The 54,382-nt window shown below is 68.8% G+C and carries 52 protein-coding genes (1 of these 52 cut by a window edge); 29 read left to right on the forward strand and 23 right to left on the reverse strand.

The features are described 5' to 3' along the window. Nucleotides 1-389, reverse strand: a 389-nt coding sequence (locus ACSAMQ_RS05060) for a helix-turn-helix domain-containing protein (protein ID WP_435394603.1), incomplete at its 3' end; no start/stop codon positions are given. Nucleotides 390-503: 114 nt separating this feature from the next. On the opposite strand from ACSAMQ_RS05060, the gene ACSAMQ_RS05065 reads away from it, so the two are divergent. The 3 genes from ACSAMQ_RS05065 (at nt 504) to ACSAMQ_RS05075 (ending at nt 4,525) form a co-directional block, all read left to right on the forward strand. Then, on the forward strand, nt 504-1,280 hold the full coding sequence (locus tag ACSAMQ_RS05065) for an SDR family oxidoreductase (RefSeq protein WP_435394604.1): 777 nt from the start codon (nt 504-506) through the stop codon (nt 1,278-1,280). 135 nt (nt 1,281-1,415) lie between these two features. Further along, on the forward strand, nt 1,416-2,588 hold the full coding sequence (locus ACSAMQ_RS05070; protein ID WP_435394605.1) for an MFS transporter: 1,173 nt from the start codon (nt 1,416-1,418) through the stop codon (nt 2,586-2,588). Nucleotides 2,589-2,815: 227 nt separating this feature from the next. Next, a complete protein-coding gene (locus ACSAMQ_RS05075) occupies nt 2,816-4,525 on the forward strand; it encodes an alkaline phosphatase (protein ID WP_435394606.1) in 1,710 nt (569 codons plus the stop codon). Nucleotides 4,526-4,735: 210 nt separating this feature from the next. Here ACSAMQ_RS05075 and ACSAMQ_RS05080 read toward each other — a convergent pair whose 3' ends face one another. Next, nucleotides 4,736-5,158, reverse strand: coding sequence for a CopD family protein (locus ACSAMQ_RS05080; protein WP_435394607.1), 423 nt, complete (start codon nt 5,156-5,158; stop codon nt 4,736-4,738). Nucleotides 5,159-5,298: 140 nt separating this feature from the next. On the opposite strand from ACSAMQ_RS05080, the gene ACSAMQ_RS05085 reads away from it, so the two are divergent. The 3 genes from ACSAMQ_RS05085 to ACSAMQ_RS05095 all read left to right on the forward strand — a co-directional run bounded on the left by ACSAMQ_RS05085 (nt 5,299) and on the right by ACSAMQ_RS05095 (nt 8,262). Then, the gene (locus ACSAMQ_RS05085) at nt 5,299-5,907 is read left to right on the forward strand and encodes a class I SAM-dependent DNA methyltransferase (RefSeq protein ID WP_435394608.1); all 609 of its coding nucleotides are present in this window, start codon (nt 5,299-5,301) and stop codon (nt 5,905-5,907) included. Nucleotides 5,908-6,101: 194 nt separating this feature from the next. Then, the gene (locus tag ACSAMQ_RS05090) at nt 6,102-7,346 is read left to right on the forward strand and encodes a polyhydroxyalkanoate depolymerase (protein WP_435394673.1); all 1,245 of its coding nucleotides are present in this window, start codon (nt 6,102-6,104) and stop codon (nt 7,344-7,346) included. 523 nt (nt 7,347-7,869) lie between these two features. Then, nucleotides 7,870-8,262 carry a hypothetical protein gene (locus ACSAMQ_RS05095; protein ID WP_435394609.1) on the forward strand — a complete coding sequence of 131 codons (393 nt, stop codon included), beginning with the start codon at nt 7,870-7,872 and terminating at the stop codon, nt 8,260-8,262. A gap of 385 nt (nt 8,263-8,647) precedes the next feature. Here the strand turns inward: ACSAMQ_RS05095 and ACSAMQ_RS05100 are convergent, their stop codons facing one another. Both ACSAMQ_RS05100 and ACSAMQ_RS05105 read right to left on the reverse strand, forming a co-directional pair. Then, nucleotides 8,648-9,580, reverse strand: coding sequence for a sensor domain-containing protein (locus ACSAMQ_RS05100; protein WP_435394610.1), 933 nt, complete (start codon nt 9,578-9,580; stop codon nt 8,648-8,650). Further along, complete coding sequence (locus tag ACSAMQ_RS05105; protein WP_435394611.1) at nt 9,577-9,942, reverse strand: PadR family transcriptional regulator; 366 nt, start codon at nt 9,940-9,942, stop codon at nt 9,577-9,579. The genes ACSAMQ_RS05100 and ACSAMQ_RS05105 overlap by 4 nt, the downstream gene beginning before the upstream one ends. Before the next feature lie 175 nt (nt 9,943-10,117). On the opposite strand from ACSAMQ_RS05105, the gene ACSAMQ_RS05110 reads away from it, so the two are divergent. Together ACSAMQ_RS05110 and ACSAMQ_RS05115 are read left to right on the forward strand one after the other, a co-directional pair. Continuing rightward, entirely contained in the window at nt 10,118-10,573 is a 456-nt protein-coding gene (locus ACSAMQ_RS05110; RefSeq protein WP_435394612.1) for a hypothetical protein, read from the forward strand. A gap of 14 nt (nt 10,574-10,587) precedes the next feature. Further along, nucleotides 10,588-11,547, forward strand: a complete 960-nt coding sequence (locus ACSAMQ_RS05115) for a peptidylprolyl isomerase (protein ID WP_435394613.1) — start codon at nt 10,588-10,590, stop codon at nt 11,545-11,547. A 163-nt stretch (nt 11,548-11,710) separates the two neighbouring features. Here the strand turns inward: ACSAMQ_RS05115 and speG are convergent, their stop codons facing one another. Next, nucleotides 11,711-12,295 (reverse strand): spermidine N1-acetyltransferase, encoded by a 585-nt coding sequence (gene speG, locus ACSAMQ_RS05120; RefSeq protein WP_435394614.1) that lies wholly within the window; start codon nt 12,293-12,295, stop codon nt 11,711-11,713. A 151-nt stretch (nt 12,296-12,446) separates the two neighbouring features. Between speG and ACSAMQ_RS05125 the strand changes: the two genes are divergently transcribed. Further along, on the forward strand, nt 12,447-12,743 hold the full coding sequence (locus ACSAMQ_RS05125) for a hypothetical protein (protein ID WP_435394615.1): 297 nt from the start codon (nt 12,447-12,449) through the stop codon (nt 12,741-12,743). A gap of 21 nt (nt 12,744-12,764) precedes the next feature. Here ACSAMQ_RS05125 and ACSAMQ_RS05130 read toward each other — a convergent pair whose 3' ends face one another. Next, the gene (locus ACSAMQ_RS05130; RefSeq protein ID WP_435394616.1) at nt 12,765-13,619 is read right to left on the reverse strand and encodes a DUF4349 domain-containing protein; all 855 of its coding nucleotides are present in this window, start codon (nt 13,617-13,619) and stop codon (nt 12,765-12,767) included. Nucleotides 13,620-13,898: 279 nt separating this feature from the next. Next, the gene (locus tag ACSAMQ_RS05135) at nt 13,899-16,547 is read right to left on the reverse strand and encodes a TonB-dependent receptor plug domain-containing protein (RefSeq protein ID WP_435394617.1); all 2,649 of its coding nucleotides are present in this window, start codon (nt 16,545-16,547) and stop codon (nt 13,899-13,901) included. Nucleotides 16,548-17,496: 949 nt separating this feature from the next. Between ACSAMQ_RS05135 and ACSAMQ_RS05140 the strand changes: the two genes are divergently transcribed. Further along, complete coding sequence (locus tag ACSAMQ_RS05140) at nt 17,497-19,338, forward strand: DUF885 domain-containing protein (RefSeq protein WP_435394618.1); 1,842 nt, start codon at nt 17,497-17,499, stop codon at nt 19,336-19,338. 118 nt (nt 19,339-19,456) lie between these two features. Here the strand turns inward: ACSAMQ_RS05140 and ACSAMQ_RS05145 are convergent, their stop codons facing one another. Next, complete coding sequence (locus ACSAMQ_RS05145; protein ID WP_435394619.1) at nt 19,457-20,542, reverse strand: substrate-binding domain-containing protein; 1,086 nt, start codon at nt 20,540-20,542, stop codon at nt 19,457-19,459. A 342-nt stretch (nt 20,543-20,884) separates the two neighbouring features. On the opposite strand from ACSAMQ_RS05145, the gene ACSAMQ_RS05150 reads away from it, so the two are divergent. From ACSAMQ_RS05150 to ACSAMQ_RS05165, 4 genes are all read left to right on the forward strand, one after another. Then, nucleotides 20,885-22,522: an OFA family MFS transporter gene (locus ACSAMQ_RS05150; protein ID WP_435394620.1), complete on the forward strand. Its 1,638-nt coding sequence runs from the start codon at nt 20,885-20,887 to the stop codon at nt 22,520-22,522. A gap of 123 nt (nt 22,523-22,645) precedes the next feature. Further along, entirely contained in the window at nt 22,646-23,512 is an 867-nt protein-coding gene (gene fdhD, locus ACSAMQ_RS05155) for a formate dehydrogenase accessory sulfurtransferase FdhD (RefSeq protein WP_435394674.1), read from the forward strand. Then, nucleotides 23,509-25,857 carry an FdhF/YdeP family oxidoreductase gene (locus ACSAMQ_RS05160; protein ID WP_435394621.1) on the forward strand — a complete coding sequence of 783 codons (2,349 nt, stop codon included), beginning with the start codon at nt 23,509-23,511 and terminating at the stop codon, nt 25,855-25,857. The genes fdhD and ACSAMQ_RS05160 overlap by 4 nt, the downstream gene beginning before the upstream one ends. 13 nt (nt 25,858-25,870) lie before the next feature. After that, nucleotides 25,871-26,095 carry a hypothetical protein gene (locus ACSAMQ_RS05165; protein WP_435394675.1) on the forward strand — a complete coding sequence of 75 codons (225 nt, stop codon included), beginning with the start codon at nt 25,871-25,873 and terminating at the stop codon, nt 26,093-26,095. An 84-nt stretch (nt 26,096-26,179) separates the two neighbouring features. Here the strand turns inward: ACSAMQ_RS05165 and ACSAMQ_RS05170 are convergent, their stop codons facing one another. Further along, nucleotides 26,180-26,530, reverse strand: coding sequence for a GFA family protein (locus ACSAMQ_RS05170; RefSeq protein WP_435394622.1), 351 nt, complete (start codon nt 26,528-26,530; stop codon nt 26,180-26,182). Between the two features lie 129 nt (nt 26,531-26,659). Between ACSAMQ_RS05170 and ACSAMQ_RS05175 the strand changes: the two genes are divergently transcribed. The 3 genes from ACSAMQ_RS05175 (at nt 26,660) to ACSAMQ_RS05185 (ending at nt 29,178) form a co-directional block, all read left to right on the forward strand. Then, nucleotides 26,660-27,079 (forward strand): VOC family protein, encoded by a 420-nt coding sequence (locus tag ACSAMQ_RS05175; protein ID WP_435394623.1) that lies wholly within the window; start codon nt 26,660-26,662, stop codon nt 27,077-27,079. Continuing rightward, complete coding sequence (locus ACSAMQ_RS05180) at nt 27,076-27,969, forward strand: DUF72 domain-containing protein (protein ID WP_435394624.1); 894 nt, start codon at nt 27,076-27,078, stop codon at nt 27,967-27,969. Before ACSAMQ_RS05175 ends, ACSAMQ_RS05180 begins: the two co-directional genes overlap by 4 nt. Before the next feature lie 252 nt (nt 27,970-28,221). Then, on the forward strand, nt 28,222-29,178 hold the full coding sequence (locus ACSAMQ_RS05185) for an aldo/keto reductase (RefSeq protein ID WP_435394625.1): 957 nt from the start codon (nt 28,222-28,224) through the stop codon (nt 29,176-29,178). A 170-nt stretch (nt 29,179-29,348) separates the two neighbouring features. On the opposite strand, the gene ACSAMQ_RS05190 is transcribed toward ACSAMQ_RS05185, so the two are convergent. After that, nucleotides 29,349-30,005: an NAD(P)-dependent oxidoreductase gene (locus tag ACSAMQ_RS05190; protein WP_435394626.1), complete on the reverse strand. Its 657-nt coding sequence runs from the start codon at nt 30,003-30,005 to the stop codon at nt 29,349-29,351. A gap of 82 nt (nt 30,006-30,087) precedes the next feature. On the opposite strand from ACSAMQ_RS05190, the gene ACSAMQ_RS05195 reads away from it, so the two are divergent. Continuing rightward, a complete protein-coding gene (locus ACSAMQ_RS05195) occupies nt 30,088-30,996 on the forward strand; it encodes a LysR family transcriptional regulator (protein WP_435394627.1) in 909 nt (302 codons plus the stop codon). A gap of 96 nt (nt 30,997-31,092) precedes the next feature. On the opposite strand, the gene ACSAMQ_RS05200 is transcribed toward ACSAMQ_RS05195, so the two are convergent. The 3 genes from ACSAMQ_RS05200 to ACSAMQ_RS05210 form a co-directional block, all read right to left on the reverse strand. Then, on the reverse strand, nt 31,093-31,989 hold the full coding sequence (locus ACSAMQ_RS05200) for a cyclase family protein (protein WP_435394628.1): 897 nt from the start codon (nt 31,987-31,989) through the stop codon (nt 31,093-31,095). A gap of 195 nt (nt 31,990-32,184) precedes the next feature. Next, nucleotides 32,185-33,126, reverse strand: coding sequence for a DMT family transporter (locus tag ACSAMQ_RS05205; RefSeq protein WP_435394629.1), 942 nt, complete (start codon nt 33,124-33,126; stop codon nt 32,185-32,187). A 253-nt stretch (nt 33,127-33,379) separates the two neighbouring features. Then, nucleotides 33,380-33,676, reverse strand: coding sequence for a cupin domain-containing protein (locus tag ACSAMQ_RS05210; protein WP_435394630.1), 297 nt, complete (start codon nt 33,674-33,676; stop codon nt 33,380-33,382). A 137-nt stretch (nt 33,677-33,813) separates the two neighbouring features. Here ACSAMQ_RS05210 and ACSAMQ_RS05215 point away from each other — a divergent pair, with 137 nt between their 5' ends. Then, nucleotides 33,814-34,698 carry a LysR substrate-binding domain-containing protein gene (locus ACSAMQ_RS05215; RefSeq protein WP_435394631.1) on the forward strand — a complete coding sequence of 295 codons (885 nt, stop codon included), beginning with the start codon at nt 33,814-33,816 and terminating at the stop codon, nt 34,696-34,698. A gap of 345 nt (nt 34,699-35,043) precedes the next feature. Here ACSAMQ_RS05215 and ACSAMQ_RS05220 read toward each other — a convergent pair whose 3' ends face one another. The 3 genes from ACSAMQ_RS05220 to ACSAMQ_RS05230 form a co-directional block, all read right to left on the reverse strand. Continuing rightward, a complete protein-coding gene (locus ACSAMQ_RS05220; protein WP_435394632.1) occupies nt 35,044-35,493 on the reverse strand; it encodes a TfoX/Sxy family protein in 450 nt (149 codons plus the stop codon). Nucleotides 35,494-35,524: 31 nt separating this feature from the next. After that, the gene (locus ACSAMQ_RS05225) at nt 35,525-37,969 is read right to left on the reverse strand and encodes a TonB-dependent receptor plug domain-containing protein (RefSeq protein WP_435394633.1); all 2,445 of its coding nucleotides are present in this window, start codon (nt 37,967-37,969) and stop codon (nt 35,525-35,527) included. Between the two features lie 329 nt (nt 37,970-38,298). Continuing rightward, nucleotides 38,299-39,723 (reverse strand): M1 family metallopeptidase, encoded by a 1,425-nt coding sequence (locus ACSAMQ_RS05230; RefSeq protein WP_435394634.1) that lies wholly within the window; start codon nt 39,721-39,723, stop codon nt 38,299-38,301. Nucleotides 39,724-40,065: 342 nt separating this feature from the next. On the opposite strand from ACSAMQ_RS05230, the gene ACSAMQ_RS05235 reads away from it, so the two are divergent. Next, nucleotides 40,066-41,265 carry a glycoside hydrolase family 64 protein gene (locus ACSAMQ_RS05235; protein ID WP_435394635.1) on the forward strand — a complete coding sequence of 400 codons (1,200 nt, stop codon included), beginning with the start codon at nt 40,066-40,068 and terminating at the stop codon, nt 41,263-41,265. A 193-nt stretch (nt 41,266-41,458) separates the two neighbouring features. Next, a complete protein-coding gene (locus ACSAMQ_RS05240) occupies nt 41,459-41,854 on the forward strand; it encodes a DoxX family protein (protein ID WP_435394636.1) in 396 nt (131 codons plus the stop codon). Between the two features lie 89 nt (nt 41,855-41,943). On the opposite strand, the gene dbpA is transcribed toward ACSAMQ_RS05240, so the two are convergent. After that, nucleotides 41,944-43,350 carry an ATP-dependent RNA helicase DbpA gene (dbpA, locus tag ACSAMQ_RS05245; RefSeq protein WP_435394676.1) on the reverse strand — a complete coding sequence of 469 codons (1,407 nt, stop codon included), beginning with the start codon at nt 43,348-43,350 and terminating at the stop codon, nt 41,944-41,946. A 169-nt stretch (nt 43,351-43,519) separates the two neighbouring features. On the opposite strand from dbpA, the gene ACSAMQ_RS05250 reads away from it, so the two are divergent. Further along, a complete protein-coding gene (locus tag ACSAMQ_RS05250) occupies nt 43,520-44,089 on the forward strand; it encodes a hypothetical protein (RefSeq protein ID WP_435394637.1) in 570 nt (189 codons plus the stop codon). A 78-nt stretch (nt 44,090-44,167) separates the two neighbouring features. Then, the gene (locus tag ACSAMQ_RS05255; RefSeq protein ID WP_435394638.1) at nt 44,168-44,674 is read left to right on the forward strand and encodes a GreA/GreB family elongation factor; all 507 of its coding nucleotides are present in this window, start codon (nt 44,168-44,170) and stop codon (nt 44,672-44,674) included. Nucleotides 44,675-44,974: 300 nt separating this feature from the next. Here the strand turns inward: ACSAMQ_RS05255 and ACSAMQ_RS05260 are convergent, their stop codons facing one another. After that, the gene (locus tag ACSAMQ_RS05260) at nt 44,975-45,112 is read right to left on the reverse strand and encodes a hypothetical protein (RefSeq protein WP_435394639.1); all 138 of its coding nucleotides are present in this window, start codon (nt 45,110-45,112) and stop codon (nt 44,975-44,977) included. Here ACSAMQ_RS05260 and ACSAMQ_RS05265 point away from each other — a divergent pair. Both ACSAMQ_RS05265 and ACSAMQ_RS05270 read left to right on the forward strand, forming a co-directional pair. Beyond that, entirely contained in the window at nt 45,111-46,097 is a 987-nt protein-coding gene (locus ACSAMQ_RS05265) for an acyl-CoA desaturase (protein ID WP_435394640.1), read from the forward strand. The two genes, ACSAMQ_RS05260 and ACSAMQ_RS05265, sit on opposite strands and share 2 nt — an antisense overlap. Continuing rightward, nucleotides 46,094-47,158 (forward strand): SRPBCC family protein, encoded by a 1,065-nt coding sequence (locus ACSAMQ_RS05270; RefSeq protein ID WP_435394641.1) that lies wholly within the window; start codon nt 46,094-46,096, stop codon nt 47,156-47,158. The genes ACSAMQ_RS05265 and ACSAMQ_RS05270 overlap by 4 nt, the downstream gene beginning before the upstream one ends. Nucleotides 47,159-47,229: 71 nt before the next feature. On the opposite strand, the gene ACSAMQ_RS05275 is transcribed toward ACSAMQ_RS05270, so the two are convergent. Together ACSAMQ_RS05275 and ACSAMQ_RS05280 are read right to left on the reverse strand one after the other, a co-directional pair. After that, entirely contained in the window at nt 47,230-47,541 is a 312-nt protein-coding gene (locus ACSAMQ_RS05275) for a metalloregulator ArsR/SmtB family transcription factor (RefSeq protein ID WP_031373429.1), read from the reverse strand. A gap of 255 nt (nt 47,542-47,796) precedes the next feature. Further along, on the reverse strand, nt 47,797-48,831 hold the full coding sequence (locus ACSAMQ_RS05280) for a fatty acid desaturase (RefSeq protein WP_435394642.1): 1,035 nt from the start codon (nt 48,829-48,831) through the stop codon (nt 47,797-47,799). A gap of 150 nt (nt 48,832-48,981) precedes the next feature. On the opposite strand from ACSAMQ_RS05280, the gene ACSAMQ_RS05285 reads away from it, so the two are divergent. Then, nucleotides 48,982-49,254 (forward strand): GIY-YIG nuclease family protein, encoded by a 273-nt coding sequence (locus ACSAMQ_RS05285; protein WP_435394643.1) that lies wholly within the window; start codon nt 48,982-48,984, stop codon nt 49,252-49,254. Here the strand turns inward: ACSAMQ_RS05285 and ACSAMQ_RS05290 are convergent, their stop codons facing one another. Together ACSAMQ_RS05290 and ACSAMQ_RS05295 are read right to left on the reverse strand one after the other, a co-directional pair. Continuing rightward, nucleotides 49,255-49,644 (reverse strand): MAPEG family protein, encoded by a 390-nt coding sequence (locus tag ACSAMQ_RS05290; protein ID WP_435394644.1) that lies wholly within the window; start codon nt 49,642-49,644, stop codon nt 49,255-49,257. A gap of 10 nt (nt 49,645-49,654) precedes the next feature. Then, nucleotides 49,655-50,647, reverse strand: coding sequence for a zinc-dependent alcohol dehydrogenase family protein (locus ACSAMQ_RS05295; protein ID WP_435394645.1), 993 nt, complete (start codon nt 50,645-50,647; stop codon nt 49,655-49,657). Nucleotides 50,648-50,826: 179 nt separating this feature from the next. Here ACSAMQ_RS05295 and ACSAMQ_RS05300 point away from each other — a divergent pair, with 179 nt between their 5' ends. Continuing rightward, nucleotides 50,827-51,054, forward strand: a complete 228-nt coding sequence (locus tag ACSAMQ_RS05300; RefSeq protein WP_435394646.1) for an RNA-binding S4 domain-containing protein — start codon at nt 50,827-50,829, stop codon at nt 51,052-51,054. Between the two features lie 108 nt (nt 51,055-51,162). Here ACSAMQ_RS05300 and ACSAMQ_RS05305 read toward each other — a convergent pair whose 3' ends face one another. Further along, nucleotides 51,163-52,155 (reverse strand): hypothetical protein, encoded by a 993-nt coding sequence (locus ACSAMQ_RS05305; protein WP_435394647.1) that lies wholly within the window; start codon nt 52,153-52,155, stop codon nt 51,163-51,165. Between the two features lie 140 nt (nt 52,156-52,295). Here ACSAMQ_RS05305 and ACSAMQ_RS05310 point away from each other — a divergent pair, with 140 nt between their 5' ends. Both ACSAMQ_RS05310 and ACSAMQ_RS05315 read left to right on the forward strand, forming a co-directional pair. Beyond that, nucleotides 52,296-53,351 (forward strand): bifunctional nicotinamide-nucleotide adenylyltransferase/Nudix hydroxylase, encoded by a 1,056-nt coding sequence (locus tag ACSAMQ_RS05310; RefSeq protein WP_435394648.1) that lies wholly within the window; start codon nt 52,296-52,298, stop codon nt 53,349-53,351. Nucleotides 53,352-53,423: 72 nt separating this feature from the next. Then, nucleotides 53,424-54,382, forward strand: partial view of a nicotinate phosphoribosyltransferase gene (locus tag ACSAMQ_RS05315; RefSeq protein ID WP_435394649.1) — the 5' portion only. It continues 466 nt past the right edge of the window; the window shows 959 of its 1,425 coding nt (coding positions 1-959); it begins with the start codon at nt 53,424-53,426; its stop codon lies beyond the right edge, outside the window.

Consider the following 54,382-nt stretch of genomic DNA (forward strand, 5'->3'; position numbering starts at 1 on the left):
CGGTTGCCGGGGCTGGCCTCCAGCACCACCGTCTCCAGGCGTTGGACCAGGCCGGCGGTGGCGAGTTCGGCGGTGGCCTCGGGCAGGAAGCCGGGGCGGCTGGCCTGCAGCAGGCCCGGGAAGCGCCGTTCGAGATCGTCGCAGCGCAGGGTGTTGAGATACTGCGTTCCGGATTTGACCGTGTTGACCAGGCCGGCCGAACGCAACACGTCGAAGTGCCGCGACAAGGTCGCGCGCGGCAGTTCTTCGTCGATGCAGGCGCCGACGCAGGACACCGGATGGTCGCGGCTCAGCGAGCGGACGATGCCCAGGCGCACCGGGTCGGCCAGCGCGTACAGCACGGCGGTCATCTCGATGTCGTCGACAGCGGGGTGATGCAGGGGTCTCATGGCGACAGCTTGCAACAAGCGAAGGCCTGCTGCTATGGTTTCCATAGTTCCGAATATCGGAACTACAGAATAACATGTTTTCCCCATCCGTCCCTCCCCCTACGGACACCCATCATGAGCACCCTTTCCGGCAAACCCCTGCACGGCAAGACCGCTTTCGTCACCGGCGCCAGCCGCGGCATCGGCCGCGCCATCGCCCTGCGCCTGGCCCGCGACGGCGCCCAGGTCGCGATCAACTACGGCGCCTCGCGCGAGGAGGCCGAAGCGGTGGCCGCCGAGATCCGCGCACTGGGCGTACAGTCGGTCGCGATCGGCGCCGACCTGGGCTCGGTCGCCTCGATCGCCCAGGCCTATGTCGAACTCGATCGCTTCCTGCTCGACGCCACCGGCCAACCCGGCCTCGACATCCTGGTCAACAACGCCGCGACCGGCCTGTTCGCGCCGACCCTGGAAACCACCGAGGCCCAGTTCGACCGGGTTTTCGACGTCAACGCCAAGGGCGTCTTCTTCTCGATCCAGCATGCCGCCGCGCGCCTCAACGACGGCGGCCGCATCGTCAACATCACCTCGCTGTCGACCCGCATGGCCACCGAGGGCCTGGCCGCCTACGCCGCCAGCAAGGGCGCGGTGGAGGTGCTGACCCGGCAGCTCGCGCCGGAATTCGCCCGGCGCGGCATCACCGTCAACAACGTGTCGCCCGGCGCCATCGAAACGGTCATGAACAAGTTCCTGCAGCAGGATGAAGGCCGCGCTTTCGTGCTCGGCAGCCAGGCGCTCAAGCGCGTGGGTCAGCCGGAAGACATCGGCGATGTCGTAGCTTTCATCGCCTCCGACGACCGCCGGTGGTTCACCGGAACCACCCTGGATGCCAGCGGCGGCAGTCATTTGTAGGCGGCCGGGAATCGGGAATAGGGAATAGGGAATCGTTGGAGCGGCTTCGCGCCAATCCACGATCTCGTCCCGCCTCCTCCGCTTTTCTTTCCCCCTCTTCCCATTCCCGATTCCCCCATTCCCGATTCCCGTCCAATGAACAAAGCCCTGTTTTCTCTTCTGCTCGGCGCCTTCGCGCTCGGCTCGGCCGAATTCGGCACGGTCGGGCTGATTCCGTCGCTGAGCCATCAATTGCACCGCAGCAGCGACGAGCTCGGCTGGCTGGTGGCGATCTACGCCATCGGCGTGACCATCGGCGCGCCTGTGCTGACCCGCCTGCTGCAGCGCTACGACGCCCGCCTGACCCTGGCGGTGTCGATGGCGCTGGCCGGCGTGCTGACCGTGCTGGCCTCGGCCAGCGAGCACTTCGGCCTGCTGCTGCTCGCGCGGCTGTTGCTCGGCGCCAATCACGGCCTGTTTTTCTCGTTGGCGATGCCGCTGGCCGGCAAACTCAGCCCGCGCTCGACCATCGAGGGCATGTCCCAGGTGGTGTCGGGCCTGACCATCGCGATCGTGCTGAGCATTCCGATCATGGGATTCGTCAGCGATCACTACCATTGGCAGGCGACCTTCTGGTTGCTCGGCGCCAGCTATTTCGTCGCCGCGGCGGCGATGTGGCGCTGGATTCCGGCGAGCGCGGGCCGCCGCGAAATCGACGCCCAGCCGGTCGGTTTCGTCACGGTGATCTCCAACCCGCGGGTGTTGTCGGCGCTGATGAAGATCGTGCTGCTGTTCGGCGGCTATTTCATCGCCTACACCTACCTGCCCAAGCTCATCATCGATTCGCTCGGCTACAGCCAGGACACCGCCAACCTGCTGCTGTTGCTGTTCGGCATCGGCGTGGTGCTGGGCAACCATGTCGGCGGCATCGCCGCGGCGCGCTTCGGGGTGTCGCGCACGATCGGCTTCAACTACGCGCTGATCGCGGCCTTGTTCCTGGCGATTTATTTCCTGATCGGCCTGCCCTCGGCGGCCTACGCCGGGATCCTGGTGCTCGGCCTGTTCGCGATGAGCGCGACGCCGTCGCTGGGCCACTACGGCATCGAGGTGTCGCGCCGGCTGATTCCGGGCTCGGCCGAGATCGCCTCGAGCCTGACCGTGTCGGGCTACAACATCGGCATCGCCCTGGGTTCGCTGATCGGCGGCGTGGTGCTGCGCCAGGTCGGGCTCAACCACATCCTGGTGGTCGCCGCGTTCGTGATCGGGCTGGGGCTGGTGGTGAATTTTCTCGAGCACCGCTCGGACCTGCGGCTGGGACAGGCTATTTGAAGCGGGAGCGTGTGGGTAGGAGCTAGAAGTGAGTGAATAGGAGTGAAGAGCGAGCGAAGGCGGGCGTTGCTCCGGCCCTTGCTCACTCCTCACTCCTCGCTCCCGTTTACTCGCTCCTGCGCCGCCGCGCTCCCGCCCGATCCCGCAAAACGGCGCCCAGGCGCCAGCGCCGCGCCGTCATAGACCCGGGGCATAATCGCCGGCTAGTCACCCCAAGCCGGCCGTCCATGTCCAAGCTGCGTTCCGCTTCCGTCCTTCTCGTTCCCGCTTTGCTCGGCGCCTGCGCCGCCACGGCGCCGACCCGCGGCGGTGCGCCCACGGCGCACGCCGTCGCCATCGACGTCCCCGCGATCCAGCACCCGCAGGGCGAGACCCCGGCCTGGTGGTACCGCGACGGCGCCGCGCAGGCCGCCCAGCGCGGCGCCATCGGCGGCAAGGCCAAGAACGTCATCCTGTTCGTCGGCGACGGCATGAGCCTGACCACGGTCGCGGCCGCGCGCATTCTCGCCGGCCAGATCAAGGGCGCGCCGGGCGAAGAGAACCGCCTGAGCTGGGAGCGCTTCCCCGCGACCGCGCTCAGCAAGACCTACAACACCGACTCGCAGACGCCCGACTCGGCCGGCACCATGAGCGCGATGGCGACCGGGGTGAAGACCCGCGCCGGCGTGCTCAGCATCGGCCAGCAGGCCGCGCGCGGCGATTGCGCCGGCGCGCTGGCCGCGCCGGTGCTGACCCTGTGGGAACTGGCTGCGAGCAGCGGCCTGGCGACCGGCGTGGTCACCACCACCCGCGTCACCCATGCCACCCCCGGCGCGACCTTCAGCCATTCGGCCGACCGCAACTGGGAAAACGACATGGACCTGCCGGAGAAGGCCAAAGCCCAGGGCTGCGTCGACATCGCCCGGCAGATGATCGAATCGCCTTACGGCACCGGCCCGGACGTGCTGCTCGGCGGCGGCCGCGGCAACTTCATGACCGTCGAACAGCGCGACCCCGAGTACGACGACAAGGTCGGCCAGCGCCTCGACGGCCGCGACCTGGTCGCGACCTGGAAGCAGCGCCACCCCGGCGGCGCCTATGTCTGGAACGCCGAGCAATTCGCCGCCGCGCCGAAGGACCAGCCGCTGTTCGGCCTGTTCGAGCCCGATCACATGCAGTTCTCGCACGACCGCCCGCAAGACGGCGCCGGCGAACCCTCGCTGGCCGAAATGACCACCGCGGCGATCGAACGCCTCAAGCGCGTCAAGGGCGACAACGGCTACGTGTTGCTGGTCGAGGGCGGGCGCATCGACCATGCCCACCACCTCGGCAACGCCTACCGCGCGCTGACCGACACGATCGCCCTGAGCGAAGCGGTCGAAGCGGCGACCCGGGCGACCTCGGCCGACGACACCCTGATCCTGGTCACCGCCGATCACTCGCACACCCTGAGCTTCGTCGGCTACCCGGTGCGCGGCAACCCGATGCTCGGCAAGGTGCGCGGCAGCAGCGGCGAAGAAGGCGACCCGGGCGACTACGCCCGCGACTCGCTCGGCATGCCCTACACCACCCTGAGCTACAGCAACGGTCCGGGTTACGTCGGCGCCAGCGCGCAGCAGCCGGAAGGCCCGCACCGTTACCCGCACACCGTCAGCGGCACCCAGGCGGCCGAGAAGGGGCGCCCGGACCTGAGCCGGGTCGACACCGAGCATCCGGACTACATGCAGGAAGCGCTGGTGCCGACCAATGCCGAGACCCACGGCGGCGACGACGTCGGCATCTGGGCGCGCGGCCCCGGCAGCGACGCGGTACGCGGCAGCGTCGAGCAGAACGCGATCTATCACTTCATGCTGCAGAGCATGCCGAAACTGCGCGCAGCGCTGTGCGCGAAGGGCGACTGCGACGCGAACGCCATCCCGCTGACGCTGCCGAAGCCGGACGATTTCAAGAGCCGTTGAGGGGTTTCGCTTAGAGCAAATCCCCCTGCCCCCCCTTTTTCAAAGGGGGGAACAGCACCGGGCTGGGCAGTAAGAAAACGGCGACCTGGAAGGGTCGCGCTTTTCGTTACTCGGTCGTCCGCGCCGGCCCGCTTTTACGAGTCCCGAGTCCCGAGTCCCCAGTCCCGAACCTCGACTCCCGACTCCCGACTCCCGATTCCCAACTCCCGATCAGAACGGCTTAGCCAACACCAGCCACACGATCGCGACCAGGGCGAACACCGGGATTTCGTTGAAGATGCGCAGGCTGCGCGAGGACGGCAGCGGGCGGCCCTGGTCGACGCCCTTGAGCCAGCGGCCGGCGACGATGTAGAAGGCCAGCATCGCCGCGACCACGGTCAGCTTGGCGTGCAGCCAGCCGCCGCTCATGTGGAACACGAACCAGAGCACGCCGCCGAGGATCGCGGCGATGCCGAACATGATGTGGCCGAAGCGGTAAAGGCGCCGGCCCATCAGTACCAGGCGCGCGCGCACCGCCGGCTCGTCGCCGGCTTCGGCCAGGTTGACCAGGATCCGCGGCAGGTAGAACACCGAGCCCATCCAGGCGATCACGAACACGAGATGGAAGGTCTTGGTCCACAGATAGGCATTCATACGCGGGCGTCCTGGAGTCGGCTGGCGTTGTCGGCGGGCGGGACCGATGAAGCGGTGCTCGAGCGAAGGGCACGCGCAACGCGCCGGTTCGCCGGCCGGGCGCGATAGGATGCCACGCTCCACGCCACGCCGATGACCCCATGAGCAAACAGTACGACCGCGATTACTTCCAGCGCTGGTACCGCGACCCGGCTCTCAAGGACCAGGCCATCGGCGGCAGCGCCCGCCTGGCACGCAAGGTCGCATTGGCCGTGGCCACCGCCGAATACCACCTGGAACGCCCGCTGCGCAGCGTGCTCGACATCGGCTGCGGCGAAGGACCGTGGCGGGCGCCGCTGCTCAAGCTGCGGCCGCGCGCGAGTTATCTGGGCTTCGACAGCAGCGAGTACGCGGTCGCCCGCTACGGCCGCAGCCGCAACCTGCACCTGGCGCGCTTCGGCGATTTCGAGTTCCTGCGCCCCTGCGCCCCGGTCGACCTGCTGATCTGCAGCGACGTGCTGCACTACCTGGACACCCGCGAACTCGACCGCGGTCTGTCCGGCCTGGCCGAACTGTGCGGCGGCGTCGCCTTCCTGGAAACCTTCAGCCGCGAGGACGGCATCGAGGGCGACACCGACGGCTTCAAGCGCCGCCCCGCCAGGTTCTATCGAGAACGCTTCGCCGCACAGGGCTTCGCCGGCCTGGGCTCGCACTTGTGGCTGGCCCCGGCGCTGCGCGGCGACACCGCGGCTTTGGAAACCGCCGGCTAAGCCGATCGGCCCAGTGGGAGCGGCGCCGTTACTGGGTGGCGGCACGTCCCGGAACGCCCGTCGCAGGCGCATGGGCCATTCACGCGACCCCCGTCCCAATCCGCTATGCTGCGCCGCAGCAAACCGCTCGGCCGAATTCACCGGTACGGGCGGCACCGCCACCGCCGTAACGCCACAGAGAGTCCCATCCGATGCTGCTTTATCAGATGCATGAACTCGGCCGTGCCTGGATGGCGCCGATGACCTACTGGGCCGAAGCCGGCGCGAAGATGTTCGCCGCGCCCGGCAGCTGGCTCTCGGCCGTACCCGGCGCCTCGCGCCTGGCCGCCGGTTACGAACTGCTGTACCGGGTCGGCAAGGATTACGAAAAGCCCGAGTTCGGCATCCACTCGGTCCAGATCGACGGCAACGCCTATCCGGTGATCGAGCGCGAGATGCAGCGCAAGCCGTTCTGCCGGCTGCTGCGCTTCAAGCGTTATGCCGACGACGCCGACAACATCGCCGAGCTCAAGGACGATCCGCCGGTGCTGGTGGTCGCGCCCTTGTCGGGCCATCACAGCACCCTGCTGCGCGACACAGTCAAGACGCTGCTGCGCGACCACAAGGTCTACATCACCGACTGGGTCGACGCGCGCATGGTGCCGGCCGAGGACGGCGCCTTCACCCTCGACGACTACGTCGCCTACATCCAGGACTTCATCCGCCTGATCGGCGCCGACACCCTGCACGTGATCAGCGTCTGCCAGCCGACCGTGCCGGTGCTCGCCGCGGTGTCGCTGATGGCCGCGCGCGGCGAAGCCACGCCGCGTTCGCTGGTGATGATGGGCGGCCCGATCGACACCCGCGAAAGCCCGACCCAGGTCAACGACCTCGCCGTGCACAAGCCGCTGTGGTGGTTCGAAGGCAACCTGATCCATCAGGTGCCGGCCAACTTCCCCGGCCGCGGCCGCCGCGTCTATCCGGGCTTCCTGCAGCACGGCGGTTTCGTCGCGATGAACCCGGAACGGCATTTCCAGTCGCACTGGGATTTCTACCAGGACCTGGTCAAGGGCGACCTCGAAGACGCCGACTCGCATCGCCGTTTCTACGACGAATACAACGCCGTGCTCGACATGCCGGCCGAGTACTACCTCGACACCATCCGCGTGGTGTTCCAGGAGCACCTGCTGCCGCGCGGTCTGTGGGACGTCGCCGGCGAACGGGTGAATCCGGGCGCGATCAACAACACCGCGCTGCTGACCATCGAAGGCGAGCTCGACGATATTTCCGGCCAGGGCCAGACCCGCGCCGCGCATACCCTGTGCACCGGCGTGGCCGAAGCCGATCGCGAGCACCTGACCGTCCTCGGCGCCGGCCATTACGGCATCTTCAGCGGCCGCCGCTGGCGCGAGCAGGTCTATCCGCAAGTGCGCAAGTTCATCGCCAAGTACGCGGCCTGAACCTCCTGCGCCATAGCGCGCAGCGCCGCCGCACCCCGAGCCCGATGCCATGCATCGGGCTTTTTTCATCCACGAACCCGGCCGATCCGCACGCAAAAACTGTCGACTGGATCGCAAACGCGGCCGCAGTCGCACGGACCTGGCGAATTTTGCCGCTACAGTCCGCGCTGAGGCCCGCCGAAGGATCGCGCGCCCCAGCGAACGCCGTTTGTGCAGTCGCCCTCAGTTCGAGGCCCATCGCATCAGCTCGGCGAACCAGGACCATGCGAACCGGCCGCGCCGTTCGCGACACGCCAGGAAGGCCCATGCCGTACCGCCTCGTTATCTCGTCATCGCCCGCCGCAGCACCGAGGCCTGCGCGTCGCGTTGCGTCATCCATCGACTTCATCGCAAGCGCGATCGCCGACTGCGATCGCAGGTCCTTAGGTCCCGTCGCAAGCATCGGCGCTCTGCCCGCGCGCTTGCCCCGGATCGTGCTTCACCCCTCGACTCGTTCCATTGCCCCCGGCTCAAGGAGAACCGCATGAAACTCGCCACCGTTTCCGCCGTCCTGTCCGCCCTGATGCTGTGCTCGGGTGCGGCTTCCGCCGCCACCGCGGCCTGCCAGTCTTCGCGTATCCAAGTCGAAATCAGCCACATCCAGCGGGTCCAGGCCTGCACCGCGCAAGGCCCGAACAGCCCGATCTGCCAGCAACGCCAACAGGTCGAGAACGTCTATTGGCAGATGATGGATGCGCAATGCCCGGCACCGACGCCGCAGTGCTCGGTCAACCGGCAGATCTACAACATCGTTTCGCAGCAACGCGCGATGAAGTGCCAGCAAGCCGGCTCCTCGACCGACCCGGTCTGCCAGGCCGCAATGCAGCAAGAACAAGCCAGCTTCCTGCAGGTCAAAGTCAGCTGCTTCCTGCAGTGATGCATCGCCTGCTTTGCGCGCCGCAACGACAAACGAATTGCAACAACGACGCTTGAGCAGCGCTCTCTCCGGACACGCCTGCCACATCGCCCCCTTTGAATAGGGGGCGAGCGCCCGACACGGAACGAAGTCCAATGCGGGTTTCGGCGCGGGGGATTTGTTGTTCGGCGCGATGCGTGGGGCAAGCAAGAGCACTCCTCCTTCCCCCTTTTCCGAAGGGGGGAACAGCGACAGCAGCGACGAAGGCCAGCGGCTCAGCGCGTTCGGTGCGGGCACACATCACGACGACGAAGCCGGCCCTGGGGCCGGCTTCGTTCGATCCGACTCTCGCCGCGATCGAAGATCGGCGATCGCGGCGTCGACCGCCGCGTCGCCTCGCCTCGTCTCAGCCCAGACGCACCAGCAGGTGCTTGGCGATCTGGCCGTGGAACTTGCCGACGAAACGTGCGATGTGCAGGGTCGCGAACAGCAGCACCACGCCGATCAGCATCGCCACCGGCCACGACCACGGCTCCCAGGCCATGAACACGTCGTAGCCGTCGAACTGCACCGTGCCGAGGCCCACCAGCCGCAGCAGCGGGAAGAAGATCAGCGACAGCGAGACGCTCAGGCCGGTCACCGCGACGGTGAAGTACACGATGCCGAGCGGCAGCATCAACAGCATGTAGATCAAGGTGCTCCAGGTGCGCGGGTCGGCGAACATGTCCTTGATACGTTCCAGGATCGGCCGTTCGCGATTTTGGTACAGCGGCCGGCGCGGCATGCGTTCGCCGAGCATGACCTCGACCAGGCGGCCTTCGACCAAGGACAGGATCCGCACCGAGCCCAGGAACAGGATCAACAGCGGCACGCCGATGATCAGGATCAGCATGCCCAACGACACCGACAGGCCGACGTTGACCCAGGTGAAGTAGAAGATGCCGGTCGCCAGCGAGAACAGCATGTAGAACAGCGCGGCATAAGTGCGCGGTTCGGCGGCGACGCCGAAGAAACGCCCGAGCAGCGACTGGCGCGGCCTGGGCGCCGGCGGACGCAGCGCGGTCTGCACCTTGACCTCGGTGTCGCGGTAGATCTCGGCGACCTCGTCGGGCGCGCCGTAGCTGCCGGCGACCGCGGCGATCACCTCGGCCTCGCTCTGGCCCGGGTTCTCGGCCATCTCGGAACGCAGGTATTCCTCGGCGTCGTACAGCGCGTCCTGGATCAGCGCCTTGTCGGCGCCGGCCAGGGCCGCGCGCAGGCGGTCGAGGTAATCCGGTATCGACTGCGGCAGCGCGCTGTCGGGGCGGGCGAAGGAACCGGTGGCGGCGGTGGTGTTCATAGTGCTAGCCCCTGAAGAACGGAATCGACGGAATCGCGGGTAGCGCGCCAGGCCTGGACCCATTCGCGCAGCACGGACAGTCCGGTTTCGGTGATGCGGTAGTAGCGGCGCGGCGGGCCGGTCACCGAGGGCTCGACGTGGCTGTCGAGCAGGCCGCCGGCGCCGAGATTGCGCAGCACCGGGTACAGCGCGCTCTGCTTGCCGCTCAGCACGCCCTCGCCTTCGCGCTCCAGGCGCTTGGCGATCTGGTAGCCGTACATCGGCTCGGCGGCCGAGGCCAGGACCGCCAACAGGGCCAGCGAGACGGTGCCGGCGCTGAGCTCTTTCTGGAACTTCCGCAACTGGCTGTCGAAGTCGGTCATGTCGCTCTCCGCTATCGTTGAGCTCAGACTATTGCGAACTTCGGTATAGCGAATGTGCCGATAGTCACCAGGACGAGTCGCAGGGCCCTGTTCCGCCCGCAAGCCTGGGGTAGGCTGCGGCGACCCGGCCGCAGCGCCCGGCCCCACGAGTCCCCGTAGAGGTCCCGCCGACGCCATGGAATCGCCCCGACCCGACCCCGCTCCGCTCGCCCTGCTCCACCGCCTCGCCGGCGCCTGGTCCGGGCCCGAACGCAACGCCGGCACCGCGGCCGCCTCGGTCGGCCACGGCCACTACCGGATCGCCCTCGACGGCGGCGCGTTGATCCAGGAATACCGCCAGGAGCGCGATGGCGAGACCGTGTTCCGCGGCCACGGCGTGTTCCTGGTCGAGCCCGGCAGCGACCAGGTGCTGTGGTGGTGGTTCGACTCGCTGGGCAGCCATCCGGCCGCGCCGGCGCGCGGTCGCTGGCATGGCGACAGCCTGCGCTTCGACCAGGTCACCCCGCGCGGCGAATCGCGCTATCGCTACGAGCTCGACGGCGAGCGCCACCGCTTCGTGATCGAGAACCGCTACCCGGGCGAAACCGACTTCGCCGAATTCATACACGGCGACTACACTCGCCAGCCCTGACAGGAGATCGCCCGATGCGTTCGATGCCGCAAACCGCCCTGCTGAGCCTGTTGACCGCCGCCGTGCTGCAGACCGCTTCGGCGCAGACGCCGGCGCGCCCGATGCAGGAGATCCTCGACGCCAGCCAGCCCGCCGACTGGCGCGCGCTGGATCCGAAGAACACCTTGTACGTCGAACTGCCGCGCGGCCGCGTGGTGATCGAGCTGGCGCCGCAGTTCGCGCCGGCGCACGTCGCCAACATCCGCGCCCTGGCCACCAACCAGTACTGGAACGGTCTCAGCATCAACCGCTCGCAGGACAACTACGTCGTGCAATGGGGCGATGCGAATGCCGAGGATGCGGCCCAGCGCAAGCCGTACGGCCGCGGGGTCAAGGCCAAGCTGCCGGCCGAATTCGCCCGCAAGAGCCAGGGTCTGGCGATGACCGTGCTGCCCGACGCCGACGGTTGGGCGGCCGAGGCCGGCTTCGTCGCCGGCTTCCCGGCCGCGCGCGATTCGGCCACCGGTTCGAGCTGGCTCGCCCACTGCTACGGCACCGTCGGCGCCGGCCGCGACATGGCCGCCGATTCCAGCAACGGCACCGAGCTGTACGTAGTGACCGGGCAGTCGCCGCGCCACCTCGACCGCAACATCACCACGGTCGGGCGCGTGGTCAAGGGCATCGAACTGCTGTCGTCGCTGCCGCGCGGCACCGGCAACCTCGGCTTCTACGAAACTCCGGCCGAGCGCACCCCGATCCGCGCGATCCGCCTGGCGGCCGACGTGCCGAAGGCCGAACGCGCCAACCTGGAAGTGCTGCGCACCGATACGCCGCTGTTCGCCGAATTGGTCGAGTCGCGCCGCAACCGCCGCGACGAGTGGTACAAGCAGCCGGCCGGCCACATCAACATCTGCAACGTGCCGCTGCCGGTGCGTGAGCAGACCGCGCAAGCCGCGGCGCCGTCCAAGGCGAAGGCCAAGGGCAAGAAGAAGTAAGCCGGCCCGATCGCGCCGGGGTGGACTGCCCCGGCGCCGTTCGGCGCCGGTCTCAGGCTCGTTCGGCGCCGGTGTCAGGCCCGTTCGGCGCCGGTCTCAGGCCCGTCTGGCGCCGGTCTCAGGCCCGTCCGGCGCGGCCTCGGGCCTGCGTTCGGCGCCGGCCTCAGTCGCGCTCGGGCCCGCGCGACAGCGGCTTGGCGCTGGCGCCGCGTTCCAGCGCCTGCGGCTGGAACAGGCACATCCGCACCACGTCGTGGTAGCGACCGTCGCTGAAGAACTCGTCGATCAGCACGCCTTCGCGCTGGAACCCGGCCTGCTCGTAGATCGAGATCGCGCGCGAATTGTCGACGTCGACCAGCAGATAGAGCTTGTACAGATTCAGCACGCGAAACGCGTAGTTGATCGCCATCTCGGTGGCCGCGCGCGCATAGCCGCGGCGCTGCTGTTCCGGCGAGATCATGATCAGGAATTCGGCGCGCCGGTGCAGGTGGTCGATCTCGACCAGTTCGACCAGCCCGACCCGTTCCTGGCCGCTGTCCTGGACGATGAAACGTCGCTCGGATTGGTCGTGGATGTGCTTGCGGTACAGCTCTTCGAGTTCGACGAAGGACTCGTAGGGCTCCTCGAACCAATAACCCATCACGCTGCGGTTGTTGTTGAGCACGTGGACGAAATGCAGGTCGCCGCGCTCCAGCGGACGCAGGGTGACGCTCGGCGCGGGATGCTCGTCGGCGGAGGTCGTAGTCATGGCCGCTACCCTACTCCACCGGCATGCAGCCGGTGTGACGTTTTTTGCTGCCGTTCGCGCCGCGCCGACGCACCGGCACGGCCGCGCTTCACGTGGCCTTAGCCGACGCCTGCCTAGCCTGCCCCTAACCCCCTTGCACGAAGGCCACGACATGCCCCTGCTCAGACTGCGCATCACCGGCAACGAGAACGACGCGCGCGCCATCGGCAACCTGCTGTCGAGCCTGGAAGGCATCGAACACGTCGAGGAAGTCGCCGACCTGATGCCGCACATGGACGACTCCGATTCCAGCTCCGCCGGCCTGCCCGACGACGCCGGCCCCGGCGTGCACGAACTCGAAGTCGACGCGCCCAACGCGTCCACCGCGAACAAGGTCCGCGAGGCGGTGGAAGCGCTGGCCTTCGACCTGGACGTGCTGGTCGAGTTCGAAACCGACGAGACCCGCTAACGCACCAAGCGCGCTGGCCGGTCAGGCGCCGCGGGCGGCGCGCCTAGCCCGACGTGCGCGGCGCAGCCGGAGCAGCACCCACCCCAAGGCGGCCAGCGCCACCGACACCGGCAGCAACACCGCGATGGCGCGGATCAGGAACGCGATCACGGTCGCGACGATGCCGCCGAAATCGCGGAACGCATCGCCGATCTCGCTGCGGCTTTCCTGCCCGCGGGTGGTCTGGAAATTCAAGGTGACCAACTGGGTCGAGATGCGCCGTTGCTGCTGCGCGGCTTCCTGTTGCGCGCCCTGCAGCTGCGACTCGATCTCGGCGATGCGGTTCGACAGGGTCAGCACGTCGGCGACCTTGAGGTCCTTGCGGTCCTGGAACTCGAGCAGGCGCGCGTGTTCTTTCTGCAGACGGTCCTGCAGCATCGCGTTGTTGCGCACCGCGGTGGCCAGATCGTCGGCCTGGATGCTGCGCTCGCTGATTTCCTCGCCCTTGCCGGCCAGGCCGATCAGAGGTTCCACGCCGTCCGGCACGATCCGCACCTGCACCATCGCCGAGGGCTCGTCGCCGCCGCTCTGGTTCATGCCCAGCACCGCGCAGGCCCCGAACTTGGCGGCGTTGCAGGCCGCCTGCACCGCCGCGGCCTGGGCCGCGATGCGTTCGCCTGGCAGGCGGATCTGCACACGATGTTCGTAGGCCAGCAACACGCCGAGATCGGCCTTGTCCGGCGACGGCGCCGTACCGCCGGCTCCGCGCTTGACCAGGGCCGCCGTCGGCACCGCGACCGGCTCTTCCATCGTCGCCGCGTTGTGCTTGCCGCACCCGCCGAGCACGCCCAGCGCCAGCGTCGCGGCCAGCAGCCGCTTCGCGAATCCATACCCCATGATCTTTCTCCTTGGCCCGTTGTGATCCGTCCGGCCCGCGCACTATGCCATCGCGGCCGGGCGCCCAGCGGGTTTGCTGGGCGCCGGTGGTCATGGCTAACGTCGCGCCGGGTCGATCGGGGTCGAACGGTTTCGGGGGTGTGGGCCAATCCTCTGGGGCCATGCCCCCTGCAGCCTGGGATGTTCGGCTCCGCCAAGCGGGGCCCGCCTTCGGCAACGACGCAGCGCGTGCGCCGCGCCCGCCAGGCGCCGGGACTCCAGTCCTACTGGATCAGGCGATCAGAACTTATGCTTGAACCCCACCGTGACGAAGCGGCCCAGGGCATCGTACTGGCTGATGTCGTAGGGCAAGGCGCCGCCGGCCGGATCGAACGGCGGGTCTTTGTCGGCGAGGTTCTGCACCGACAGATACAAGGTGGTGTCGCGCAGGCCTTCGTAGCCCAGGTACAGGTCGAACTGGTGGTGGTCGTCGACCTGGGCGTCCAGGCCCGGGTTGCTGCGCGCGTCGACGACCTGCTGCCGGTAACCGCCGATGTAGCGCCACGACAGCTGTGCGTTCCAGTCGCCGCGGCCGTACGCCAGCGAGGTGATGCCGCGCCACTTCGGCAGCGCGCCGAAGCGGTTGCCGCCGGCGCCTTCGAGTGCGTTCTGGCCGGCGACCTGCGGTTGCTCGTAGCTCAGCAGGCGGGTCCAGGTGCCGTCGAGCGTCCAGTCGGCCTCGCCGGCGTGCCAGACCTTGCGGCCTTCGATGTCGAAGCCGGTCGTGGTCAGGGTGCCCTGGTTGGCGTAGCGGTTTTCGACCAGTTGCAACCGGCCTTGCGTATCGCGGGTGATCCGCCCCGGATCGGTCTGCGGGTTGGAGACCACGAACTGGACGTTGTCCGGCGCGATCAGGTCGTCCTGGCGGATGCGGTACAGGTCGACGCCGAGGCTGGTGTCGGCATCGGGCGCCCACAACACGCCGAGGTTGATGTTGCTGGAGCGCTCGGCCTTGAGCTCGGGGTTGCCGGCGCGCAGGATCGTCACGCCGCGCGACGCGCCCGGCTGCACCGGGTCGAACGGGTCGATGACGCTGCCGTAGCTGATCGTGGTGCTCTGGGCGATCTCCGGCAGCGACGGCGCGCGGAATCCGCGCGATGCGTTTAAGCGCAGCAACCAATCGTCGCTGGCCTGCCAACGGATGCCGAGCTTGGGCGAGAACGCGCTGCCGAAATCGTCGTAATGATCGCCGCGGCCGGCCAACTGCACTTCGACCTGCTGCCAGGGCTTGAGGCTGAGTTCGAAGAATGCCGCCGAGACGCGACGGCTGCCGTCGATCAGATTGATCGCCGGACGCAGCTCGGTGCCCGACAACACTTGCGGGCTGGTGCGCGCGTCCTGGGCCTCGTCGCGGAACTCCACGCCCGCGGCCACGCCGACGTCGCCGGCGCGCCACTGCCAGGGGAAGCCGGAGATCTTGCCGCCGACCGTGCTCAGCCGGTACGTGCCCGGGCGCCGCGTCGACAGACGCAGGGCCTCGAGCGCCCCCGGCGTGCGCGCGGGGTTTAAAAAGTCGTAGCTGCCGGTGGCGAGGGTCCGCTCGAACGCGTAACGGTCGAGGAAATTACGCACGTACTCGCGCTGGCGGCTTTCCGAATGGCTGGCGGCGACTTCCCAGTCCCAGGTTTCGCCGTGGCCGCGCAAACCGACCAGGGTGCGCTGGAATTGCGACTTGTTGATCTTGTACCGCGCGCCGAGGTCGAGGAAGGAATACTCGAACGGGGTCGGCACCGCGTTCGGATTGTTCGGATGGCCGACCGGCAGCACCGCCGGGATGTCGACCAGACGGCCGGTGCCGCGGTCGTAGGCGCGCAGGCCGGCACCGACCGACATCGGCGCGCTGAAATAGGTGCCGTTGTGGCTGGTGCTGTAGAGGATTTCGGCGAAGCCCTGCAACGATTCGTCGAACCACACGTCGCCGGCGACCAGCGCCTGGTAGCGCTCCACGTCCGGCACCAGGGTGCGGAACGGCTGGGTGTCGAATGCGCAGGCGTTGCCCGGCAGCGGGCTGCCGAAATCGGCGTACGGCCGCGACTGGGTGCCGGGCTGGCACGGGAACGCCGCCGGCGCGCGCGGGTTCGACAGGTAGGCGCCGCCCTGGGTCGACCAGCCGGCCAGGCGTCCGCCGGGCTGGTCGCGATAGTCGCCGTCGCGGGTGAGGTCGCGCTCGTCGGCGTCGAGCCGGCCGCGCTTGAACACGTCGAGGCTGAAACGCAGGCTGTAGCCGTCCTGGGCCGAGTCGCCGCGGCCGGCGCGCAGGCCGAGGCTGCTCTGGTCGATGCCGCCCTCGGTGGCCGCGCCATAGGCGGCGTCGACTTCCAGGCCTTCGATCTTGCCGCGCAGGATCAGGTTGACCACGCCGGCGATCGCATCGGAACCGTACAGCGCCGAGGCGCCGTCCTTGAGGATTTCCACCCGCTCGATCGCTCCCAGCGGCAGCGCGTTGAGGTCGACGAAGTTGTCCTGGGTGTTCTGGGCGAAGCCGTACGACGCCACGCGATAGCCGTTGACCAGCACCAGGGTGTTCTTCTGGCTGAGGCCGCGCAGCGATACCCCGGCCGAGCCGTTGGCGAAGCTGCCGGTGTACTGCTCGTTGAAGCTGTTGCCGCTGTTGACGGTGAGGCTGCGCAGCAGGTCGGACACGGTGACCTTGCCGCTTTTTTCGATCTGCGCGCGATCGATCACCAGCACCGGGTTGACCCCGGCCTCGTCGCTGCGCTTGAGGTGGGTGCCGGTCACCTGGACCGCGTCGAGGGTGATGCCGGGCGCGGCATCGGCGGCCAAGGTGTCGTCGGCTTGCGCCAACGGCGCGGCCAGCGCGATCGAAAGCGCTAGAGCGAGGCGTCGGTAGCGCACGCGGGGGCGGGACGAAACAAGAGCGAGGGACATGGGGCTTCCTGGGGACGAGTCGAAGGGAAAGACGAAAGCGAACAAGAACGCCCGCCCGGAACGGCACGCAGCCGCCGGCGCTGCGCAAGCGCAGTGCAGTCGCGAGGGAGAGGGAATCGCGGGACGGCGTTGCCGTGCAGCCGCGTACCGATCCGGGTCGGGCGAAAAACGGTGCTGGCAGGATCAACCCGTCGCGGGCATCACCTGCCGGCTACAGCGACAACGCATCGGCATTCGCGCGATGGGCCGGGGCTGCAGCGAAGCGAACATGGTCGCGAGCGGAGATTTCGGGATCGAAGCGGACATGGCACGTGCAGAGCTGGCGGACGGACGCGGACGAAGCGATGCGGGATCAGCGGCAACACTTGCGACAGCGGCACGCGCACATGGAGCGGCGCGGTGCGGCATGAGTTCGGGTCGGTCCAGCAGGGTTCACGGCGGTTCGTCGGCAGCGGAGGAAGGCCGCCGAAGCCGGCGACGAGCGATATGTTGCATCGCGATAAAGCGACGTCAATCGACGTTCGGCCTGCGTTCCCGGTTTTCGCCGCCATCGATCGCCGCGATCCTGAATCGGGCCATGCGCGCGGGAACCGCGCGATTCGCACGCAAGCCCCGCAACACAAGGCTCGCGCGCGATCGCAGTGGTGCGATCCGTTGTTCATTATTCCGGGCCGCTCATGCCGCGCGCCGCATGAGCGCATGGCCGATGGTTATGACGCCGGCGCCCATCGGCACCACGAAATCCGCCGCCCGGCACGGCGGTTGCGCGAAGGACCGGATCGGCAAGGTCGGGGCCGGTCACGAGCGTCCGGCGCGACGGTACGCCGCGACGCCTTCCCGTCGGCCCGAGGCCCACTCCCCGCCCGGACCTATGACCCATGCGCACCCCACCGCCTTCGCATATCCTCCGCGCATTGCGGCCCGGCCGCCCCCTCGACCGAGATCGGATATGCGCCTGTTGCGTCCCTCGCAGCTCTCTTTCGTCCTCACTCCGGCCTTGCTGGCCGTCGCCTTGTCGGCCTGCGGAACGCACGAAACCGCCGCACCCACCGCCGCGGCCCGGACGGCCGCCGCGCCCGCGGCGAGTTCGGACCCGGCCGTCGACGCCGCCTTCGCCGCGCTGTCCAGGCGCTGGCTCGACGGGGTCATGCAGATCAACCCGGTCAGCGCCACCCAGATCGGCGACCACCGCTTCGATGGCGAGATCGACGACCTCAGCGCCGCCGGCCGCCAGCGCCAGCTCGACTTCAACCGCAAGCTGCTGGGCGAGCTCGATGCCGTCGACGCCGCCCGCCTGTCGCGCGAGAACCAGGTCGACGCGGCGATCCTGCGCAACCGCCTGCGCTCGGAAATCTGGTCGATCGAAACCCTGCAGAACTGGGCCTGGGACCCGATGGTCTACAGCGGCCTGGCCGGCGATGCGATCTACAACCTGATGGCGCGCGAATTCGCGCCGATGCCGCAGCGGCTGAAGTCGGCGACCGCGCGCATGGAGAAGATCCCGGCGATCTTCGCCCAGGCCCGCGCCAACCTCGACCCGGCGCGGGTGCCGAAGATCCACGCCGAGACCGTCGCCAAGCAGAACGCCGGCGTGCTCAGCCTGATCGACGCCTTCATCGCGCCCAACGCCGGCCAGCTCAAGGGCGCCGATCGCAAGCGCCTGGACGCCGCCGTCGCCGGCCTGCGAAAGGCCGTCGCCGAACAGCAGGAGTGGCTGGACAAGACCCTGGTGCCCGACGCCAAGGGCAATTTCCGCATCGGCCAGACCCTGTACGACGAGAAGCTGAAGTTCTCGCTCAATTCGTCCTTGTCGCGCGCCGAGATCATGCAGCGCGCGCAATCCGAACTCGCCCGCGTGCGCGCCGAGATGTACGCGATCGCGCAGAAGGAACTCAAGGGCAAGCCCGGCGCGCCGGAACTACCGGACAAGCCGACACCGGAACAGCAGCAGAAGGCGATCGAGGCCGCGCTCGAACTGGCCTATGCCGACAAGCCGGCGCGCGACAAGGTCGTCGACTTCGCCAAGCAGACGCTCGAGGAAGCCACCGCCTTCACCCGCGCCAAGAACCTGGTGACCGTGCCCGACGCGCCGGTCAAGATCATCCTGATGCCGGAGTTCCAGCGCGGCGTGGCCCTGGCCTATTGCGATTCGCCGGGCCCGCTCGACAAAGGCCTGGACACTTATTACGCGATCTCGCCGATTCCCGACGACTGGAGCGAGGCCCAGGTCGATTCCTTCCTGCGCGAGTACAACACGCGCATGGTGCATCTGCTGTCGATCCACGAAGCGATGCCGGGCCACTACCTGGAAGGCGCGCATTCGGCCAAGGCGCCGTCGACCCTGCGCGCGGTGCTGCGTTCGGGCGTGTTCGCCGAAGGCTGGGCGGTCTATACCGAGGACGTGATGGCCGACGCCGGTTATCTCGACAACGACCCGCTGTTCCGCCTGGTCCAGCTCAAGTTCTACCTGCGCAGCATCGGCAACGCGATCCTCGACCAGGGCGTGCAGGTCGAAGACTGGAGCCGCGAGCAGGCGATGCACTTCATGACCCGGCAGACCTTCCAGCAGGAACGCGAAGCCGCCGGCAAGTGGGTGCGCGCGCAGCTGACCTCGGCGCAGCTGCCGACCTATTTCGTCGGCGCGCAGGAACATTTCGACATGCGCAAGGCGGTGGAAGCCAAGCTCGGGCCGAAGTTCGACGCCAAGACCTACCACGACCAGGTGCTGTCCTACGGCGCCCCGCCGGTGCGGTTCGTGCGCGAGCTGATGCTGGACGAACCGATTCTCTGAATCGGTTCGCAGGACGGGAAGCCCGCCGCATGGCGGGTTTTTCGTATTGCAGTGCCTACGACATCGTCGCTGACGCGGGTCGCGCGAAACACGGATGGCCACGCAACCCCGCTGCGACTCAGCCGAACACCGCCCGCGCGGCCGGAAACGCTTCGACCACGTCCTGCACCGTGCCGCAGCGGTCGGCGTCGTAACCCGGCAACTGGCCCAGCTCGTAGCGAAAACGGTCGCTGCGCAGGATCGCCAGCATCTCGGCCAGGCCCGGCGAGGCCAGGCTGTCGGCGCGTACCAGGAAGAAATAATGCTCGGAGGCGACCGGGACGAAGTCCAGGCCGTAACGCCGCGCCGGCGTCTCCAGCCCGAATCCGGCGTCGGCCATGCCGCTGGCGACATAGGCCGCGACCGCGGCATGGGTCAGCTCGTCGATGCCGCAACCGCGCACCTCGCGGATCGAATGCCCCTGCCGCGCCAGCATGCGCTCCAGCAACAGACGCGCGCCGGAACCGGGCTGGCGGTGGATGAAGCGCACGTCTTCGCGCAACAGGTCGGCGAGCGCGCGGATGCGCTTGGGATTGCCGGCCGCGACGACCAGGCCGATGCGCCGCGTCGCCAGGTGCAGGACGCGGTCGTTGACCGGGTCGATGCGGTCGGCGTACAGCGACAGGATCTCGCGCTCGAACTCGCCGATCGGCAGGTGCACGCCGGCCAGGTCGCAGTCGCCGGCGCGCAGCGCGCTCAGCGCTTCGCCGGGGCTGCGGTATTTCAGGTCGACCGGAGTGCCGGCCTCGTCGAGGAAACGGCGCAGGGTCTCGACCGCGAACCCGTGCGCGGCGTGCAGGCGCTGCGGCGCCGCCTGCGCAGTCAAGGTGCGCTGCAGTTCGACCTCGACCTCCGAAGCCAGGCTGTCGAGGGTCGGCGCCAGGCGCGCGGCGATGCGCTGCTCGGCCCAGACCAGGCGTTCGCCGAGCGCGGTCAGCCGCGCACCGCGGCCGCGGGTCATCCGCAGCAGCGGCGTGCCGAACAGCGCCCGCGAAGATCGCAGCAGCCCCCAGGCATAGCGATAGGACAGATCCAGGTCGCGGCAGGCCGCGGCGAGCGAGCCGGTCGCATGCACGCCGAGCAACAGGTCGATCAGCTTCGGCGGCAGCGGCCGCCCGTCGGCGGCGTGCAGCGTCCACTTGGGTTGGATCTGGACTTTGAACATGCCTGCACCTGCGAAAGCTCTCGTGGCGGCGAGTCGGGCCGAATGGGGGCGGAACCGGACGTGGTCGGACGTGGTCGGGCCCGCTCGGACGAGCCTCCTGCAGCCGATCCAATCGGCTTTGCACAGCCGATTATTAGACTACTCGGCGATATACGTCACCTTCTGCCTGGGATAGCCTCGCTCACGCTTCCGGACTGACCCCCAAATATGTCCTGAAGTACATATTGATGTAGATCCTAGGCAGTCGCAGCAGTAATCGGAGGGGTCCTTATGTCCAGTGACAGCGCGGTGGTTTCAGCAACCCCGCCATCCGCCACGGAAGGCCGGCGATCGGAAAGTTGGTTGGCGAAAGAACGCATCGTCGCCGGCCCCGGCTTCAACCGCTGGCTGGTGCCGCCGGCGGCGTTGGCGATCCATCTGTGCATCGGCATGGCCTACGGTTTCAGCGTGTTCTGGCTGCCGCTGTCGCAGGCGGTCGGCATCGGCGCGCCGATCGAGTGCCCGGCCGACCTGGGCTTCTTCGCGCGCATGGTCGCGACCGACTGCGACTGGAAGGTCAGCGCGCTGACCTGGATGTACACCTTGTTCTTCGTCCTGCTGGGCTGTTCGGCGGCGATCTGGGGCGGCTGGCTCGAACGCGCCGGCCCGCGCAAGGCCGGCGTGGTCTCGGCGCTGTGCTGGTGCGGCGGTTTGGTGATCTCGGCGATCGGGGTCAAGACTCACCAGATCTGGATGCTGTGGCTGGGCTCGGGCGTGATCGGCGGCATCGGCCTCGGCCTGGGCTACATCTCGCCGGTGTCGACCCTGATCAAGTGGTTTCCAGACCGCCGCGGCATGGCCACCGGCATGGCGATCATGGGCTTCGGCGGCGGCGCGATGATCGGCAGCCCGCTCGCCGATCTGCTGATGAAGCACTACGCCACCGCGACGTCGGTCGGCGTGTTCGAAACTTTCCTGACCATGGCGGCGATCTACTTCGTCTTCATGATGGCCGGCGCGTTCGGCTACCGCATTCCGCCGAGCGGCTGGACGCCCGCGGGCTGGACGCCGCCGCCGGCGAGCGCGAACACCATGATCACCCGGCAGCACGTGCACGTGAGCAAGGTCTGGGGCATACCGCAGTTCTGGCTGTTGTGGGGCGTGCTTTGCCTCAACGTCTCGGCCGGCATCGGCGTGATCGGCATGGCCTCGCCGATGCTGCAGGAAGTGTTCGGCGGCAAACTCATCGGCGTCGACGGCGGCATCAAGTCGCTCGACGAAGCGCAACTGGGCCTGATCGCGGCGATCGCCGCCGGCTTCACCGGCTTGCTGAGCCTGTTCAACATCGGCGGGCGGTTCTTCTGGGCCTCCACCTCGGACTACATCGGCCGCAAGATGACTTACGTGGTGTTCTTCGTGCTCGGCATCGCCCTGTACGCGAGCGCGCCCTGGGCCGGTTCCGGCGCCGGCAGCATCGCCGCGTTCGTGGCGATCTTCTGCGTGATCCTGTCGATGTACGGCGGCGGCTTCGCCACCATTCCGGCTTACCTGGCCGACCTGTTCGGCACCCAGATGGTCGGCGCGATCCATGGCCGCCTGCTGACCGCCTGGGCCACCGCCGGCATCCTCGGCCCGGTGGTGGTGACCTACATGCGCGACTACCAGCTCGGGCTGGGCATGCCGCCTTCGCAGGTCTACAACACCACGATGTATATCCTGGCCGGGATGCTGGTGCTGGGCCTGTTGTGCAATCTGATGGTGCGCCCGATCGCGCAGAAGCACTTCATGACCGCCGAGGAACTGGCGCGCGAGAAGCGCCTCGCCCACGAGAAGACCGGCCACGACGGCGCCCTGCCCGCGTCGGCCGACGCCGCGCAGATGGCGCTGATCGGCCATGGCGGCCATCCGGCCCTGGTGCTCGCGGCCTGGGCCTCGGTCGGCCTGCCGCTGGCCTGGGGCATGTGGGTCACCTTGCAGAAGGCGTTCGTGCTGTTCCATTGAGGCCCTGGCCGGACGGCCATGCGCCGTCCGGCATTCCAAACCATGAGCAAGACCGCCATCGAACCGAAATACCCGAACGACGCGCCGGCAGACGCGCAAGAGGCCGGCGCGCCGCACACCGACATGCAGCCTGCCGGCGCGGTGTCGCGCCCGGTGCGCCGCCGCCGCGGCGCGCGCGTCGACGACACCGTCGATGCGATCGCCGCCGAAGTGCCGGTCGCGCTGGTCTACAACGGCACGCCGTTCGCGGTGATGATGGCCACGCCCGATGACCTCGCCGATTTCGCCCTGGGTTTTTCGCTCAGCGAGGGCCTCGTCGCCCGCGCCGGCGAACTGCGGGTCGGCGAGATCGCGACTTCGCTCGAAGGCATCACCGTGCAACTCGCGATTCCCCAGGCCCGCGCCGCCGCGCTCGAGCAGCGCCGGCGCAACCTGCAAGGCCGCAGCGGCTGCGGCGTGTGCGGCACCGAGAGCATCGAGGCGGTGCTGCGGCCGCCGCCGCGCCTGCGCGACAGCAAGCCGATCCGCGTCGAGGCCCTGCATCGCGCCTTGCGCGAACTGCGCGAGCGCCAACCCTTGAACGCGCTGACCGGCGCCACCCATGCGGCCGGCTGGGCCGGCCGCGACGGCCGCGTGCTGTTCGTGCGCGAAGACGTCGGCCGCCACAACGCGCTCGACAAACTGATCGGCGCCCTGGTCGCCGCCGGCCTCGACCCGCTGCAGGGTTTCGCCGTCGTCACCAGTCGCGCCAGCTATGAGATGGCGATGAAGGCCGCGCAGGCCGGCATCCCGCTGTTGGCCGCGATCTCGGCGCCGACCGCGCTGGCGATCGCGCTGGCCGACTCGGCCGGCCTGACCCTCATCGGCTTCGCCCGCGACGACGGGCACGCCGTCTACACCCACCCGCAGCGCCTGATCGAGTCCCCGGCGCGCGCACCGCGCGCCGGCGACGATCGTGGCGATGGCGACGCAACGGAAGCGAACTCATGAGCAAGAAGACCATCCGCCCCTACGACGGCCCGGCCGGCGGCTGGGGCGCCTTGCGCAGCGTCGCCCGACACCTGCTCGAACAGGACGTGCCGGTGCACGGCGCGCGCACCCTGCTCTCGGCCAACCAGCCCGACGGCTTCGACTGCCCCGGTTGCGCCTGGCCCGACCGCGATCACACCTCGACCTTCGAGTTCTGCGAGAACGGCGCCAAGGCAGTGGCCGCCGAAGCGACCAAGCACCGCGCCACACCGGAACTGTTCGCCCAATACACCGTCGCCGAGCTTGCGCGCTACAGCGACCACTGGCTGGAAAACCAAGGCCGGCTGACCCACCCGATGCGCTGGGACGCGGCCAGCGACCGCTACCTGCCGATCGCCTGGGACGAAGCCTTCGCCCGCATCGGCGCGCATCTCAATGGGCTGGACTCGCCCGACCAGGCCTTGTTCTACACCTCGGGGCGCTGCAGCAACGAAGCCGCCTTCCTGTACCAGTTGTTCGTGCGCGAGTTCGGCACCAACAACTTCCCCGACTGCTCGAACATGTGCCATGAACCTTCCGGCACCGCGATGAAGGCCCAGCTCGGCGTCGGCAAGGGCACGGTGCTGCTCGACGATTTCGAGATCGCCGAAGCGATCTTCATCTTCGGCCAGAACCCCGGCACCAACCATCCGCGCATGCTCGGCGAGCTGCGCAAGGCGGCCAAGCGCGGCGCCGCGATCGTTTCCTTCAACCCCCTGCGCGAACGCGGTCTGGAGAAGTTCGCCGACCCGCAGGACAAGCTGGAGATGCTGCACAACGGCTCGACCCGGATCTCCTCGGATTATTTCCAGTTGCGCATCGGCGGCGACCTGGCCGCGGTCAAGGGCATCATCAAGCGCACCCTCGAAGCCGATGCGCAGGCGCAGCGCGAGGGCCGCGAGCGGGTCATCGCTGTGGCCTTCATCGCCGAACACACCCGCGGCTTCGAGCGTTTCGCCGCCGACGTCGCCGCCGAGTCCTGGGACACCATCGAGGCCGAGTCCGGCCTCAGCCGCGCCGAACTCGAACGCGCCGGCGACATCTATATCCGGGCCGGCAGCGTAATCTGCTGCTGGGGCATGGGCATCACCCAGCACAAGCACTCGGTCGCGACCATCCACATGCTGTGCAACCTGCTGCTGTTGCGCGGCAACATCGGCCGCCCCGGCGCCGGCCCCTGCCCGGTGCGCGGCCACAGCAACGTGCAGGGCGACCGCACCATGGGCATCTACGAAAAGCCCTCGCCGGCCTTTCTCGACCGCCTGCGGGAGGTGTTCGGTTTCGAACCGCCGCGCGAGCACGGCCACGACACGGTCGGCGCGATCGAGGCCATGCTCGAGGGCCGCTGCAAGACCTTCTTCGGCCTCGGCGGCAACTTCGCCACCGCCACGCCCGACACCGAGGCCACCCATCGCGCGCTGCGCCGCTGCGAGCTCACCGTGCACGTGACCACCAAGCTCAACCGCAGCCACCTGGTGCACGGTCGCGACGCCTATATCCTGCCCTGCCTCGGCCGCACCGAGATCGATATCCAGGACGGCGGCGCGCAAGGCGTGACGGTCGAGGATTCCATGAGCATGGTCCATCTGTCCGCCGGCATCAACGCGCCGGCCGCGCCGACTCTGCTGTCGGAACCGGCGATCGTCGCGCGCCTGGCCGCGGCCACCCTCGGCGCGCGCAGCAAAGTGCCGTGGCTGTGGCTGGTCGGCGACTACGACCGCATCCGCGACAAGATCGCCGAGGTGTTCGAGGACTTCCACGATTTCAACCGGCGCGTGCGCGTGCCCGGCGGGTTCCACCTGCCCAATGCCGCGGCCGAGCGGCGCTGGCTCAACCCCGAGGGCAAGGCCTTGTTCAAGGCGCATGCGGTGCCGACCGACCTGCCGGTGCACCGCGCCCGCGCCGGCCGGCAGCAGCCGGTGTTCACCCTGGCGACGACCCGCTCGCACGACCAGTACAACACCACCATCTACGGCATGAACGACCGCTACCGAGGGGTGTTCGGCGAGCGCCGGGTGTTGTTCATCCATCGCGACGACATCGCCGCGCTGGGCATGAACGCCGGCGACTGGGTCGACCTGGAAAGCCTGTGCGAGGACGGGGTCGAGCGCGTCGCCCGGCGCTTCCTGTTGGTCGACTACAACATTCCGCGCGGTTGCCTGGCCGCTTATTACCCCGAGACCAATGCGCTGGTGCCGCTGTCGAGCTTCGCCGACGAGGCGCGCACGCCGACTTCGAAATCGATTCCGGTACTCGTGCATCCGCACCGGCCGCACGCGGCGCAGGGCCTGCAGGCCAAGGACATCGGCCTTGTCCGGGTCGACTGAGGCGCTGCTGGCGATGCTGGCCGGCGAGGCCGACGGCGTGTCGCTGCCGCGCCTGTGCAAACGCCTGGGCCTGCGCATGAGCGTGCTGCTGCGCGAGCTGGCCTGGATCGGCGAGGACGCCATCGGCGGCCACACCGGCCCCGGCTGGGTGAGGGTGGAGACGCGCGGCGACACCCAGGTGGCGGTGTTGACCGAGCGCGGGCGGGAGCGGTTGCGGGCGAGTGACGATCGCGAGTAGAGCGGTCGCCACTCAGTCGACCGACGAACCTGTTTGCACGATGTTTATTGACGCGGTCGCGGCTTGCGCAGCGCCGGTTTCGCCTCAGAAACTGCGCCCGTCCACCGGCATCACCTGGATCGAAGCCAGGTCGACGCCTTCCAGGCAGCGCACGTTGACCGCCGTCATCAGGGTGCCGTCGGGCATGCTGCCCTGACTGAAGGACGAAATGCCGCAGTGCTTGCAGAAATGGTGGTCGATGCTGTTCTTGTTGAAGTGATACAGGCCCAGGTCGGCCGGATCGGTCTTCAACGAAAACGCCGCGCGCGGCACGAACCACAGCAAGCCGCCGCGCCGCTGGCACATCGAACAATTGCAGTCGATCGCCTGGTCGATCTCGCCTTCCACTTCGTAGGCGACCTTGCCGCAATGGCAGCCGCCGGAATACTTGGTCATCGCATGCTCCCGCCGCCGCGCGGCGCCCGTGAAGACGCGAGGATAACGCCGCCGCGCTATGCTCGTCGCCCAACTCCCGGCACCCCTCGCCGCCTGCCCGGCCCGCGCCGCCCAGCCACGGAGCGTCTCATGGACCGCAACACCGGCAGTACCATCATCCCGTCGCTGCGTTACCGCAACGCGCCCGCCGCGATCGAATGGCTGTGCCGCGCGTTCGGTTTCGAGAAGCATGCCGTCTACGCCGACGGCGATACCGTGCACCATGCGCAACTGACCTACGGGCCGGGCATGATCATGCTCGGGTCGGTCGACGACCGCAGCGAATGGGGCCAGCGCATCGTCCAACCCGATGAGATCGGCGGGCGCGAGACTCAGGCCTGCTCGGTGGTCGTCAGCGACGCCGACGAGCACTATGCGCAGGCGCGCGCGGCCGGCGCCGAGATCGTGGTCGAGCTCGCCGACCAGGACTACGGCGGACGCGCCTACACCTGCCGCGACCTCGAAGGCCGACTGTGGTGGTTCGGCACCTACAATCCCTGGAACCTATGAACCGCAAACGCAGCAGCGACTCCGCACCCGGCGACCTGTTCGCCGCACCGGCTTCGGCCGCGGCCGGCGATTTCGGCGCCGGTCCGGGCCCGGTCGACGGCATCCGCGCCGGCATCGGCGGCTGGACCTTCGTGCCGTGGCGCAACAACTTCTATCCCGAAAAACTGGTGCAGCGGCGCGAGCTCGAATTCGCCAGCCGTCAGCTCAGCAGCATCGAGATCAACGGCACCTATTACAGCGCGCAGAAGCCGGCCACCTACGCCAAGTGGGCGGCCGAGACGCCGGAGCATTTCGTGTTCTCGCTGAAGGCGCCGGGCCGGATCACCCAGGGCGGCGCCCTGGCCAAGGCCGGCAACGGCGCGAAGGCCTTCATCGACGGCGGCCTGAGCGAATTCGGCCCCCGGCTCGGGCCGATCCTGTGGCAACTGACGCCGAACCGGGCGTTCGATCGCGACGACCTCGCCGCGTTCCTGGACGCGCTGCCGCGCCGCCTCGACGGGCAGGCGCTCAAGCACGTGCTGGAAGTCCGCCATCCGAGTTTCCTCGATGAAGCTTACGTGCGGCTGGCGCGCGAGCACCGCATCGCGACGGTGTTCACCGACTCCGACGAATATCCCTCGCTGGCCGACCTCACCGGCGATTTCGTCTACGCCCGGCTGATGCGTTCGCGCAGCGACATCGCCACCGGGTATCCGGACGCCGAGCTCCAGACCTGGGCCGAGCGCGCCCAAGCCTGGGCGCAAGGCCGGGACTGCCCCGAACTGCCGCACGTCGCAGCGCCCGCCGACAACGGCAAGCCGCGCGAGGTGTACGTGTATTTCATCAGCGCCGCGAAAGAACGCAACCCCGCCGCGGCGATGCGCCTGCTGGAGAAGCTCGGCGCGCGCTGAGCGGTCGGCGGTGCGCCGGCGTGCTGAAGCAACGCCGGGCTGCGGGACATCGCGGTCGCGGCTCGCGCCGCGCCCACCCGGCGGCGCGGCTTCAAGGGTAGGAGCGAGGCAAGTCGCGACCGCGCCGTGTCCGGTCGCGCTTCGCGGTCCGGCGCCCGTCGGCTTCACTGTCCCCCGATTCGGTGCACAATCGACGCACCGCCGCCCGCCCTGCCGACGGCCACCGCACCGATCCCACAGCGAGCCTCCGCCATGGCCAGTCGTCGCGATTTCCTCGGTACCGTCTCCCTCGCCGCCACCGGCCTCGCCTTCGCTCCGCTGGCCGCATGCAGCAGCGAATCGCCGCCCGCCGCGGCGGCTGCGCCGGAAACGCCGTTCTCCGGCCCCCTGCTCCAGCGCACCATTCCGGCGACCGGCGAGTCGATCCCGGCGATCGGGATGGGCACCTCGGGCAGCTTCGAAGTCGGCGCCGACGAAGCCTCGCGCGCGCCCTTGCGCGAGGTGCTGAAGCGTTTCGTCGACGCCGGCGCCCGCGTCGTCGACACCGCGCCGAGCTATTCCAGCGCCGAGGACGTACTCGGCGATCTGATCGCCGAGGCGAAGCTGCGCGAGCGCCTGTTCCTCGCCACCAAGCTGTCCGGCGTGGTCGGCCGCGACGAGGGCCTGGCCCAGTTCGAGGCCTCGCTGCGGCGCCTGCGCACCGAGCGCATCGACCTGCTGCAGGTGCACAACCTGGGCGACACCCGCACCCAACTCGGGCTGGCGCGCGAACTCAAGCAGCAAGGCAAGGTGCGCCTGGTCGGCTTGACCCACTACCGCGAACCGGCGCAAGCGCAGCTCGCACAAGACATGCGCGCGCTCAAGCCCGACTTCGTCCAGATCAATTATTCGCCGGTCTCGCGCGCCGCCGAGCGCACCGTGTTCCCGCTCGCGCGCGAGCTCGGCATCGCGGTGATGATCAACCGCGCTTTCGAGGACGGCCGATTGTTCTCGCAGGTCAAGGGCAAACCGCTGCCGCCGTGGGCGGCCGAGGTCGGCGCCGACTCCTGGGCGCAGTTGTTCCTGAAATTCGTACTGAGCGAGACGGCGGTGACGGTGGTGATTCCGGCGACGTCGAAGCCGAAGAACCAGACCGACAACCTCAAGGCCGGCGTCGGCCCGCTGCTCGATGCGAAACAGCGCGAGGCCCTGATCGCGGCGATCGGCTGACCGCCCGCCCGCACGCATCGTTATCGCGGCCCCGTAGGAGCGGGGTAAGCCGCGACCGCAGAATCGCCTACCCACACCGCAGCCACACCGCAGCCACACCGTAACGATCCGCACACACGAAGAGCGCGACAGTCCCGCTGCCGCGCACTCCGTTTCCTCCTGGGTAGCGCTCAGTAAGCGACGGTGAAGCGCTTGCGCGAATGCGCCGGCTGCTCCAGTTCGTCGATCAGCGCGACCGCATAGTCCTGCACCGAAATGTTGCTCTCGCCCTGCTCGTCGACCAGCAGCTGATCGCCGCCGACACGGTAACGGCCGCTGCGCTCGCCCGGCACCAGGTGCGCGGCCGGCGACAAGAAGCTCCAGTCCAGGCCGTTCTCTTCGCGCAAGCTGTTGAGCACCGTGCGCATGGCTTCGGCGCCGTCGCGGTACTCGGCCGGAAAGCCGGGCTGGTCCAGCACCTGCCGGCCCGGCGCGATCTCCAGGCTGCCGGCGCCGCCGACCACCAACAGGCGCGGCACGCCGGCCTGCTTCAGGCCCTCGACGATCCGGGCATAGCCGGCGACGGTGTCGCGGCCGACGTTCGGGTTCTTCCAGCCGCCGGCGTTGTACGAGGCGATCGCCGCGTCGTGGCCGCGGGCCAGCGCGGCCACGGTCGCCGCCGCGGAGGCGTCGCCGCCGATGGTCGCCGGCTTCGCGGTCAGGCCGTCGTGGGCAGGCAGCGACGAGGTGTCGCGGGCGACCGCGGTGACGCGGTGGCCGCGCTGCAGGGCTTCTTGGAGCAGGGCGCGGCCGACGTAGCCGGTGGCGCCGATCAGGACGATGTTCATGGGGACTCCCGGGGTGGATTGGACGGGATATAGTCTGAAGACTTACAGAAGCCGCGATAATCCGGCCCGGAGCGCTAGCACCATGAAGCTGGACTTCACGATGGACCGCCTCAAGCGCATGGCCTTGTTCGCCCGGGTGGTCGAGCTGGGCTCGATGAGCGCGGCCGCGCGCGAACTCGACATGACCCCTTCGGCGGTCAGCCAGCAACTGCGCCGGCTCGAGGCCGAGACCGGCGTGGTGTTGCTGCACCGGTCGACCCGCAAGCTGACCACGACCGAAATCGGCCAGGCGTATTACGAGGACTGCGCGGCGATGCTGCACGCCGCGCGCAACGCCGACGGCCGCCTCGGCGACCTGCGCGACGAACCGCGCGGCGAACTGCGCATCGCCGCGCCGATCGGCTTCGCCGCGCACCTGGCGCCCGCGCTCGCGCCGCTGATGCGCGCCTGCCCGGAGCTGTCGCTGCGGATCTTCGCCGACGACCGCCAGATCGACCTGATCGCCGAACGCATCGACCTGGCGATCCGGGTCGGCCGGCTCGCCGACTCCAACCTGGTCGCGCGGCGCATGGCCGAGTGGCGGCATCTGCTGCTGGCCTCGCCCGCGTATGCGCAGGCGCACGGCCTGCCGCGCACGCCGGAGGAACTCGCCGGCCACTCGATGCTGATCCTCAGCGTGATGAACCAGCCCGAGTACGTCGAGATGCATCGCGACGGCGAGCCCTCGCGGCGGGTGCGGATCGGCGGACGCATCGTCGGCAACAACGCCGAGACTCTCAAGCAGATGATGCTGCAGGGGCTCGGCATCGTCCGCCTGCCCGAGCCGGACGCGGCGCCGGTATTGGCCGACGGCCGCGCGATGCGGGTGCTGCCGGAGTGGACGATGGCGCCGCTCGGCGTCTACGCGGTCACCGCGCAGCGCGATGCGCAGCCGGCGAAGGTGCGCATGGCGATCGCGGCCTTGCAGGACTATCTGGCAGTGGCGCGGTAGCCGGCGCCGCCTTCATCGCCCCGCGGGCCGCTTCCCGCAGGCGGGAGAAGACTGGCGAAGCCGGGGATCTTAGAAACCGGGGATCTTAAAGGGAACTCAGCCGACGATCTTCGCCAAGGCACGCACCGGAAAGGTGCCCATGCCCTTCACCTTCGGCGGCACCGCGCTGAAGCTGAAGCCGTCGTCGGGCAATGCGGCGAGGTTGCGCAGATGTTCGACGATCAGGATGCCGGCGCCGAGCAGGATCGAATGCACCGGGCGCGCGTTGCCGCGGGTGTCGTCGATGTTCATCGAATCGATGCCGACCAGCTTGACCCCGCAATCGCGCAGCCATACCGCGGCCTCTTCGGTCAGGAAGGGATGGCCGTCGGCATAGGCGCGCGTGGCGAAGTGCATGTCCCAGCCGGTGTGGACCAGCACCGCGCGGCCGCGCAGTTCCAGGTCGCGGAAATGGCCGACGCCGATGGCTTTCACCGACGGGTCGATGCGCACCACGATCGCATCGAGGTCGGCGCAGTCCTGCGGCTGGATCTGCGACAGATCGGCGCCGTCCGCGTATCGGTGCGAGGGGCAGTCGATGTAGGTGCCGGTGTTGGCGACCATGTCGATGCGGGCGATATGGAATTCGGTGCCTTCGGCGTAGATCTCGCGCGAGGATTCGCGGCTGAGGTAATCGCAGATGTAGGCGGCCGGCATGCCCGGATAGGTCACCTGGCCGTCCTCGATGGTATGGCTGAGGTCGACGTAGCGCGTCGTCCCCTGCTCCAGGGCGCCGGCCTTGCGCTTGTGCGCTTCCACCAGGATGCGCTTGTTGAGGATGCGCGCCGGCCCGACCATCAGCAAGCGCAGATCGCGCACGATGTAGGCGACCAGTTCGTCGTCGCCGATGTCGTCGCCGTCGATGTCGAGGCGGAACCCTTGGCCCTGCAGGCCGCCGCCGTTGCTGAACTCGATCTCGAAGTCGAACTGGACGCGATGCTGGATGGAATTCAAGCAAGTCTCCGGGGACGGGTGAGGCGGTGGGGATGCGGTGGATCCTCGCCTGCGCGGGGATGCCGGTCTGAATTTCGAGAGAAGGCCGCCGCCGCAACTGCATAGGGCCGCGCATGAAGCGAAGCGCGGAGTGTCGCAGAAACGAGCCCCGAGACAGCCGATGCAGTCGGCGACTGAGCGCCTTGCGGCTTAGGCTTACTTCGCCGCGCGTTGGCTCAAGGCAACGCTGCCGAGGATCAACAGCGCGGCGACCAGCATGCTGCCGGTCAGCGGTTCGCCGAGCAGCATCCAGCCCCAGGCCACACCGAACAGCGGCACCAGGTAGGTCACCGCGACCGCGCGACCGGCGCCGATGCGCTGGATCAGGCGGTAGTACATGACGAAGGCGATGCCGGTGCAGAGCACGCCGAGCATCGAAGCCGAGAACCACGACTTCATCGGGATCGCGTGGTCGGGCCAGTAGGCGATCGCGAACGGCAGAGTCAGCAGGGCCGAAGTGCCCAGGGTCGCCGCGGCCACCGCGGCCGCCGGCAGGCCGGTGAGTTGGCGGCGCACCAGGTTGGCGCCGATACCGTACAGGAAGGCAGCGCTGCAGCCGGCCGCGACCGCCCAGCCGATGCTCGCGCCCGCGGTCTTGCCGCTGGCCAGCACGACCACGCCGGCGAACCCCGCGAACAACGCGACCGCGCGCTGCATGCCGATCTTCTCGCCGAAAAACAGGAAGCCGACCAATGCGGTGAACAGCACCGCCATCGAATTGGTGATCGCGCCGACGCCGGCCGGCGCGCGTTGCGCGGCCCAGGCGAACAGCATGAACGGCACCGCCGAATTGATCAGGCCGACCAGGCCGAGCTTGGCCCAGATGGCGCCCTTGAACGATGCGCGCGCCTTCCACAGGAACGGCAACAGGATCAGCGCGCCCAGGCCGAGCCGCATTTCGACCAGCGGGATCGCGCCGAAGTCCTTCGCCGCCACGCGCATGAACAGGAACGACGAGCCCCAGATCGCACCGAGCACGGTCAGCTCGAGCGGGGTCCGCCAGGCGGCGCGCTCGGTCTCGGCGCCGGCGTTGGAGCCGGCCTTCGGGGAGGCGGAGCAGTTGGGAGTCAGGCTGACGGCGAGTTCGGGGGAACGCATGCGCTAAGTCCTCGAAACGGCGTCCGCGCGATGCGGGCGCCTGCGGGGGATACGGCCGCGCCGGCCTGGTGGCGGCGCGATGAGCGCAGCGGCGACGCCGTTGCGCGATACGGGAACCGATGCCGGCCATGGCCACGACGGTCGACGCGGGGTCGATCGCAGTATCGGTACGCGGCCCGGGGCGGATATCCGGATCCGGTCGCTAGCGGACCGCAGGTGGATCGAGTGCCGCGCCGGCTCCGCCGGCAATCGCTCAGACGTCCAGAATCGCCAGCGTGCCGCGGCTGCCCGGCTCGACCGCATGGGCCACGCCCGCGGGCACCACGTACAGCTGCCCGGCCCCGACTTCGACGATCTCGCCGCCGATGCTCAGGCGCAAGGCTCCGTCGAGCACCAGCAGGCCCTCGGCGAAATCGTGCGTCTCTTCCTCATAGGCGCCGGCGTCCATCCGCAACAGCTTGAAGTTGGCGCTGCCGAAACGTCCGACCACGGTCGAGCGCCAGGCGGCGGGCAGTTCGGCGGAGGTCGCAAGCAGGTCGATGAGGCTCATGCGCTGGCACTGGCTGATGGGTCGCGGCGGGTCGGGACAACAATCTGGCTCTTCCCTTGCGCCTATTCTGACTGGCCCGCCGGCCTAGACAAGCGCATACTTTGGCGCTCAGGCACAAATATGATTTGAGGCTGATCATGGCACTGCGGGCAGACTGGCTACCGGCCCTGGCGGCGTTCGAGGCGGCCGCGCGGCATCAGAATTTCGCCCATGCCGCCGAGGAATTGCATTTGACCGCCAGCGCGGTCAGCCACCACGTGCGCAAGCTCGAAAGCCGGCTCGGCGTCAGTCTGTTCCAGCGTCATGCGCGCGGCGTCGCCCTGACCCCGCAGGGGCGCCAGCTCGCCGACTCCGCCGGCACCGCCCTGGCCGACATGGACGGCGTACTGCGCAGCCTGCGCGTCAGCCGGCAGGAGACCGACCGGGTCCGCGTCACCACCCTGCACTCGCTGGCCTATACCTGGCTGCTGCCGCGGCTGAGCGAGTTCACCCACGCGAATCCGAAGATACTGCTGAGCCTCGACACCGAGATCGCGCTGGCGCGCTTCGACGAAGGCGGGCCCGACCTCGGCATCCGCCACGGCGCCGGCCATTGGCCCGGGCTGACCGCGCATCATCTGATGGACGACGCATTGTTCCCGGTCGCCTCGCCGAACATGCCCGGCATCGAACGGATCACCGAACCGGCGCAGATCGCCGACCTGCCGCTGATCGCCGACCACGCCCGCCAGGGCTGGCACGACTGGTTCCGCGCCGCCGACGTGCACGGCCGCAAGCTCGAAGAGCGCTACACCTTCAGCGACACTACCGACGCGATGATGGCCGCCGCACACGGCATCGGCGTGGCCCTGGCGCGCGCGCAGATCGCCGTGCCCTATCTGCGTTCCGGCCAGCTGGTGCGCCTGCCCGGTCCCGCGATGCCGGCGCGCTGGGGCTATTACGCGATCTACCCCGCCCATCGCCGCCTGCGCCCCGCGGCGCAGACCTTTCTCGATTGGTTGTTGGCGGTGAAGAAGGATTGAGGCGCAGACGGCAACGACGCGACTTTCCCCCTTTGCAGGAGCGACGTGAGTCGCGACCGCGAACGATGCGCTGCGAAGGCCCCGCTGCGCCGATAACGTTGCCGCCCCGACCGAATACGCCGGGATGGGTTCTCCACCCGTCCCTGTCGCGACTCGCGTCGCTCCTACCCCTGCAGCGCGGCGGCTCCCGGGTAGCAGCGGCGGGAGCCGCGACCGCGAAAGGCGGGCGCTGCGAAAGCGCGCAGCGCCGAAGGGCTTGTCGCTACGGTCGATTGCATCGGTCTTGGTGTCCGACCCGTTCCGAGGCCGCGACTTACGTCGCTCCTACAGGGGACACGATCGCGCTCAATCGCGCGCGGGAGGTTTGCGCCGGGATGCGTTCTTCGCCGTGATCTTCTTGGCCACGACTTTCTTCGCCGCGGCGTGTTTCGCTGCCGCTTTCCGGGCCTTCGCCTTCTTAGGCGGTGCGGCATTGGCCTTGCGCAACGCGGCCTGGTAGGCCAGGGCCAGCCACGGTTTCATGTCCTGCGGCGAATCCATCGCCGACTCCGGCACCGACCAGAAACTCAGTTCGACCGGTTTGCGCTGGCGCGTGTAGACGAAGGGTTCGCAGCCGGCCGCGCGGAAACGCGGCTCGGTCTGCGGGTCGACCTTGAGGTAGACCGCCTCGTCGATGACCAGGGCGATCATCACCCCGTCGTGGTAGACGCCATGGCCGCCGAACATGCTGCGCGCCGACAAGGCGCCGAAGGCGGAGGCCAGATCGCGCAGGTGGGCGATGAAGGCCTCGCTCACGCAAGCGCCTCCATCGCGGCCCGCGCCTCGATCAGAAGCGGTGCCACAGACGCACGTAGTACGCCGCGCCGTTGAGACCGAACTGGACGCTGTCGAAGATGTGGCCGTTGTCGGTTTCGTCCGGGTTCTGGCGGGTCGGCTTGACGTTGAAGATGTTCGCGCCGCCGACCGTCAGCTTCGTATTCTCGGAGAACGAATAGGTCGCGCTGAGGTCGGCCGAGGTCTTGGCCTTGTAGCGCGCATTCGGCACGCCGCCGGCGGTGCCCGAGAACGTGCCCAGGGTCTGCGGCCCGAAATGGATCACCTTGAGGTTGCCGGCCCAGGGACCGCGCGACAGGTCGAAGCCGAGCACGGCCTTCGACTTCGGTGCGCCCTGCTCGATGAACAAGCGTTCGCGCTCCGACAACAGCACGTCTTCGCGGCCGACCAGCGCCGGCGGCGCGTGGATGGCGTTGACCTTGGTGCGGTTGAGGTTGAGGGCGAAGAAGGTGCCGAGCTTGACGTCCTCGCCGAGCTGGCGCTCGTTGTTGAAGGTGAAGTCCAGGCCTTCGGTGCGGGTGTCGACCGAGTTGACGAAGAATTGCGCCTGACCGACGCCGAGGTCGTCGAGGATGCCGCCGATGGTCGGATCGGTGGTGTCGAAGCGGCCGCTGAGCACGATGCGGTCGTCGATGTCGATGCGGTAAGCGTCCAGGGTCACCGAGGTGTCGGCGTTCGGCGACCAGGTCAGGCCGAGGGTGTAGTTGCGCGACTCTTCCTTGGTCAGCAGCGGCAGCCCGGCGGCATTGGCGATGGTGCCGCCGTTGGGCGCGATCACCACGTCGACCGGCTCGCCGTTGACGAAGTCGGTGATGGTCGAGGAGAAGAACTTCTGCTGCAGCGACGGCGCGCGGAACCCGGTGCTGGCCGAGGCGCGCAGCATCAGGGTGTCGGTGGCGCGGAAGCCGGCGGCGAGCTTGCCGGTGGTGGTCTTGCCGAAGTCGCTGTAGTCCTCGTAACGCACCGCCACGCCGGCGGTGAAGCGGTCGGTGAAGTCGGCTTCGAGGTCGAGGTAGGCGGCCCAGTTGTCGCGGCTGTGCGAGCCGGCATCGGCCGGCTGGAAGCCCGGGAAGCCCTGGCTGCCGGCGTTGCCGCCCTCGCCGACGCCGTCGGCGTCGATGTAGGAGCCCGGTTCGCCGGCGAAGATCTTGTAGCGCTCGTCGCGGCGCTCCAGGCCGAAGGCGACGTTGAGGCCGTTGAAGACCTGGTCGTAGAAGCGGCTGACGTCGAAATTGACGGTCTTCTGCTGGAACGAGAAGCCGCCGGCGTCGAAGCTGTCGGCGCTGACGCCGCGGCCGCCGTTGAGCAGGTCGAGGTTGGCGATCGAGGCGTTTAGGGTGTTGTTGATGTCGTAGCGCAGCTCGTTGAAGCCGTAGGTGTAGGACAGGTCGGCGTTCCACTCGCCCATCGCCCAGCGCAGGCCGACAATGCCGTAGCGGTCCTTGAGTTCGCCGTCGATGAAGGGCACGAAACCGTCCGGGTACATCGCCGCGGAGTTGCGCGAGGGGATGTCCTCCGAGCCCAGGCCGTCGCGCGCGAACGCCGCCGAGGACGCATCGCGGTTCTGCACGCCGCCGGTGAAGTACAGGCTCAGGTTTTCGCCGAGGGGCTTTTCGCCGTTGACGAAGATAGTCTGGTTGCGGATCTTCGAGTCGCCGATGATGCGCGGGCTGCCGGCGGGCTCGGAACGGTCGGAGCGGCCGCGGTCCTGGTATTCGCCGGTGATGCCGATGGTGCCGTCGCTGCCGAGGCCGAAACCGCAGTAGGCCGTCGCCAGCCAGTTCTCGCCGTCGCCCTTGGAATACTGGCCGTAGCCGGCGACTGCTTCGCAGCCCTTGCGCTTCTTCAGCGAGATGTTCATGACCCCGGCGATGGCGTCGGAACCGTACTGGGCGGCGGCGCCGTCGCGCAGGATCTCGACGCTGTCGATCGCCATCAGCGGGATGGTGTTGAGGTCGGTGCCGGTGTTGCCGCGGTTGCGCGCGCCGAACAGGTTGAGCAAGGCGGTGGTGTGGTGGCGCTTGCCGTTGACCAGGACCAGGGTCTGGTCCGAGCCCAGGCCGCGCAGCGCGGCCGAGTCGACCAGGTCGGCGCCGTCGGCGCCGCTCTGGCGGGTCGAGTTGAACGAGGGTGCGGCGTACTGCAGCGACTGGGCGAGGTCGAACTGGGCGCCCTCCTCGGTGTTCTTGGCCATCGGCAGCACGTCGACCGGCGAGATCGAGGTGGTGTCGGAGGAGCGCTGGCTGCGGCGCGAACCGAGCACCGACACCGTCTCCAAGGTCCGGGCCTCGCTGTCCTGAGCCGGCGCGGCTTCGGTCTCCTGGGCGGCAGCGGAGCCGGCGAAGAGACCGCCGGCGAGCCACAGCGCGCAATGGACGGCACTGAACAGGCGGGCACGGCAGAGGGGACGGAGAGCGCGGTGGCTGGCTTGCGTCATAGCGGGGGATCCTTGGCTAGGCGGGCGGGGCATCCCCTTAGCCTAAAGCCAAGACGCCAGTTCGTGCACAGCCGGCGACGCGGAAATGCAAACAAACAGTGCCGGGGACCGCGCAATGGATAGCGCGGCACAGGGAGTTGGAGTGTTGTCGAGGGCTGAGAATGCCCGGCTGTCGGCCCCCGACTGGCGCTTCGATGCGCCGGTGCGGCGCCGCGTCGGGTGGCTGCGCAGTCGCGGCTTGCGCCGCTCCTACCCCTGGGCTGCGCGGCTCTGGGTAGGAGCGGCGCAAGCCGCGGCCGCGAACCTTCGACGGCCGGCGAGGGCCGCGCTCACTTCGCAGGCGCCGCCGGCCTCGCCGCCACCTCCGCCGACTCCACCCAGCGCGCGAAGAACTCGCCGAGGTCGCGGCCGCTCGCACGCTCCATCGCCCGGCGGAAATCCGCGGTGACCACCGAATGGCCGTAGTGCGCGCGGGTGTAGGCGCGGACGCCGCCCCAGAACGCGCGTTCGCCGAGCTCTTCGCGCAGTAGGTGCAGGACGTAGGCACCCTTCTGGTACACCACCGCGCGGTCGTCGGCGCTCGGCCTGGTCCAGTGCTCGTAGATCAGCGCATGGTCCTTGCCGGTCTCGCGCAGCTTGTCCAGGCGCCGCTTCCAGCCCTCGACCTGTTTGCGATAGGCCTCGTCGCCGAACCGGTGCTGCAGATAGGCCGCGGCCATGAAATTGGCGAAGCCCTCGTTGAGCCAGAAATGGCCCCAATCGCGGCATGTGACGTAGTTGCCCCACCACTGGTGCGCAGCTTCGTGGGCGATCAAAGCCTGCGCGCTCGGGTCGTCGAGCACTTCGCGGCCATAGGCTTCCGACATCAGCGAAAAACCGGCGAGCTCCTGGCCGATGGTCTTCGCGACCAGTACCTGGCTGTAGCTGCCGTTGTAGCGGATGCCGGCGCGACGGCCGAAGAACCGCAGCATGTCGGGCGTGTCGGCGAACACGCGCCGCAGTTGCGGCGCTTGCAGGTCGCTCGACAGGTAACGCAGCGCGGCATTCTCGCTGGTGCCGCCGGCTTCGTTGTAGCGGCCGGCGGCGAAGCCGTAGACATAGCTCGGCATGGCCGCGTCCTGGCGCCAGCGGTAAGCCTCGCGGCGGCCGCCGAGCGCTGACTTCGAGACCAGGCGGCCGTTGCCGACCGCTTTCAAACCCTCCGGCACGGTCACGGTGAGGTCTAGCGTGGCCCGTTCCTGCGGCGCGTCGATGCAGACCAGCCATTGGCTGGTCGAGAACACCGTGTACAGCTCGCTGCGCTCGGGATGGAACTCCAGGCCGAAACGCGGCGCGCCGCGATAGACGATGTCGATCTCGTGGCGCGAGCCGGCCGCGGCCGGCGCGGCCAGGCGCACGCTCACGCGCTTGTCGATTTTCTCGAAGCTCAGCGCCTGCTTGTCTTCGCTGACCGCAAGGATGTCGAGGTCGCCGGCGTCGAAATCCAGGCGCTGCGCGCCCTGGCGGCGGACGATGAAGCGGATCGCGACCTCGCCGCGCAAGCTCTTGGCGGCCAAGTCCGGCTCGATGCGCGCGGTGTAGTGCAGCACGTCGATGTCGGCGCCGGCGCGCGCGGCTTCGTTCGGGGCCCTGCCCGGGTTCGCGGCGGCGAGGCCGGCATAGGCGGCGCAGGCGAGGACGCCGGCCGCGATCGTGCGCCGCAGCAGGCGGCTGTGCGCCCGCAATCGGCGGGGCTGTTTCAGTGCATCGCGCATCGTCGCTCCATCCCTCCCCTGCCGGTCGCGGTCCTGCGATTCGTGTCGATCGGGGCGATCCTTGGGACCGGCGCCGATCATCGCCGATGCGGGCGCCGCGCTGAACCCGCCTGAAGTTCATGGTTTGTCTGCGGTTAGGGATTGCGCGCGATTTGCGCCCGCGATCACTGACAGCGCTGTCAATCGAGGCCAAGGTGCGTGGCGTGAGCGCAGGCGCGCGGGCGATCGCGTCGCGGGCGGTCACGACCACCCACGCCAAGCTCGCGTTTCCCGCGGCATTGCGCCGCCTGGGCCCATCGGGCACGGGAAGCCGAAGGCTTGCCCCTGCTCAGGAGTCCTCCCATGGTTACCCGCCGTACTTTCCTCAGCGCCTCCGCCGCCGCGATCGCGGCCGGCGCCGTCTCGCCTTTCGCCTCCCGCGAGGCGGCCGCGGCTGCGCCGCAGCGCTTCACCCTCAACCTGGTCAACGCCTCCGGCCAGAACACCGCCTACGCCTATGTGGTCGGCCTGTCGGGCGGACGTCCCCTGTTCGTGCGCGCCGACGGCGGCAGCTATTACCCGCCCTCGCCGTCGTCGCCGGTGACCCCGCTGGGCCAGGATTGCGCGATCGCGCTCGGCGGCAACGGCTCGTCGACGCGGGTCTCGATCCCGCGCATGTACGGTGCGCGCATCTACGTCGTCACAGGAGCCAAGCTCGATTTCTTCGTCAATCCGGGCCCGGCCATCGTCCACCCCAGCTTCCTCAACACCGGCGATCCGAACTTCGACAAGAACTGGACCTTCGCCGAGTTCACCTTCAACGAGTACGAGCTGTTCTCCAACATCAGCTACGTCGATTTCGTCGCCGCGCCGCTGGGCTTGTCGCTGCGATCGCTGTCGGGCCGGGTCGAAACCGTCCCCGGCCTGCCCGCCGGCTCGCTCGATCCGATCTGCTACGCGTTGCAGCAACAGGCCGCCCGCGAGGGATCGGCCTGGGATTCGCTGATCCAGCGCGGCAGCAACGGCCTCAACCTGCGCGCGATGAGCGCGCACTACCAGGCCGGCCGCTTCCAGAATTATCTGAGCGGCTACATCAACGCGGTCTGGAGCAAGTACGCCTCGACCACCCTGACCGTCGACACCCAGTCCGGCTTCGGCCGCCTGACCGCGCGCGTCGGCGGCGACGGCCTGTTGCGCTTCAACAACGGCGAGACTTTCGCCCGGCCCAGCACCGCCGATGTGTTGAGCTGCGACACCGGGCCTTTCAGCCTCGCCGGCGCCAGCGAGGTGCGCAAGGCGATCATTCCGCGCCTGGCCGCGGCCTTGAACCGCACCACCCTGCTCGACAACGCCGACCAGCCCAACGGCGAAGTCGCCAGCCGTTTCTATCGCAACGCCCAGACCAACCACTACGCGCGGCTGGTCCACGAACGCCTGCCCGATAACCGCGGCTATGCCTTCCCCTACGACGATGTCTCGCCGAGCGGCGGCCAGGATTTCAGCGGCGCGGCGCGTTCGGGCGACCCGGACACTTTGACGGTGACCTTGCGCGCCCTGCGCTGACGTCATCCAGAAGAACGGCGGCGTAGACCCTGCCCAACCGCCGCCGGCACGGACATCTTCGTCCTGGCGGCGCGGCCGGCCGCGCGCTCGCAACGCGCGGCCGGCCGCTCCATACCGCAGCGCAGCAGGCGTCGCGGCGCCTGGCCTATGATGCGGACGACCCGCCCTCGCGGCGGCCCCCATCGGAGACGCCATGAACGCCGACAAGCAACAGGACCTGGGCAAGCTGATTCTTCGTCTCGCGCTCGGCGTGCTGATTTTGTTGCACGGCATCGCCAAGCTGCGCGGCGGCACCGCCGGCATCGTCGGCCTGGTCGAAGCGCAGGGCCTGCCGGGTTTCCTCGGCTACGGCGTGCTGATCGGCGAGGTGCTCGCGCCGGCGCTGGTGATCTTCGGCTACCACGCGCGGATCGGCGCGGCCTTGATCGCCGCGAACATGCTGGTCGCGCTGGGCCTGGTGCACCTGGGCCAGCTCGGCCAGCTCAATGAGCAAGGCGGCTGGGCGGTGGAGCTGCAGGCGATGTTCCTCGCCAGCGCGGTCGCGCTGGCCTTGGTCGGCCCGGGCCGGTACAGCGTCAACGGCCAATAGGATTCAGCGGCAGCGCGCAGGCGCTGCCGCTTCTGGCGCCGCTCGCGTCGGGCCGGATTTCCCGGCCCGTCCCCACGGCGGCATGTGCTTCAGATCCGGTTGACCCGGAACTTGCGGCCCTTGATCTTGCCCTCGCGCAGGCGCGCCAGCGCGGCGCCGGCCTGCGCGCGCGCCACCGCGACGTAGGAGCGCGTCGCATATACGTTGATCTTGCCGATCGCGTCGGCCTTGAGGCCGGCGTCGCCGGTCAGCGCGCCGAGGATGTCCCCGGGCCGCAGCTTGTCGGTCTTGCCGGCGTCGATGCGCAGGGTTTCCATCGGCGCGACCGGCGCGTTCTTGGCCTTGCCGGCGAGCGGCACGGCGCGGCGCCAGGCCAGCGGCGCGCCCTGGCGCTCCTGGATCTGTTCGGCGCGGCCGCTCTCGCGCGGCCCGCACAGGCTCAGGGCGATGCCGCCGCGGCCTGCGCGGCCGGTGCGGCCGATGCGGTGCACGTACACGTCCGGATCGGTCGGCAGGTCGTAGTTCACCACCGCGGCGAGTTCCTCGACATCGAGCCCGCGCGCGGCCACGTCGCTGGCGACCAGCACGTTGCAGCTGCGGTTGGCGAACCGCACCAGCACTTCGTCGCGGTCGCGCTGTTCCATCTCGCCGTGCAGAGCCAGCGCGGTGAAACCGTAATGGCTCAGCGAGCCGACGACCTCCTCGGTGTCCTTGCGCATATTGCAGAACACCACGCAGGAGTCCGGGCGGTATTCCAGCAGCAGCGCGGCCAGCAGCGGGGTCTTCTTGGCCGCTTCGACTTCGTAGAAATACTGTTCGATCTGCAGCGCCGCGGCTTCGCCCTCGACCGTGACTTCGACCGGCTCGCGCATCGCACCGCGGGCGAGGTCCCTGATCGCGTCCGGAAAAGTCGCCGAGAACAGCAGGCTCTGGCGGGTCTTCGGGGTCTTGGCGACGATCTCGCGCATCGGCTCCTCGAAGCCCATGTCGAGCATGCGGTCGGCCTCGTCGAACACCAGGGTACGCACGCCGTCGAGCTTGAGCGCCTTCTTGCGCAGCAGTTCCTGCAGGCGACCGGGCGTGCCGACCACGACGTGCGGCGCGTGTTCGAGCGAGGCCAACTGCGGCCCCAGCGCCATGCCGCCGCACAGCACCGACACTTTCAGGTTCGCAATCGCGAAGGCGAGTTTGCGCAGTTGCTGGCCGACCTGGTCGGCGAGCTCGCGGGTCGGGCACAGCACCAGCGCCTGGGTCTTGATCGCTGCGGGGTCGAGCCGCTGCAGCAGGCCCAGGCCGAAGGCGGCGGTCTTGCCGCTGCCGGTCGGCGCCTGCGCGATCAGGTCGCGGCCGTCGAGGATCGCCGGCAGCGCGCGCGCCTGGATCGGCGTCATCGCGGTGTAGCCGAGCGCGGCCACGCCCTGCAGCAGGGCCGGCGAGAGAGACAGTGATTCGAAGGCGGCGGCCGGGGCCGCGCTGGAAGAGGTCGGATCGTTCATGCGCCATGATCGCAGCTTCGGGCCGAGCATGGGCTCGGTGTCGCGATTCGCGGTCGTCATGACGCTCTCAGCCTCCCCGGCGAGCGCGGTCCGGCCTATGCTGCGGGCATCGTCCGCCCTGCCGTCCTGCCTGCCCCGCCCCCTTGCCGATCCGGCCTGGAGACCCGTCATGGAGCAGTTCCTGCATATCCGCGTCCTGCTCGGCATCGTCCTGGGCCTGGCCATCACCACCCTGCTCAAGGGCCTGGCCCGGTTCGTCCAGCACCCCGGCCGCGACCGCGTCTACGGCGTGCACATCGCCTGGGCGATCTCGATGTTCACCCTGCTCGCGCACTTCTGGTGGTGGGAGTTCCGCCTGGTCCATCACGTGCAGTGGAGCTTCGTCGCCTACGCTTTCCTGATCCTGTACGTGGTGGTGCTGTACCTGTTGTGCACCCTGCTGTTTCCCGACGACATCGGCGACTACGGCAGTTGGCGCGACTATTTCCAGTCGCGGCGCAAGTGGTTCTTCGGGATCATGGCGATGTCCTACCTGATCGATTTCGGCGACACCCTGATCAAGGGCCGCGCCTATTTCGACAGCTTCGGCATCGAGTACCCGCTGCGCAATCTCAGCTACGTGCTGCTGTGCCTGGTCGCGATCCGCACCCGCTCGGAAACCTTCCACCGCGCCTTCGTCGCCGCCAGCCTGGTCTATCAGCTGTCGTGGATCTATCGCCTGTTCGACTTCGTCGAATAGGCGCGAACGCCGCGCCCGCTGCCGCGCGCTCACCCGGCGACAACGCCGCGCCGCCTACCGTGACGGCATGATTCCGTCTTGCCTGCATCCATGAGCCGCGCGTTCGTCAAAGAAGGCGACGGCGACGAAAGCGCCGGCGATCTGCCCGAACTGCCGATCAGCGAGCATCCCAACTACGTCACCCCGCGCGGCATGGGCTTGCTGCGCGCGCGCTTGGACGACGCGGTCCGGCGCCTGGCCGCGGTCGACGCCGAGGCGGTCGGCGCCAGGCTCGAACGCGCCCACGTCGAGCGCGAAATGCGTTGGCTGCAGGCGCGCATCCTCGGCGCGATCACCATCGCGCCCGAGCGCCAGCCCGCCGACCGGGGCGCCTTCGGCGCCCGGGTCGAAGTGGTCGACGACGACGGCCGCGAGTACCGCTACCGCATCGTCGGCGAAGACGAAGCCGACCCGGAACTCGGCCTGATCAGCTGGGTATCGCCCCTCGCGCGCGCGCTGCACGGCGCGCGCGTCGGCGACAGCGTGGTGTGGAAGCGGCCGGCCGGCGACCTGGCGGTGGAAGTGCTGGCGATCGATTACGGTTGAGCTGGGGCGCGCTGTCCCGTCGGGCAACGCCGCTCCGATGCAGGCGGTCGGCGGCGGGGCATCTCGCGATCTGCAAGCCAATCTTCGCGTCAGCATGGTTCGCCGGCACTCGGACGGCGCAAGCGCAACCCTCAGGGGGCGCACTATCGCGACCGCATCGATAGTCTTTCGTTGCGGCCTTCCCCCTTCTGCCGGCGGCGCGGCGTGTCGCTCGCTCCTGCCCCCTTGCGCGCTTCCCCGACCGCTCGTCGGCAAGCGCTTGACGCTGTCCGAAGGCCGAAGAATCATTTAGCAAATTAGTTAATTGCTGAATACCTGCAACAGTGCCTGCCGCACCGCGTACCGGGTTTCGCCGGGCGGCAGGCCTCCGCGCGGCGCCACCCGGTCGAACCATTGCCCGGACACCACGCTCGACACGTTCCACCAGGGAGAGGTCATGAACGCATTGCCCGAAAGCCTGCGATCGCACCGCGTCCGGTCGCAGGCCGACCGGCTCGCCTCGGTCCGCAGCGTCAGCGACGGCCGCGTGGTCTGGGAACCGGTGCGCTCGCTGTGGTTCACCGGCATGGCGCTGGGCGCGGTGGTCGGCGGCATCGCAACCTTCAGCTGGCCGGCGTTCGCCTTGTTCGTCGTGTCGACCGCGACCGTGCTGTTGCTGGGCCATTCGCTCGGCATGCACCGCAAGCTGATCCACGACAGTTTCGCCTGCCCGAAGTGGCTCGAGTACCTGCTGGTGTATTGCGGCGTGCAGGTCGGCCTGGCCGGCCCGATCGGGCTGGTGCGTACCCACGACCTGCGCGATTACGCCCAGCGCCTGCCCGACTGCCACGACTACCTCGCCCATCGCAGGGCCTTCGCCGTCGACGCCTGGTGGCAGTTGCATTGCGAACTGCGGCTGAGCGCGCCGCCGCGCATCGAGATCGAAGCGCGCATCGCCGAGGATCGCTACTACCGTTTCCTGCAACGCACCTGGATGTGGCAGCACCTGCCCTGGGCGTTGGCCTTCTTCGCGATCGGCGGCTGGGGCTGGGTGTTCTGGGGCGTCTGCGCCCGCGTCACCGCCGGCGTGTTCGGTCACTGGCTGGTCGGCTATTTCGCCCACAATCACGGCGGCATGCATCACGAGGTCCGCGGCGCCGCCGTGCAGGGCCGCAACGTGCGCTGGATGTCGCTGCTGACCATGGGCGAGTGTTGGCACAACAATCATCACGCCTTCCCGGGCTCGGCGCGGCTCGGCCTGTATGCCGGCGAATGGGACCCGGGCTGGTGGTTGCTGCGCGCCTGCGAACGCATCGGCCTGGTCTGGCGCCTGCGCCTGCCCGAAGACCTGCCGCCGCGCGAGGAACTGCATCGCCTGGAACCGACCCCCGCGGCGTCATTCGCCGATGCCGCATCCACCCGACTCACCCGGACCGTCCCATGAGCACCGAACCGCCCGAACTGCCGCCGTCGCCTGTCCCGCCGCCGCTGCCCGCCCCTGCGCCGTTGCCGCAACCTGCGACTGCACCGCCGGCGCGGCGCCTGAGTCCCGGCCTCGCCGTCCTGGCCGGCATCGCGCCGGTACTGGGCGGCGCCCTGATCGGGCTGCTGCTGCGCCTGGCCTTCAATGGCCAGCCCGGCACCGCCTTCGCGACCATGCTGTGGGTGTTCATCGTGCTTGCGCCGTTCGCGATCGGCGCGGTCACCGTGTACCTGGCCGAGAAGATCAAGCCGCGCGGCATCGGGTATCACTTCTTCATGCCGGTCCTCAGCGTGTCGCTGTGCGTGCTCGGCAGCATGTTCATGATGCTCGAGGGGCTGATCTGCGTGCTGATGGCCTTGCCCTTGTTCGCGGCCATGGGCGGGCTGGGCGGCGTGGTGATGGGAGCGATCTGCCGCCTCAACCAACGCTCCGCCACCCCGACCGTCTACAGCTTCGTCGCCCTGCCGGTGGTGTTGGCCGCACTCGGCGTCGGCAACGAAACCCCGCAGCGCTTCGAGCATGTCGAACGCAGCGTCCTCATCCAGGCGGCGCCGGCCGAGGTCTGGAAGCATCTGCTCGACGCCGACCATATCCAGGCCGCCGAGGTCGATCGCGCCTGGATGTACCGGATCGGCGTGCCGACCCCGCTCGCCGGCGTGACCCATCGCACCGACACCGGCCTGGTGCGCGAGGTGCGCATGGGCAAGGGCATCCACTTCCGCCAGATGTCGAGCGACTGGCAGCCGCAGCGCCATGTGCGCTGGCAGTACCTGTTCGAGGAAGACTCGGTGCCGGCCGGCGCGCTCGACGACCATGTGCGCATCGGCGGCGATTACTTCGACCTGCGCGACACCACCTACACCCTGACCCCGCGCGGAGACGCGACCGAGCTGACGATCCGCATGGACTACCGGGTCAGCACCGGCTTCAACTGGTATGCGGTGCCGCTGGCCGATTGGCTGATCGGCGATTTCAGCGAGGTCATCCTGGAGTTTTATCGGCAGCGCGCGCAGGCGGCTTGAGCCGGGGACTAGGAACTAGGAACGAGGAATCAGGAATCAGGAATCAGGAACTAGAGCTGGCGAGCGGGGGCTCAGCCGGCGGCTTTTTTGGCGCGCCGGCTTTCTCGCTTGAGCGGGCCGCCGACCGGGCAGATCTCGAAGGCGAACTGGGTCAGGGTGTTGACCAGGTTGTCGGGCACCAGCTTGTAGACCACGAACTGGCCGCGGCGCTCGCTGCTGATCAGCCCGGCGTTGACCAGCACCGACAGATGCCGCGAGATCGCCGGCGCGCTCATCTCGAAGCGCGCGGCGATGTCGCCGGCGCTGAGTTCGCGCTCGGACAGGAAGGCCAGGATCTGCCGTCGCGGCGACGAGGCCAGGGCTTCGAAGATCTTGTCCTGCATCAGGCGGGAACCGCGGCCCCGGATATTTGCTTAATTAACTAAAATACTAATTCCGACCCACCCGAAGTCAAGCGCCGCCGGTCGGGCCGGCCCGAGCTTCAGGTTCGGACAGGCAGTGGCGCCGGCGCGGCCGCGCGAGGCGTGCGCCGGGCGGAAGTCAGCGGGCCGCCGCGAGATTGAACGCGGGTATGGGATCGGGGCGCTCGCGCCCCGGACCGTGCAGCCTTGCGCTGCACGGTGCTGCTCAAGCCCGGCTCAGGCGCCGACGGCTTCCACGCGCGCGCGCTTCGGGAAACCGACCATGCGCTTGAGTTCTTCGTCCCACAGCTTCAGGCGCGCGCACTTCAGGCTCGACCAGATGGTCAGGCGCGGTGCGGCCTGCAGCAGCGGGCTCGACTCGTACGCCTCGCGCAGGCGGTAGTTCGGGATGCGGCTGGAAAGGTGATGGATGTGGTGGTAGCCGATGTTGCCGGTGAACCAATGCACGATCTGCGGCAGGTCGTAGAACGAGCTGCCGGCGATCGCCGCCTCGTGCGAGTTCCAGTCGTCCTTGCGGGTCCAGTAGGCGTCTTCGAAGGTGTGCTGGACGTAGAACAGCCACACGCCGACCGCGCCGGCGATCAGCACCACCGGCAGGTGCACCATCAGCACCGTGTGCCAGCCGATCGCGAAGCCCATCGACAGCAGGATCAGGCCGAGCGCCAGGTTGTTGAACAGCACGCTCGCCCACTCGCGCTTCCAGGTGAAGGGCAGATCGAAGGGGAAGCGATGCTTGATGACGAACTGGTACAACGGGCCGACGCCGAGCAGCACCGGGGTGCTGCGGTACAGGCGGTAGCACAGGCGGCCGAACCACGAGCGCGAGCGGTACTCGGCCACGGTCAGGGTTTCGATGTCGCCCATTTCGCGGCGGTCGAGGTTGCCCGAGGTGCCGTGGTGGACGGCATGGGTCTTCTTCCAGTAACCGTACGGGAACAGGGTGACCACGCCGAGGCAGCGCCCGACCAGATCGTTGGCGCGGCTGCTGGCGAAGAACGAACCGTGGCCGCAGTCGTGCTGGATGATGAAGGTGCGCACGTACAGGCCGGCGGCCGGGATCGCCATCAGCAGGGTCCAGCCGTAGCCCCAGTCGCCGACCACGCTCCAGGCCATCAGCGTCCACAGGATCGCGAACGGCACCAGGGTGTTGATCAATTGCCAGACGGCCCGTCCGAGTTGGGGCTTGGCGAAACGCGCGCAAAGCTGACGCAGGTTGGTGACGGTGGATTGCGGTTCGGCGTCGGCGTTCAAGCGGCAACTCCATAGAGGAGGGTCCATTGTGGTCAGCGCATCCTGACCTGGCAATGACGTTCGCAGGCGTATGGACGTGATCGCTATCCGGCTTCGGACTTTTAGCGCCCGTTTGCTCCGGCGGCCCCGACCCCCGCTAGGCTATGCGGCATGTCCGCCTGGTACGTCTATCTGATCGAATGCCGCGACGGCAGCCTGTACACCGGCGTGGCCGTCGATGTGGAGCGCCGCTACGCCGAGCACGTCGCCGGCAAGGGCGCGCGCTACACCCGTTCGCACCCGCCGCTGCGACTGCTGGCGCGGTTCCCGCACCCCGACCGTTCATCGGCGCAGCGCGCGGAGTACGCGATCAAGCAGCTCAGCGCGAGCGCGAAACGCGCGCTTTGCGCAAACGCCGCCGTGTCGGCCGCCGTCCCGGCCTGATCAGAACAGCGCCCAGACCAGCTTGATCAGGCCCCACAGCGACACCACCCACACCGCCGAACGCAGGTAGGGAATGCCGGCCGCGTACACCGGCACGTAGACCAGCCGCGCCCAGAAGTAGAGCTGGGCGCCGAGCGCGGTGTCGTCGTTGCCGCGCCCGGCCAGCCCGACCGCGAGCGCCGCGGCGGCGAACAAGGGGAAGGTTTCGAGGAAGTTGCGCCAGGCGCGGTCGACCCGCGCGGCCACCCCGGTCAGGGGCTCGGGGGTGCCGTCGCGTGCGCTGGCGTTCCAGCGCAGGCCGCGCTGCGCGGTCATGAAGCCCGCCGCGACCAGCAAGTGCACGATCGCGAGCACGATCGACCAGGCCAGCATCTGCAGTTCGATGCTCATGCCCGTCGCCTCAGACCGGGCCGTTGGGCAGGATCAGGATCTTGCCGTCGCGCTCGCCGGCGGCGGCCGCGGCGACCGCCTGTTTGATCTGGTCCAGGCCGTAGGTCGCCTGCACCCGCGCGGTCAGTTGCCCGGTCGCGACCAGGCGACCGATCTCGCCGAACACCTCGGCGCGGCGCTGCGGCGTCGCCGCCTGGAACCAGCGCGACAGCCAGAACCCGCGCAGGGTCACGTCGCGGAACACGAACGAGGCCGGCGAGATCGAACAGGCCTCGCCGCTCATCGCGCCGTAGTTGACCAGGATGCCGCCCTCGCCGAGCGCCTGGGCGATGTGTTGGGTCGCCACTCCTCCGACCGCATCGATGCCGAGCTTGATCGGCGCCTTTCCGGTGACCTCGCGCACCCGCTTGGCCAGATCGTCGCCGTCGACCAGCACCACCTCGGCGCCGGCCGCGCGCACCGCCTCGACCGCCGACTCGCGCCGCACCACGTTGACCGTGCGCAGGCCGCGCAGTTTGGCCAACTGGACCAGATAGCTGCCGACCGCGGAATTGGCCGCGTTCTGGATCACCCAGTCGCCCGGCTGCAGGTCGACGAACTCGCTGAGCATCAGCAGGGCGGTCGGCGGATTGATGGTGATCATCGCCAGTTGCTTGGGGTCGGCGTCGCCCGGCAAAGGCACCAGACCCTTGGCCGAGGCGACCAGGTGAGTGGCCCAGGTGCCGCCCTGGATCGGCAGCAACACCGTCTGCCCGACCTGCGGATGGGCGACCTCGGGCCCGACCGCGGCGATCCGCCCCACCCCCTCGTTGCCGCCGACCGCGGGCAGCGGCGGCAGCAGACCGTACTCGCCGGTCAATGTGAGTACGTCGGAGGGGTTGATCGGCGATGCCAGCACCTCGATCAGCACCTGCCCGGCGCCGAGCGGCGGCGCTTCGAACTCGACCGCCTCGATGACGTCCTGCGGCACCGGGCCGCGCTGCGCGTACTGGGCTTTCTTCATGGAATGCGTCCTCGAGGCGGTGGAGAGGCGTTGCGGCCCGGCCGGAACCCGGCCGGAGCCCGATCGCGCGAGCTGCGGGGGCCGACTGCATACGCGAGAGTACGCCCGCGGCGGTGCAAACGTCTTGCGCCCAGGTCTCAGCACTGCGACCCTGCCCCACCCGCTCACGCCCGGCCCGCATGCAACCGATCCGATTCGAACTCGACGCCCAGCACGAACACGTCGAACTCAACCAATTGCTCAAGCTGGTCGGCTTGTGCGACAGCGGCGGCGCCGGCAAGGCGATGGTCGCCAGCGGCGCGGTCCGGGTCGACGGCCAGGTCGAGTTGCGCAAGACCTGCAAGATCCGCGCGGGCCAGACCGTGGCCTGCGAGGGCGTCAGGATCGAGGTCGTCGCCGGCGCCTGACGCGGCTCGCCGGAGCCCGCGCTGGTCACGCGCTGGCTCACGCGCCGCTCCAGGCCATTGTCCAGGCCGCGCGGGCGAACCGCGCGCTCGGGCGCGGCCGTCGTTTCTTCAGGCCAGGGGCAAGGTCGTCGTCGCCCTGCACCAGTCGTCGTGGGCGCGCTGCACGCTGCGCGTGGCCGAGACGTAGTCGCTGCTGCCCAAGGCTTCGACGAAGCGGCAAGACGCATAGCCCTCGGCCTTGCGTTCGTACTCCGCGACCCAGCGTTCGCGTTCGGGCATGCGCTCGGCCGCGATCGGCCACACGCCGGGACGCGGCCGCAGATAGCTGTGCATGCCGATGCGCCACGGTTTCGGGCTGACCCGGGCGCGAAAGCAATGCTGGCGCCGGCACAGCAGCGCGTAATGCGCATCGGCGCCGATCGCCTCGAAGAACTCGATCGCCGCCGCCTCGTTCGGGTCGAACACCCGGTGCATGGCGAGCAGGCGCAGCCCCATCGGCGTGCGATACAAACGCAGATGCCAGTCCGGATGCGCGGCGACGAAGGCCCGGATGCGCGCGGTCGCGCGGCCTTCCGGGCCGCCGTCGGCGCGGTGCCTGCGCCGCGACTGCAGGCCGGCGGCGAGCGCGAACAGCCACAGCACCGCGACCATCGTCAGCACGCCCAGGCCCCAGTGCGTCGCCGCGCCGACCGCGATGGCGAGCGCGAGCGACGTCCAGAAATACCCCTTGCGCCATGCCGAGACCGGCTCGTCGAAATCGACGTCGGCGAACAACACCTCGGGCGTGTTGAGGCATCGCGCGCCATAACTGTTGCGGGTGACGACGAGGTCGCCGTCGCGCTCGACGATCTGCTCGCGGATCGGCAGGCCTTCGGCGTCGTAAGGCACGCGCGGTTCGCGCTTGAGCAGGGATTCGCCGGCGAGGATGCGGTCGAACGCCTCGCGCGCCCGGGCGTCGGCCATCGCCTGCGCCTCGGCGAGACTCGCGTCCGACCAGCCGAAGCGACGCACCGTCAGCGAGCGGCGGCCGGAGGCGTGGCCCTTGTCGAAAGCCTGGTGGACCCGGGCTTCGGCCCAGAACTCCGGAACGATCATCGCCATCGCCGCCTCCATGCAAAGTCGGCCGATTGTAGGCGCGCGTCGTGGCGCGCGCCGGCACTTGACGGCGCGCGTCATCGGCGTAGCATTTTCCCCACGCCCTCGGACAGACCGGCGGCGACTCAACTCCGTGAGGGATTCTCATGGCAATCGAATTCGATTACCTCGTTTTCATCGGGCGCTTCGAGCCCTTTCATAACGGCCACGCCGCCGTCGCCCGCCACGCGCTGGGCAAGGCCCGCAAGGTCATCTTCCTGGTCGGTTCCGCCGACACCCCCCGCACCATCAAGAACCCCTTCACCGTCGCCGAGCGCGCGGTGATGATCCAGGCCACCCTGTCCGATGCCGGCGATCGCCTGATCGTGCAGCCGCTGCGCGACCATCTCTACAACGAGAGCCAGTGGATCGCCAGCGTGCAGCGCACCGTCGCCGAGGCGGTCCGCCACGACGGCGGCGGCAGCGAAGCGCGGGTCGGCCTGGTCGGCATGGACAAGGACGCCTCCAGCTATTACCTGCGTGAGTTTCCGCAGTGGCCGCTGGTCGACGTCAGCCACACCGCGACCCTGTCGGCCACCGAGTTGCGCCGCTATCTGTTCGAGGCCAACCAGATCGACAGCCACGGCGGCCTGATGCTGATCCGCGCCAACGTGCCCGGCCCGGTGTTCGACATGCTCGAAGCCTTCCGCAAGAGTTCGCCGGCCTTCACCCAACTGGTCGCCGAGTACCAGTTCATCGAGCGCTACCGCGCGGCCTGGGCCGACGCGCCGTATCCGCCGACCTTCGTCACCACCGACGCGGTCGTCGTGCATTCCGGCCACGTGCTGCTGGTGCGCCGCCGCGCCGAACCGGGCAAGGGCCTGTGGGCCCTGCCGGGCGGCTTCGTCGGCCAGGGCGAGAGCCTGCTCGACGCCTGCCTGCGCGAACTGCGCGAGGAAACCCGGCTCAAGCTGCCGCTGCCGGTGTTGAAGGGTTCGCTGAAAGGCGAGCGCGTGTTCGACCACCCCGAGCGCAGCTCGCGCGGCCGCACCATCACCCACGCCTACCACTTCGAGTTCCCGAGCGGCGAGCTGCCGCCGGTGCGCGGCGGCGACGACGCCGACAAGGCGCGCTGGATCGCGGTGGCCGAAGCGCTGGAGATGGGCCCGCAACTGTACGAAGACCACCTGCACATCCTCGAATACTTTCTCGGCCGCGGCTGATCCGTCCGGATCGCCCGGCTTCCGCCGGTGGACAGACCGCCGGACACACTCGACGCGAAGGAGCTTCCCGTCATGCAATGCCTCGACAACCTGCTGCTCAACACCGACAGCTACAAGGCCAGCCACTGGCTGCAGTACCCGCCCGGCACCGACGCCACTTTCTTCTACGTGGAATCGCGCGGCGGCGTGCACGACCGCACGGTGTTCTTCGGCCTGCAGGCGATCCTCAAGGAATACCTGGCCAAGCCGGTCACCCACGCCGACATCGACGAGGCGCGCGACCTGTTCGCCGCCCACGGCGAGCCCTTCAACGAAGCCGGGTGGCGCTATATCGTCGACACCCACGGCGGCCTGTTGCCGATCCGCATCCGCGCCGTGCCCGAGGGCACCGTGGTACCGACCCATCAGGCGCTGGTGACGATCGAATCGACCGACCCGCAGGCCTACTGGGTGCCCTCGTACCTGGAAACCTTGTTGCTGCGGCTGTGGTACCCGGTGACGGTGGCGACGATCAGCTGGCACGCCAAGCAGACCATCCGCCAGTTCCTCGAACGCACCAGCGACGACCCGGAAGGCCAGTTGCCGTTCAAGCTGCACGACTTCGGCGCGCGCGGCGTGTCGAGCACCGAATCGGCGGCGTTCGGCGGCGCCGCGCACCTGGTCAACTTCCTCGGCACCGACACCGTCTCCGGCCTGTTGCTGGCGCGCCGCTACTACCACGAGCCGATGGCGGGCTATTCGATCCCGGCGGCCGAGCACAGCACCATCACCAGTTGGGGCCGCGAGCACGAGGTCGACGCCTACCGCAACATGCTGACCCAGTTCGGCAAGCCCGGCGCGATCGTCGCGGTGGTCTCCGACAGCTACGACATCTTCCATGCGATCCGCGAGCACTGGGGCAAGACCCTGCGCGAGGAGGTCATCGCCTCCGGCGCGACCCTGGTGGTGCGGCCGGACTCGGGCGACCCGGTCGACGTCGTCCACCAGTGCGTCAGCATGCTCGACGAAGCCTTCGGCCACACCGTCAACGG

The sequence above is a fragment of the Lysobacter sp. 1R34A genome (assembly GCF_051217035.1).
In the GTDB taxonomy this organism is placed as follows: domain Bacteria; phylum Pseudomonadota; class Gammaproteobacteria; order Xanthomonadales; family Xanthomonadaceae; genus Lysobacter.

What these genes read in the sequence shown, in the direction of transcription:
- ACSAMQ_RS05065 (WP_435394604.1), top strand. Translation starts at nt 504, where the DNA reads ATGAGCACCCTTTCCGGCAAACCCCTGCACGGCAAGACCGCTTTCGTC.
- ACSAMQ_RS05070 (WP_435394605.1), top strand. Translation starts at nt 1,416, where the DNA reads ATGAACAAAGCCCTGTTTTCTCTTCTGCTCGGCGCCTTCGCGCTCGGC.
- ACSAMQ_RS05075 (WP_435394606.1), top strand. Translation starts at nt 2,816, where the DNA reads ATGTCCAAGCTGCGTTCCGCTTCCGTCCTTCTCGTTCCCGCTTTGCTC.
- ACSAMQ_RS05080 (WP_435394607.1), bottom strand. Translation starts at nt 5,158, where the DNA reads ATGAATGCCTATCTGTGGACCAAGACCTTCCATCTCGTGTTCGTGATC.
- ACSAMQ_RS05085 (WP_435394608.1), top strand. Translation starts at nt 5,299, where the DNA reads ATGAGCAAACAGTACGACCGCGATTACTTCCAGCGCTGGTACCGCGAC.
- ACSAMQ_RS05095 (WP_435394609.1), top strand. Translation starts at nt 7,870, where the DNA reads ATGAAACTCGCCACCGTTTCCGCCGTCCTGTCCGCCCTGATGCTGTGC.
- ACSAMQ_RS05100 (WP_435394610.1), bottom strand. Translation starts at nt 9,580, where the DNA reads ATGAACACCACCGCCGCCACCGGTTCCTTCGCCCGCCCCGACAGCGCG.
- ACSAMQ_RS05105 (WP_435394611.1), bottom strand. Translation starts at nt 9,942, where the DNA reads ATGACCGACTTCGACAGCCAGTTGCGGAAGTTCCAGAAAGAGCTCAGC.
- ACSAMQ_RS05110 (WP_435394612.1), top strand. Translation starts at nt 10,118, where the DNA reads ATGGAATCGCCCCGACCCGACCCCGCTCCGCTCGCCCTGCTCCACCGC.
- ACSAMQ_RS05115 (WP_435394613.1), top strand. Translation starts at nt 10,588, where the DNA reads ATGCGTTCGATGCCGCAAACCGCCCTGCTGAGCCTGTTGACCGCCGCC.
- speG (WP_435394614.1), bottom strand. Translation starts at nt 12,295, where the DNA reads ATGACTACGACCTCCGCCGACGAGCATCCCGCGCCGAGCGTCACCCTG.
- ACSAMQ_RS05125 (WP_435394615.1), top strand. Translation starts at nt 12,447, where the DNA reads ATGCCCCTGCTCAGACTGCGCATCACCGGCAACGAGAACGACGCGCGC.
- ACSAMQ_RS05130 (WP_435394616.1), bottom strand. Translation starts at nt 13,619, where the DNA reads ATGGGGTATGGATTCGCGAAGCGGCTGCTGGCCGCGACGCTGGCGCTG.
- ACSAMQ_RS05135 (WP_435394617.1), bottom strand. Translation starts at nt 16,547, where the DNA reads ATGTCCCTCGCTCTTGTTTCGTCCCGCCCCCGCGTGCGCTACCGACGC.
- ACSAMQ_RS05140 (WP_435394618.1), top strand. Translation starts at nt 17,497, where the DNA reads ATGCGCCTGTTGCGTCCCTCGCAGCTCTCTTTCGTCCTCACTCCGGCC.
- ACSAMQ_RS05145 (WP_435394619.1), bottom strand. Translation starts at nt 20,542, where the DNA reads ATGTTCAAAGTCCAGATCCAACCCAAGTGGACGCTGCACGCCGCCGAC.
- fdhD (WP_435394674.1), top strand. Translation starts at nt 22,646, where the DNA reads ATGCAGCCTGCCGGCGCGGTGTCGCGCCCGGTGCGCCGCCGCCGCGGC.
- ACSAMQ_RS05160 (WP_435394621.1), top strand. Translation starts at nt 23,509, where the DNA reads ATGAGCAAGAAGACCATCCGCCCCTACGACGGCCCGGCCGGCGGCTGG.
- ACSAMQ_RS05165 (WP_435394675.1), top strand. Translation starts at nt 25,871, where the DNA reads ATGCTGGCCGGCGAGGCCGACGGCGTGTCGCTGCCGCGCCTGTGCAAA.
- ACSAMQ_RS05170 (WP_435394622.1), bottom strand. Translation starts at nt 26,530, where the DNA reads ATGACCAAGTATTCCGGCGGCTGCCATTGCGGCAAGGTCGCCTACGAA.
- ACSAMQ_RS05175 (WP_435394623.1), top strand. Translation starts at nt 26,660, where the DNA reads ATGGACCGCAACACCGGCAGTACCATCATCCCGTCGCTGCGTTACCGC.
- ACSAMQ_RS05180 (WP_435394624.1), top strand. Translation starts at nt 27,076, where the DNA reads ATGAACCGCAAACGCAGCAGCGACTCCGCACCCGGCGACCTGTTCGCC.
- ACSAMQ_RS05185 (WP_435394625.1), top strand. Translation starts at nt 28,222, where the DNA reads ATGGCCAGTCGTCGCGATTTCCTCGGTACCGTCTCCCTCGCCGCCACC.
- ACSAMQ_RS05190 (WP_435394626.1), bottom strand. Translation starts at nt 30,005, where the DNA reads ATGAACATCGTCCTGATCGGCGCCACCGGCTACGTCGGCCGCGCCCTG.
- ACSAMQ_RS05195 (WP_435394627.1), top strand. Translation starts at nt 30,088, where the DNA reads ATGAAGCTGGACTTCACGATGGACCGCCTCAAGCGCATGGCCTTGTTC.
- ACSAMQ_RS05205 (WP_435394629.1), bottom strand. Translation starts at nt 33,126, where the DNA reads ATGCGTTCCCCCGAACTCGCCGTCAGCCTGACTCCCAACTGCTCCGCC.
- ACSAMQ_RS05210 (WP_435394630.1), bottom strand. Translation starts at nt 33,676, where the DNA reads ATGAGCCTCATCGACCTGCTTGCGACCTCCGCCGAACTGCCCGCCGCC.
- ACSAMQ_RS05215 (WP_435394631.1), top strand. Translation starts at nt 33,814, where the DNA reads ATGGCACTGCGGGCAGACTGGCTACCGGCCCTGGCGGCGTTCGAGGCG.
- ACSAMQ_RS05225 (WP_435394633.1), bottom strand. Translation starts at nt 37,969, where the DNA reads ATGACGCAAGCCAGCCACCGCGCTCTCCGTCCCCTCTGCCGTGCCCGC.
- ACSAMQ_RS05230 (WP_435394634.1), bottom strand. Translation starts at nt 39,723, where the DNA reads ATGCGCGATGCACTGAAACAGCCCCGCCGATTGCGGGCGCACAGCCGC.
- ACSAMQ_RS05235 (WP_435394635.1), top strand. Translation starts at nt 40,066, where the DNA reads ATGGTTACCCGCCGTACTTTCCTCAGCGCCTCCGCCGCCGCGATCGCG.
- ACSAMQ_RS05240 (WP_435394636.1), top strand. Translation starts at nt 41,459, where the DNA reads ATGAACGCCGACAAGCAACAGGACCTGGGCAAGCTGATTCTTCGTCTC.
- dbpA (WP_435394676.1), bottom strand. Translation starts at nt 43,350, where the DNA reads ATGAACGATCCGACCTCTTCCAGCGCGGCCCCGGCCGCCGCCTTCGAA.
- ACSAMQ_RS05250 (WP_435394637.1), top strand. Translation starts at nt 43,520, where the DNA reads ATGGAGCAGTTCCTGCATATCCGCGTCCTGCTCGGCATCGTCCTGGGC.
- ACSAMQ_RS05265 (WP_435394640.1), top strand. Translation starts at nt 45,111, where the DNA reads ATGAACGCATTGCCCGAAAGCCTGCGATCGCACCGCGTCCGGTCGCAG.
- ACSAMQ_RS05260 (WP_435394639.1), bottom strand. Translation starts at nt 45,112, where the DNA reads ATGACCTCTCCCTGGTGGAACGTGTCGAGCGTGGTGTCCGGGCAATGG.
- ACSAMQ_RS05270 (WP_435394641.1), top strand. Translation starts at nt 46,094, where the DNA reads ATGAGCACCGAACCGCCCGAACTGCCGCCGTCGCCTGTCCCGCCGCCG.
- ACSAMQ_RS05275 (WP_031373429.1), bottom strand. Translation starts at nt 47,541, where the DNA reads ATGCAGGACAAGATCTTCGAAGCCCTGGCCTCGTCGCCGCGACGGCAG.
- ACSAMQ_RS05285 (WP_435394643.1), top strand. Translation starts at nt 48,982, where the DNA reads ATGTCCGCCTGGTACGTCTATCTGATCGAATGCCGCGACGGCAGCCTG.
- ACSAMQ_RS05290 (WP_435394644.1), bottom strand. Translation starts at nt 49,644, where the DNA reads ATGAGCATCGAACTGCAGATGCTGGCCTGGTCGATCGTGCTCGCGATC.
- ACSAMQ_RS05295 (WP_435394645.1), bottom strand. Translation starts at nt 50,647, where the DNA reads ATGAAGAAAGCCCAGTACGCGCAGCGCGGCCCGGTGCCGCAGGACGTC.
- ACSAMQ_RS05300 (WP_435394646.1), top strand. Translation starts at nt 50,827, where the DNA reads ATGCAACCGATCCGATTCGAACTCGACGCCCAGCACGAACACGTCGAA.
- ACSAMQ_RS05305 (WP_435394647.1), bottom strand. Translation starts at nt 52,155, where the DNA reads ATGGCGATGATCGTTCCGGAGTTCTGGGCCGAAGCCCGGGTCCACCAG.
- ACSAMQ_RS05310 (WP_435394648.1), top strand. Translation starts at nt 52,296, where the DNA reads ATGGCAATCGAATTCGATTACCTCGTTTTCATCGGGCGCTTCGAGCCC.